Annotated in this window: 45 protein-coding genes, 2 tRNA genes and 2 pseudogenes (1 of these 49 running past the window's edge); 18 read left to right on the forward strand and 31 right to left on the reverse strand. The window is 64.4% G+C overall.

The window, feature by feature from the left end:
- The 7 genes and pseudogenes from ACCQ08_RS02795 to ACCQ08_RS02825 form a co-directional block, all read left to right on the forward strand.
- On the forward strand, positions 1 to 873 hold the 3' portion of the coding sequence (locus ACCQ08_RS02795; RefSeq protein WP_373448789.1) for a LysR family transcriptional regulator. It extends 51 nt beyond the left edge of the window; the window shows 873 of its 924 coding nt (coding positions 52-924); its start codon lies beyond the left edge, outside the window; it ends in the stop codon at positions 871 to 873.
- A gap of 251 nt (positions 874 to 1,124) precedes the next feature.
- A complete protein-coding gene (locus ACCQ08_RS02800) occupies positions 1,125 to 1,901 on the forward strand; it encodes an SDR family oxidoreductase (protein WP_312834139.1) in 777 nt (258 codons plus the stop codon).
- Positions 1,902 to 2,000: 99 nt separating this feature from the next.
- The gene (locus ACCQ08_RS02805; protein ID WP_312410495.1) at positions 2,001 to 2,270 is read left to right on the forward strand and encodes a hypothetical protein; all 270 of its coding nucleotides are present in this window, start codon (positions 2,001 to 2,003) and stop codon (positions 2,268 to 2,270) included.
- Positions 2,271 to 2,291: 21 nt separating this feature from the next.
- Positions 2,292 to 3,452 carry a low temperature requirement protein A gene (locus ACCQ08_RS02810; RefSeq protein WP_373448790.1) on the forward strand — a complete coding sequence of 387 codons (1,161 nt, stop codon included), beginning with the start codon at positions 2,292 to 2,294 and terminating at the stop codon, positions 3,450 to 3,452.
- A gap of 735 nt (positions 3,453 to 4,187) precedes the next feature.
- The gene (locus ACCQ08_RS02815) at positions 4,188 to 4,988 is read left to right on the forward strand and encodes a DNA-binding response regulator (protein ID WP_373448791.1); all 801 of its coding nucleotides are present in this window, start codon (positions 4,188 to 4,190) and stop codon (positions 4,986 to 4,988) included.
- Between the two features lie 168 nt (positions 4,989 to 5,156).
- A pseudogene (locus ACCQ08_RS02820) lies at positions 5,157 to 6,167 on the forward strand (GGDEF domain-containing protein); the annotation flags it as partial.
- An 18-nt stretch (positions 6,168 to 6,185) separates the two neighbouring features.
- Complete coding sequence (locus tag ACCQ08_RS02825) at positions 6,186 to 7,259, forward strand: sensor histidine kinase (protein ID WP_373448792.1); 1,074 nt, start codon at positions 6,186 to 6,188, stop codon at positions 7,257 to 7,259.
- 19 nt (positions 7,260 to 7,278) lie between these two features.
- Here ACCQ08_RS02825 and ACCQ08_RS02830 read toward each other — a convergent pair whose 3' ends face one another.
- The 12 genes from ACCQ08_RS02830 to ACCQ08_RS02885 all read right to left on the reverse strand — a co-directional run bounded on the left by ACCQ08_RS02830 (position 7,279) and on the right by ACCQ08_RS02885 (position 21,365).
- Entirely contained in the window at positions 7,279 to 8,058 is a 780-nt protein-coding gene (locus ACCQ08_RS02830) for an ABC transporter permease (RefSeq protein ID WP_239811058.1), read from the reverse strand.
- Positions 8,055 to 9,275 carry an ABC transporter substrate-binding protein gene (locus ACCQ08_RS02835; RefSeq protein ID WP_312529097.1) on the reverse strand — a complete coding sequence of 407 codons (1,221 nt, stop codon included), beginning with the start codon at positions 9,273 to 9,275 and terminating at the stop codon, positions 8,055 to 8,057. Before ACCQ08_RS02835 ends, ACCQ08_RS02830 begins: the two co-directional genes overlap by 4 nt.
- Positions 9,276 to 9,318: 43 nt before the next feature.
- The gene (locus ACCQ08_RS02840; RefSeq protein ID WP_369459001.1) at positions 9,319 to 10,125 is read right to left on the reverse strand and encodes an ABC transporter ATP-binding protein; all 807 of its coding nucleotides are present in this window, start codon (positions 10,123 to 10,125) and stop codon (positions 9,319 to 9,321) included.
- Positions 10,122 to 11,210: an acyl-CoA dehydrogenase family protein gene (locus ACCQ08_RS02845; protein ID WP_373448793.1), complete on the reverse strand. Its 1,089-nt coding sequence runs from the start codon at positions 11,208 to 11,210 to the stop codon at positions 10,122 to 10,124. The genes ACCQ08_RS02840 and ACCQ08_RS02845 overlap by 4 nt, the downstream gene beginning before the upstream one ends.
- 180 nt (positions 11,211 to 11,390) lie before the next feature.
- Positions 11,391 to 13,622, reverse strand: a complete 2,232-nt coding sequence (locus ACCQ08_RS02850; protein WP_373448794.1) for a tripartite tricarboxylate transporter substrate-binding protein — start codon at positions 13,620 to 13,622, stop codon at positions 11,391 to 11,393.
- A gap of 133 nt (positions 13,623 to 13,755) precedes the next feature.
- Positions 13,756 to 14,367, reverse strand: coding sequence for an alkylhydroperoxidase domain protein (locus tag ACCQ08_RS02855; RefSeq protein WP_373448795.1), 612 nt, complete (start codon positions 14,365 to 14,367; stop codon positions 13,756 to 13,758).
- Positions 14,364 to 15,032 carry a CMD domain protein gene (locus ACCQ08_RS02860; protein WP_373448796.1) on the reverse strand — a complete coding sequence of 223 codons (669 nt, stop codon included), beginning with the start codon at positions 15,030 to 15,032 and terminating at the stop codon, positions 14,364 to 14,366. The genes ACCQ08_RS02855 and ACCQ08_RS02860 overlap by 4 nt, the downstream gene beginning before the upstream one ends.
- 21 nt (positions 15,033 to 15,053) lie before the next feature.
- Positions 15,054 to 16,154 carry a putative FMN-dependent luciferase-like monooxygenase gene (locus ACCQ08_RS02865; RefSeq protein ID WP_373448797.1) on the reverse strand — a complete coding sequence of 367 codons (1,101 nt, stop codon included), beginning with the start codon at positions 16,152 to 16,154 and terminating at the stop codon, positions 15,054 to 15,056.
- On the reverse strand, positions 16,120 to 17,763 hold the full coding sequence (locus ACCQ08_RS02870) for a dipeptide ABC transporter ATP-binding protein (protein WP_373448798.1): 1,644 nt from the start codon (positions 17,761 to 17,763) through the stop codon (positions 16,120 to 16,122). Before ACCQ08_RS02870 ends, ACCQ08_RS02865 begins: the two co-directional genes overlap by 35 nt.
- Positions 17,760 to 18,719: an ABC transporter permease gene (locus tag ACCQ08_RS02875; RefSeq protein WP_373448799.1), complete on the reverse strand. Its 960-nt coding sequence runs from the start codon at positions 18,717 to 18,719 to the stop codon at positions 17,760 to 17,762. Before ACCQ08_RS02875 ends, ACCQ08_RS02870 begins: the two co-directional genes overlap by 4 nt.
- Before the next feature lie 2 nt (positions 18,720 to 18,721).
- Entirely contained in the window at positions 18,722 to 19,666 is a 945-nt protein-coding gene (locus ACCQ08_RS02880; RefSeq protein WP_239811050.1) for an ABC transporter permease, read from the reverse strand.
- Positions 19,667 to 19,700: 34 nt separating this feature from the next.
- Positions 19,701 to 21,365 (reverse strand): TIGR04028 family ABC transporter substrate-binding protein, encoded by a 1,665-nt coding sequence (locus ACCQ08_RS02885; RefSeq protein ID WP_373448800.1) that lies wholly within the window; start codon positions 21,363 to 21,365, stop codon positions 19,701 to 19,703.
- A gap of 365 nt (positions 21,366 to 21,730) precedes the next feature.
- On the opposite strand from ACCQ08_RS02885, the gene ACCQ08_RS02890 reads away from it, so the two are divergent.
- Both ACCQ08_RS02890 and ACCQ08_RS02895 read left to right on the forward strand, forming a co-directional pair.
- Positions 21,731 to 22,297, forward strand: a complete 567-nt coding sequence (locus ACCQ08_RS02890) for an OsmC family protein (protein ID WP_373448801.1) — start codon at positions 21,731 to 21,733, stop codon at positions 22,295 to 22,297.
- Positions 22,298 to 22,335: 38 nt separating this feature from the next.
- Positions 22,336 to 23,124, forward strand: coding sequence for a VOC family protein (locus ACCQ08_RS02895; RefSeq protein ID WP_312410539.1), 789 nt, complete (start codon positions 22,336 to 22,338; stop codon positions 23,122 to 23,124).
- Between the two features lie 21 nt (positions 23,125 to 23,145).
- On the opposite strand, the gene ACCQ08_RS02900 is transcribed toward ACCQ08_RS02895, so the two are convergent.
- From ACCQ08_RS02900 to ACCQ08_RS02920, 5 genes are all read right to left on the reverse strand, one after another.
- Positions 23,146 to 24,531: a sulfite reductase subunit alpha gene (locus tag ACCQ08_RS02900; protein ID WP_373448802.1), complete on the reverse strand. Its 1,386-nt coding sequence runs from the start codon at positions 24,529 to 24,531 to the stop codon at positions 23,146 to 23,148.
- Positions 24,528 to 25,517: an FAD:protein FMN transferase gene (locus tag ACCQ08_RS02905; RefSeq protein ID WP_373448836.1), complete on the reverse strand. Its 990-nt coding sequence runs from the start codon at positions 25,515 to 25,517 to the stop codon at positions 24,528 to 24,530. The genes ACCQ08_RS02900 and ACCQ08_RS02905 overlap by 4 nt, the downstream gene beginning before the upstream one ends.
- A 201-nt stretch (positions 25,518 to 25,718) precedes the next feature.
- Entirely contained in the window at positions 25,719 to 26,519 is an 801-nt protein-coding gene (locus ACCQ08_RS02910; protein ID WP_369459011.1) for a DUF4198 domain-containing protein, read from the reverse strand.
- Positions 26,520 to 26,552: 33 nt separating this feature from the next.
- Positions 26,553 to 27,074 (reverse strand): DUF2271 domain-containing protein, encoded by a 522-nt coding sequence (locus tag ACCQ08_RS02915; RefSeq protein WP_373448803.1) that lies wholly within the window; start codon positions 27,072 to 27,074, stop codon positions 26,553 to 26,555.
- A gap of 37 nt (positions 27,075 to 27,111) precedes the next feature.
- Entirely contained in the window at positions 27,112 to 27,759 is a 648-nt protein-coding gene (locus ACCQ08_RS02920) for a PepSY-associated TM helix domain-containing protein (RefSeq protein WP_373448804.1), read from the reverse strand.
- A gap of 508 nt (positions 27,760 to 28,267) precedes the next feature.
- Between ACCQ08_RS02920 and ACCQ08_RS02925 the strand changes: the two genes are divergently transcribed.
- The 5 genes from ACCQ08_RS02925 (at position 28,268) to ACCQ08_RS02945 (ending at position 34,359) form a co-directional block, all read left to right on the forward strand.
- On the forward strand, positions 28,268 to 30,592 hold the full coding sequence (locus ACCQ08_RS02925) for a TonB-dependent receptor (protein WP_373448805.1): 2,325 nt from the start codon (positions 28,268 to 28,270) through the stop codon (positions 30,590 to 30,592).
- A 178-nt stretch (positions 30,593 to 30,770) separates the two neighbouring features.
- Positions 30,771 to 31,451 (forward strand): Fe2+-dependent dioxygenase, encoded by a 681-nt coding sequence (locus tag ACCQ08_RS02930; protein WP_373448837.1) that lies wholly within the window; start codon positions 30,771 to 30,773, stop codon positions 31,449 to 31,451.
- 44 nt (positions 31,452 to 31,495) lie between these two features.
- The gene (locus ACCQ08_RS02935; protein ID WP_373448806.1) at positions 31,496 to 32,626 is read left to right on the forward strand and encodes an alpha-hydroxy acid oxidase; all 1,131 of its coding nucleotides are present in this window, start codon (positions 31,496 to 31,498) and stop codon (positions 32,624 to 32,626) included.
- Between the two features lie 269 nt (positions 32,627 to 32,895).
- Positions 32,896 to 33,264 (forward strand): VOC family protein, encoded by a 369-nt coding sequence (locus ACCQ08_RS02940; RefSeq protein WP_373448807.1) that lies wholly within the window; start codon positions 32,896 to 32,898, stop codon positions 33,262 to 33,264.
- Between the two features lie 309 nt (positions 33,265 to 33,573).
- Complete coding sequence (locus tag ACCQ08_RS02945; protein ID WP_373448808.1) at positions 33,574 to 34,359, forward strand: YoaK family protein; 786 nt, start codon at positions 33,574 to 33,576, stop codon at positions 34,357 to 34,359.
- Positions 34,360 to 34,465: 106 nt separating this feature from the next.
- Here the strand turns inward: ACCQ08_RS02945 and ACCQ08_RS02950 are convergent, their stop codons facing one another.
- Both ACCQ08_RS02950 and ACCQ08_RS02955 read right to left on the reverse strand, forming a co-directional pair.
- Positions 34,466 to 35,269: a substrate-binding domain-containing protein gene (locus ACCQ08_RS02950; protein WP_373448838.1), complete on the reverse strand. Its 804-nt coding sequence runs from the start codon at positions 35,267 to 35,269 to the stop codon at positions 34,466 to 34,468.
- Between the two features lie 78 nt (positions 35,270 to 35,347).
- Complete coding sequence (locus tag ACCQ08_RS02955; protein ID WP_373448809.1) at positions 35,348 to 36,322, reverse strand: Bug family tripartite tricarboxylate transporter substrate binding protein; 975 nt, start codon at positions 36,320 to 36,322, stop codon at positions 35,348 to 35,350.
- A gap of 102 nt (positions 36,323 to 36,424) precedes the next feature.
- Between ACCQ08_RS02955 and ACCQ08_RS02960 the strand changes: the two genes are divergently transcribed.
- Positions 36,425 to 37,324, forward strand: coding sequence for a LysR family transcriptional regulator (locus ACCQ08_RS02960; RefSeq protein WP_239811035.1), 900 nt, complete (start codon positions 36,425 to 36,427; stop codon positions 37,322 to 37,324).
- Positions 37,325 to 37,527: 203 nt separating this feature from the next.
- Here the strand turns inward: ACCQ08_RS02960 and ACCQ08_RS02965 are convergent, their stop codons facing one another.
- The 10 genes from ACCQ08_RS02965 to ACCQ08_RS03010 all read right to left on the reverse strand — a co-directional run bounded on the left by ACCQ08_RS02965 (position 37,528) and on the right by ACCQ08_RS03010 (position 47,763).
- Positions 37,528 to 38,565: an LLM class flavin-dependent oxidoreductase gene (locus tag ACCQ08_RS02965; RefSeq protein WP_373448810.1), complete on the reverse strand. Its 1,038-nt coding sequence runs from the start codon at positions 38,563 to 38,565 to the stop codon at positions 37,528 to 37,530.
- 34 nt (positions 38,566 to 38,599) lie between these two features.
- Positions 38,600 to 39,529: an ABC transporter substrate-binding protein gene (locus ACCQ08_RS02970; RefSeq protein WP_312529138.1), complete on the reverse strand. Its 930-nt coding sequence runs from the start codon at positions 39,527 to 39,529 to the stop codon at positions 38,600 to 38,602.
- A gap of 14 nt (positions 39,530 to 39,543) precedes the next feature.
- Positions 39,544 to 40,470 carry an ABC transporter substrate-binding protein gene (locus ACCQ08_RS02975; protein WP_373448811.1) on the reverse strand — a complete coding sequence of 309 codons (927 nt, stop codon included), beginning with the start codon at positions 40,468 to 40,470 and terminating at the stop codon, positions 39,544 to 39,546.
- Between the two features lie 44 nt (positions 40,471 to 40,514).
- On the reverse strand, positions 40,515 to 42,326 hold the full coding sequence (locus tag ACCQ08_RS02980) for an amino acid ABC transporter permease/ATP-binding protein (protein WP_373448812.1): 1,812 nt from the start codon (positions 42,324 to 42,326) through the stop codon (positions 40,515 to 40,517).
- A gap of 23 nt (positions 42,327 to 42,349) precedes the next feature.
- Positions 42,350 to 42,907: a GNAT family N-acetyltransferase gene (locus ACCQ08_RS02985; RefSeq protein ID WP_373448813.1), complete on the reverse strand. Its 558-nt coding sequence runs from the start codon at positions 42,905 to 42,907 to the stop codon at positions 42,350 to 42,352.
- A 14-nt stretch (positions 42,908 to 42,921) separates the two neighbouring features.
- Positions 42,922 to 44,133, reverse strand: coding sequence for a M20 aminoacylase family protein (locus ACCQ08_RS02990; protein WP_373448814.1), 1,212 nt, complete (start codon positions 44,131 to 44,133; stop codon positions 42,922 to 42,924).
- A complete protein-coding gene (locus ACCQ08_RS02995) occupies positions 44,133 to 45,476 on the reverse strand; it encodes an LLM class flavin-dependent oxidoreductase (RefSeq protein ID WP_373448815.1) in 1,344 nt (447 codons plus the stop codon). The genes ACCQ08_RS02990 and ACCQ08_RS02995 overlap by 1 nt, the downstream gene beginning before the upstream one ends.
- Before the next feature lie 20 nt (positions 45,477 to 45,496).
- Entirely contained in the window at positions 45,497 to 46,510 is a 1,014-nt protein-coding gene (locus ACCQ08_RS03000) for an LLM class flavin-dependent oxidoreductase (protein WP_373448816.1), read from the reverse strand.
- A 1,071-nt stretch (positions 46,511 to 47,581) separates the two neighbouring features.
- Positions 47,582 to 47,658, reverse strand: a tRNA-Arg gene (locus ACCQ08_RS03005).
- Between the two features lie 15 nt (positions 47,659 to 47,673).
- Positions 47,674 to 47,763 (reverse strand) — tRNA-Ser (locus ACCQ08_RS03010).
- 530 nt (positions 47,764 to 48,293) lie between these two features.
- On the opposite strand from ACCQ08_RS03010, the gene ACCQ08_RS03015 reads away from it, so the two are divergent.
- Positions 48,294 to 48,410 carry a DUF3300 domain-containing protein gene (locus tag ACCQ08_RS03015; RefSeq protein WP_373448839.1) on the forward strand — a complete coding sequence of 39 codons (117 nt, stop codon included), beginning with the start codon at positions 48,294 to 48,296 and terminating at the stop codon, positions 48,408 to 48,410.
- On the opposite strand, the pseudogene ACCQ08_RS03020 reads toward ACCQ08_RS03015, so the two are convergent.
- Positions 48,384 to 48,527: pseudogene (locus tag ACCQ08_RS03020) on the reverse strand (IS5/IS1182 family transposase); the annotation flags it as partial. The gene ACCQ08_RS03015 and the pseudogene ACCQ08_RS03020 sit on opposite strands and share 27 nt — an antisense overlap.
- A gap of 75 nt (positions 48,528 to 48,602) precedes the next feature.
- The gene (locus tag ACCQ08_RS03025; protein ID WP_373448817.1) at positions 48,603 to 50,492 is read right to left on the reverse strand and encodes a putative Ig domain-containing protein; all 1,890 of its coding nucleotides are present in this window, start codon (positions 50,490 to 50,492) and stop codon (positions 48,603 to 48,605) included.
- A 922-nt stretch (positions 50,493 to 51,414) separates the two neighbouring features.
- Here ACCQ08_RS03025 and ACCQ08_RS03030 point away from each other — a divergent pair.
- Positions 51,415 to 51,765: a hypothetical protein gene (locus tag ACCQ08_RS03030; RefSeq protein ID WP_373448818.1), complete on the forward strand. Its 351-nt coding sequence runs from the start codon at positions 51,415 to 51,417 to the stop codon at positions 51,763 to 51,765.
- A 105-nt stretch (positions 51,766 to 51,870) separates the two neighbouring features.
- On the forward strand, positions 51,871 to 53,442 hold the full coding sequence (locus ACCQ08_RS03035; RefSeq protein WP_373448819.1) for an AAA family ATPase: 1,572 nt from the start codon (positions 51,871 to 51,873) through the stop codon (positions 53,440 to 53,442).
- Positions 53,443 to 54,103 lie beyond the last annotated feature (661 nt).

A 54,103-nucleotide genomic window follows, 5' to 3' on the forward strand; every position in this document is an offset into this window, starting at 1 on the left:
CTGCCGTCGCTGCTGGCGCTGCGCTGCTTTGAAGCGGCCGCCCGGCTGGAGAACTTCAGCCGCGCTGCCGACGAGCTGCATGTGACCCATGGCGCCGTCAGCCGGGCCGTGCGCCTGCTGGAAGAGGACCTGGGCCTGGCGCTGTTCGAGCGGCGCAGCCGCCGGGTCTACCTCACCGCCGACGGGCGCATGCTGGCCCATGCCGTCAGCCAGGGGCTGGACCTGATGCGCGATGCCGTGGCTGAGCTGCGTGCCCGCGCGCGCCAGCACCAGCGCTGGGTGCTGTCCTGCGAGCCCACGCTGCTGATGCGCTGGCTGATCCCGCGCTGGCCGGATTTCCAGGCCCGCCACCCGGGGCTGGAGCTGCACCTGGTGGCTGGCGGTGGCCCTTTCTCCTTTGCCAGCGGCATCGATCTGGCAATTCGCCGCGACGACTTTGCCTGGCCCGCAGGCTGCCATGCCGAGCCCCTGTTTGCAGAACGCACAGGCCCGGTCTGCCGCCCCGACCGGCAAGCGGCATGGTTCCGCACCGGCAAAGGCAGCCCCCGACTTCATGCCCAGGCACCGCTACTGCACACGCACACCCGGCCCGGCGCATGGCAGGATTGGGCACAGGCTTCGGGACAGCCGCTGCCCCCCGCAAGCGGGCAAAGCTTCGAGCATTTCTATTTCAGCCTGCAAGCCGCCGTTGCGGGCCTGGGGGTGGCCATCGGCCCCTGGCATCTGGTGCAGGACGACATCGCCAACGGCCTGCTCGTCGCCCCGATGGGCTTTGTGAAGGACGGCTCCCGGTACTGCCTGCTGTCACCGCAGCCATGGACGCCGGGCAGCGTGCAGGCTGATGTGCTGACTTGGCTGCGCGCGTCGGCTTAGCCTGGCCGGCCGAGCCCGCCAGCAGGCGAGGCAGACACGCTGGCTGCGCAGCCGAAGGGCCACCAGCCGATCGGGCGGGCGGGCGGGCGGGCGGGCGCCAACGGCGCCTGCAGGCGTCGAATGCAAAAAAACAATGGCTTTCCGTCCAGTTAGCAAAAACTTTATCGGTTTAGCAAATTCGATTGATTGAATAAGACAATAAAAATCTCCACTGTGATACCACCGATCCACATCACTTTTGGAGATGAACCATGCGCAAAGCCCACACCGTCAAGGACAAGGTTGTATTAATTGCCGGCGGCGGAAAGAATCTGGGAGGCCTGATCGCGCGCGACCTGGCAGGCCAGGGTGCGAAAGCGGTTGCCATCCACTACAACAGCGCCGCCAGCCGTGATGAGGCGCTGGCCACCGTGGCCGCCGTCGAAAAGCTGGGCGCCAAGGCGGTTGCGCTGCAAGGCAATCTGAGCAGCGCAGCGGCCGTGCAAAAGCTGTTTGCCGATACGGTGACAGCGCTGGGCCGCCCCGATATCGCCATCAACACGGTCGGCAAGGTGCTCAAAAAGCCGATGGTCGAAATCTCCGAGGCGGAATTCGACGAGATGTCCAATGCCAACAGCAAGGCGGCATTCTTCTTTCTGAAGGAAGCGGGCCTGCACCTCAACGACAACGGCAAGATCGTCACGCTGGTCACCTCGCTGCTGGGGGCCTTTACCCCGTTCTACTCCTCCTATGCCGGCACCAAGGCGCCGGTGGAGCACTACACCCGTGCTGCGGCCAAGGAGTTTGGCGCGCGTGGCATCTCGGTCACTGCCGTAGGCCCCGGTCCGATGGACACCGCCTTCTTCTACCCCGCCGAAGGGTCCGACGCGGTGGCCTACCACAAGACCGCTGCCGCGCTGTCGGGCTTCAGCAAGACCGGCCTGACCGACATCGAGGATGTCGTCCCCTTCATCCGCCACCTGGTCACCGACGGCTGGTGGATCACCGGGCAGACGATTCTGATCAACGGCGGCTATACGACCAAGTAAGACCCGGCTGCCGTGGGGGCGACCGCGCCTCCCCGGCGGTAATCCGCACGTTGCCGTGCACGCGGGGTCCCCTTTCTTCCAACGCTTGAAAGTCTCGATATGCATGTACTGATGGTGACCAGTGGCGGCCTGTTGCTGCTGGGGGTGTTTGTGCTGTTTGGCTGGCTGTGGTCGGCCAGTGCCGTTGGCATGGTCGTGGCGGCCAAGCTGTTCATGCCGGTATGGCTAGTCCTGGCCTGCACCAATATGTGGGTGGGCGTCACCCAGGCCGGGTACAGCGTGCGCGATGAGGCACTGATCCTGCTCATCGTGCTGATGGTGCCGGTGCTGCTGGCAGTCTTTGTGACCCGCATCTTTGCACCCAGCTGACACGCTGATCAAAGGAATTCCATGCCCATCACACCCGCCTTCGCCCAAGGATTGCTGCGCCAGCGCGACGGTCACCACGCGCGGGTGACCTATGAGGAACTGTTTTTCGACCTGGTCTACGTGTTCGCCGTGACCCAGCTGAGCCACCAGCTGCTGCACCATCTGACGTTCAACGGAGTGGCGCAGACCCTGGTCCTGTGGTTTGCCGTATGGCTGGGCTGGCAGTACACCTGCTGGGTGACGAACTGGTTCGACCCGGAAACCTTCCAGATCCGAGGCATGCTGTTTTGCACGATGCTGCTGGGCCTGCTGATGGCCTCCAGCATTCCCGAGGCCTTTGGCGAGCGGGGACCTGTCTTTGCACTGGCCTATGCCGCCATGCAGGTGGGGCGCACGGCTTTCATCTGGCGCCAGCTGCCCGCAGGTGACCCGCTGGCGCTGAACTACCGCCGCATGCTCGGCTGGGTCTGCATTTCTGCGGTGTTCTGGATAGCCGGCGCCCTGGCCGCGCCCGATACGCGGCTGCTGCTGTGGCTGCTCGCGGTGCTCTGCGAGTACGTGTCGCCGATGTTTGGCTTTGCGCTGCCAGGCCTGGGCCGAAGCCACACGCAAGACTGGACCATCGAAGGCGGCCATCTGGCCGAGCGCTGCCAGCTGTTCGTCATCGTGGCGCTGGGCGAGACACTGCTGGCCAGCGGCGCCACGTTGGCCGACACCGGGATCTGGAACTGGGAGGTGCTGATGGCGCTGGCCGCCACCTTTATCGGCACCTTGGCGATGTGGTGGCTGTACTTTGGCACCTCCAGCAAGGACGCGACCGCAGCCATCACCCATGCCGAAGATCCGGGCCGCATCGGCGCCTATTTCCACTACGTGCATGCCATCCTGATCGCGGGCGTCATCGCCACGGCCGTCGGCAACGACCTGGTATTGGCGCATCCCCATGCACAGGCGGCTGTTCCGCAGATTGCGATCCTGCTGGCCGGACCTGCGATCTATCTGCTGGGCAGCGCCATCTATAAGAGGGTGGTCTACGGCAGCCTGCCCGCGTCGCACTGGATCGGCGCCCTGCTGCTGCTGGCGCTGGTGCCGCTGAGCGAGTTCTTCAATCTGCTGGTGCTGGGCTGGCTGACCACGGCGCTGATCCTGGGAATCGCATTCTGGGATACCTACGACGCCTAGCCTTGCAGCGCAAGCCGTATGCACCAGCCGATGGGCCGGCAAAAACCTGGCGGTGTCCCAGCTGCGGCGCTGGCTGATGTCGGAAACCAGCCGCCCACCCCATGTCCAGACGCTGGTAGCCGCCGGCAGTGCCTTGAACACCATCGATCACTGGCGACCTTTAGGGGGATGCGGCCGTCCGCCGCTGCAGTGACCGAAGCGTCATTGTTCGCTGTCCGAACCCGGTCCATGGACCTGCGCAATCAGCTCCGTTATTTGGTATTTCTATAAATCTTTTGAATTTTTATCATTACCAAAGGAATGTCTTTATAACAAATACGTCCGAAAGCTTTACACAGCCATTTCACTCCGCTTTTCACCACCGTTTGTCGCATTTGCCTGCCGCCGGCACGCCGCCGCCATGGCCGCTGGTGCGCCATCCTGGCGCGCAGCGATGCCGGGCTGACGTGGCTGTGTGACTCCTCAAACCCAAAGGGCATGCGGGTTTCGCGCCATGTCCGATCTGCTGGCAACGCGCGGATGAGGCGGCTTTCCGCCGCGCCAACGCAGCGGCTAGCAGTGCCCCGTTGCAGCTGCAAGCAGCGGACGAGCAAGCTCACGTAAATTGACATTGATGCAGCGCAACAAATTAAAAGCTGGCACCACCATGTGTGACAATTCACAACGAAAACAGGTGATTAAAGGCTTCCAAAAACTATGAGTCACGGTGATATTCAATCTCCACATATATTGATCGTGGACGATGATCCCGACCAGTTGCGTTTGCTGGTCGCTGCACTGCGCAATAGCGCCTACCGGGTCAGCGTGGCACTCAATGGAGACCAGGGCTATGCACGGGCAGCGGTGCTGCTGCCCGATCTGATTTTGCTGGACGTGCGCATGCCGGGGCGCAACGGCATCACGATCGCGCGCCTGCTCAAAACCAACCCGGCGACCCAGTATATTCCGATCATCTTCCTGTCGGCACTCGTTGACCAGGACGACCGGCTGTCCGGGCTGCGCGCCGGCGGCGTGGACTACATCACCAAGCCCTTTTTCGTCGAAGAGATCCAGGAGCGGATCCGCATCCATCTGACGCTGTCAAAGCCCGCCGTGCTGCAGGGCGCCCCGGCTGCACAGCCGGGCCAGGCTGCGCCACTGGCACTCCCCCCGGGCCAATCTCCGGCCAACCTGACCCTCAAGCAGGTGGCCACGGAATTCATCCTCAGCCATATCCAGGATCCGGCGTTGAAAAGCTCCGACGTGGCGGCCAGCCTGGGGCTGTCCATCAGACGCCTGAACATGGTGTTCGAAGCCTGTGATGGCCTGTCGGCCTTTGAATTCATCCGGCAGGAGCGCATGCGCCGGGCAGCGCTGATGCTGGCACAAAGCACGTTGAGCATTGCCGATGTGGCCCTTGAAGTGGGCTACCTGAACTCGGCCAACTTCTCCACCGAGTTCAAGAAGTTCTGGCAGAAATCCCCGACGCAGCTGCGCACCGAATGCCAGGCCAACCCTGAAGTCCTGCAGAACCTGGTGGCCTCCAAGTTCCACTGACACCGGGTCTTCTGCCTCGGTCTGCGGGCTGCCCTCTGGCGGCCCGCCTGTAACCTCCTGCACCCTGCGGCCCCTTGGGCGACTGAAGAACAAGGAATGGATCAACCGGAACAAGGCCCGCAACCCCCGTATACCGACCGCCGTACAGCCAGCCCACATGCGATTGCGATGAAGCGGGGAAAAGAGATGCTCCCCCAGGTGCGCAGAGCGACCTTCGCGCTCGTGCTGCTCTGGTGGTGCGTGGTCGCTGCGCTGGGATGGTGGCTGTCGCAACGTCTGGTTTCGCAATGGATACAGAGCCAGGCCGCCAGCGCGGCCTATGAAGCCGAGACCACGGCCCGCGTCGTCGACCGGCTCTTTACCCAGATGGTGAGCGTGGCCAACATGGTCGCCAACCAGAGCCAGGTGATCCAGCTGGCCACCCGCTACCGCGAGGACCCGCCCGGCCTGGACGCGCTCACCCGCCAGCAGCGCGCAGCGCAGTTCACCGCCGATCCCTTGGTGCGCAAGGTGGGCGACTTCATGGATGCACTGGCGGCCGACCTGCGCTATGCACGCATCTACCAGAACAACCTGTCCGACGACACCATCACGGCCAGCAACTGGGCCGCGCCCGACAGCATCGTCGGCATGATCTACTCAGGGCGCATCTACCTGAACACGGCCTTGCGCGACGGCAGCGGCCACTCCTTCGGCATTGCACGCATCAACAAGACCCCTTCGTACTTTGTGGCCAGCCGCATTGAAGACGCCCAGGATGTCGTGCAGGGCTCCGTCACCGTCAAGTTCGATGCCCCCGATATGGCGCACTACTTGACCGGCAGACATACCGCCTTGATCGTCAACCGCCAGGGGCGCGTGACCACCAGCGCATCCGAGCCCTTCATGCTGCGCAATGTGGCGGCCTTGCTGCCGCCTGGTCTGCTGCATCCGCCGGACGATGAAGATGGCGAGGAACTGGGCGATGCGATGGATATCCGCGCTGTCAAAGCCCATGGCGTGGCCGACCAGTGGCTGATCGACGGCATACCGTATGTGATGAAGCGCCAGCCGCTGAACAACCGGCAGTACCAGCTGCTGACCTTGGCGTCGCTGGAGCCGTTGGCAGACCTGCGTGACCAGCACCTGTGGACGGCCGTGCTGATTGCCGCTGTCGGTACCGTGCTGATCCTGCTGTCCTGACATATTCTGGGCCAGATGGTCGTGCGCCGGCAGGACGAGAAATACGCCACGATGGTCACCTCGGCACTCAATGCCGACCTGAGCACGGCGCTGAGCGATGCCCAGACCAAGGAGCGCCAGAAGGTGGAAGTGCTGGGCTACATCGGCCATGACCTGCGCGCGCCGCTGGCCACCATCAAGGGCTACTCCGAGATGCTGCTGACCGAGTCTCCGGAAAAGCAGCAGGGCCTGGTCAAGACCATCCAGCGCAGCGTCAAATACCAGCTCGACCTGATCGACGAGCTGCTCGAATATGCCAAGTCCGAGTTGCAGCCGCTGGCCGTGCGGCCGGCGCCCATCGATCTGCAGGCGCTGCTGGACGATATCGCCGACTACGCCATCTCGCTGTGCTCGCAGCAGCACAACCACTTCCACTGCCATATCACCGGCACCCTGCCCGGGCGCATGGCGATGGACGGCAAGCGGCTGCAGCAGGTGCTGCTGAACCTGGTCTCCAATGCCGCCAAGTTCACCCGCGATGGCGTCGTGACCCTGTCGGTCAACGCCCGGCATGCCGGAGAATTCTGTGAGCTGCATATCTCCGTCAGCGACACCGGCATTGGCATCGACCTGGCGCAGAAGCCCGATATCTTCGACGCCTTCCAGCAAATCCAGACCGAGGGCGGCAGCACGGGCCTGGGCCTGTTCATCTCGCAGCGCATTCTGATGGCCATGGGCGCAAGCCTGGAAGTCAGCAGCGCGGCGGGCCAGGGCACCACCTTTTCGTTCGCGCTGTCGGTACCGGTCATGGAAGGTGCCGGGGAGACGCCGGGCAGCCGGCCAGCCTCGCCAGCACCGCGCCACCGCACTGCAGCGGGGCCGGTGGCAGCCATCGCAACCCCCGCCGATGCGGCACTGGATGAACTGGCCGAGCTGGCCTTGCATGGCCGCTTGACCGATATCGAAGGCTGGATCGGCCGCCACACCGATCACAGCGTCCATGCGCAGTTCATCGCTCAGCTGCTGGACCGTCTGGAGCAGTTCGACTTTGCCGGCATCCACAAGCTGGCGCTGCAAAGCAGGCGCGGCACCAGCAGCACCCGCCGCTGAAAGGCCGCCCGGGCCGCACTCAGCCCGGCTTGCCGCGCTGCGTCCAGCGGCTGCTCACGGTGCGGGCCAGCCAGTCCAGCACAAAGCCCAGGCAGCCGATGACGACGATGCCGGCCATCAGCTCGTCATAGGCCAGGCGGTCGCGCGTGTCCAGCACAAAATAGCCCATGCCGCTGGAGACGCCCAGCATTTCGGCGGGCACCAGCACGATCCAGCCAATGCCCACCGCCAGCCGAAAGCCGGTCAGGATATGGCTGGTGCAGCCGGGCAGCACGACCCGGGCAATGGTCTCCCAGCGCGTGGCCGACAGGCTGTGCGCCAGCCGCATCCAGGCCGGGTCCAGCGCCGCCACGCCGGCTGCGGTGTTCAGCATGATGGGCCAGACCGTGGCAAAGCCCAGCAGAAAGATCACCGGTGCCTCGCCCACACCCAGCGCCATCACCGCCAGCGGCATCCAGGACAGCGGCGAGACCATGCGCAGAAACTGAAAAGTCGGCCCGCTGATGCGCGCAAACAGCGGCGACAGACCCAGGCACAGGCCCAGCGGCACACCAATGGCCAGGGCCAGGACCAGCGCAATCGCCATCCGCTCCAGGCTCATGCGGATATGCGGCCACAGCTCGCCACTGCCCAGCAGCTGCACCAGCGCCTTGAGCCCGGCCTGCGGCGCAAACGCGGCACGGATCGCCTCCACATCCGAGATATGCCGGGCCGCCAGCGCCCACAGTGCGAGGGTGATGGCCATGCCCAGCAGCGGCCAGGCCAGGCGCGCTGCCCAGCGTTGTCCCCCGTGCATCATGCTTCGATCACTTCCTTGCGGCTGAAGTCCTCCGCATGGCCAAAGGCTTTCAGCCCGCCCACCTGGCTGAGTGCCTGCTTGACGAAGCGGTCATCGACCAGGTCCCTGGCGGCAAAGGCCGGATCAAGCTCGCGGATGAAGTCCACATTGCCTTCCATCAACGTGCCCTGCATGGCCTTGACCAGCTCCTGCGTGTAGCTGGGGAAGGGATAGGGCTGGAAGTCGATGCGGCGCTGATTCCACGCGGGGTGCTGCAGCACGCCCTTGGCGCGGTACTGTTCGAAGTCTTTCAGGTCAAACACCTTTTGCAGCACCGGCAGCGGGTGCGGCGTGTATTTGTTGGCGCCGTCCTTGGACATCAGCTCGGCCGTCTCGCCCATATGCTCACGCGTCCACAACTGCGCCTTGACGATGGCCGTGGTCACGCGCTGCGCCCATTCAGGGCGCTCGGCAATGTCGCGCTCGGACAGGGTCACCAGGCAGCAGGCATGGTCCTTCCAGATATCGCCCAGGAAACGCGCCACCTTGCCCACGCCCATGGTCTCCGCCACGGCATTGAACGGGTCGGCGACGATAAAGCCCGAGACCGATTTGGAGGCCAGCGCCGCCACCATCTCGGCCGGTGGCACGATGACCAGGTTCACCTCCTTGGCGCCCAGTGCCGTGCCCTTGGGCTTGCTGACCGGCGTGAGCCCGTTCTTGCGCAGCACCTGCTGGATCAGGATGTTGTGGATCGAGTACCAGAACGGAATCGCAAACGTCGTGCCGGCCAGATCGGCCACGCTGTTGATGTTGGGGGCCACGGTGATGGCCGAGCCGCTCATGTGGTTCCAGGCCACCACCTTGGCGCCAAACTTGGAGCCATAGCGCACCGACAAGGTGGTGGGCGACAGCAGATGCACCACATTCACCTGCCCGGCAATAAAGGCCTCGATCAGTTGCGCCCAGCTGCGGAACAGGCGGGGCTTTTCTGCCTGCAGGCCTTCGGCCTCAAACAGCTTGCGGCTGTGCGCCACAAAGAAGGGGGTGGCATCGGTGATCGCCAGGTAGCCAATGCGCACGGGCACATCGTCACCCTTGAACTTCTGCGCCAGCGCGTCGCCCGCGCGCAGCAAGGGGCTGGCCGCCACACCGCTGATGGCGGCAATGCGCAGCCAGTCGCGGCGGCTGATGCCGCAGTCGCAGTGGCTCGATGGGCAGATGTGCTGGTAGGTCATGGTTCTCTCTCTTCGGGGTTATCTAGGGGTGTCTGTCAACGCGTCAAACGGCAGCCGCCTGGCCGCGCAGGCTTTGCAGCGCATGCAAAATCTCCAGCCGCATCGCGGCGATGCGCTCGTCGTCGATGCGCCGGGGGTGGGCGATATCGATGCGCCAGCTCTGCACGATGCGGCCTGCACCGGCCTGCACACCCGGCGTGCTGCCCATCAGCAGCACCCGGTCTGCGACCAGCAGCGCCTCGTCTATATCGTGGGTGACCAGCAGCGCGGCGGTATGCCAGCGGTGCACCACCTCGACCAGCAGCGCCTGCATGTCGCTGCGGGTCAGCACATCGAGCGCTGAAAACGGCTCATCGGCCAGCAGCAAGCGCGGCTCACGCGCCAGTGCCCGGGCCAGCGCCGCACGTTGGGCCATACCGCCCGACAGTTGCGCCGGAAAAAGCCGCTCCTTGCCGGCCAGGCCCACCGCGCCGATGCTGGCCTGCACGCGCTGCGCAATCGCCTGCTGCGTGGCCTTGGGCTGGTGCTTGAAGTCCAGGCCAAAGGCCACGTTGTCCTGCACATTCAGCCAGGGCAGCAGGCTGGCCTGCTGGAACACCACGGCCGCACGCGGGTGCGGCGCGCGCAAAGGCGCATCCAGAAACTGCAGCGTGCCCGCATCGGGCGGCTGCAAACCAGCCAGGGTGCGCAGCAAGGTCGATTTGCCGCAGCCACTGCCGCCCAGCAGCGCCACAATTTCCTGGCTGTCGATATCGATGTCGATGCCGGCAAACACCGGCCGGTCCGCCTGGTAGCCATAGGCCAGGCCGCGTCCCTGCAAGGCTTGGCGGGGTGCAAGGCTTGCCGTCATACCGCCACCTGCGGTGCATGCTGGGCCAGCTCCCCTTCCAGCTGGGTCAGGCTGGGCGTGACGATGGGGATAAAGGCCGACTCGCGCCAGCGGCGGCCAAAATCGGGCTGCCGGTCCTGCAGGTAGGCGCGGCCTCCGGTGGCCTGCAGCTCCAGCTGCAGCGCTTGCTGCACCAGACCTGCCAGACGCATGCGCAACGCAAACAGGGGGCTGACATCGGCGACCCAGCGGTCACCCAGCACGCCGCCCAACAGCTCTGCCTCCACCTGGCCCAGTGTCGTCTGCGCCTCGGTCACGCGGCTGTGCAAGGGGCCACGCGCGCCCCCATCCTGGGCGGCAGCCTGCAACGCCGCCCGCGCCAGGCCGATCGACAACGCACACTGCATGCCCAAAAACCCGGGCCGTGCAGCTTTGAGATACGGCGGCCCGGCCTGGGCCAGCAGCGCCTGGGCGGGCACCGTCACCTGGTTCAGCTGCAGCGCCGCAGTATTGCTGGCACGCATGCCCAGCAGGTCCAGATCGGGCGAGCGCACCAGGCCCGGCAGGCCGCTCTCCAGCGCCATCACCATCGGCAGGCCGCCCCCTTCGGGCTGCACCGCAGCGGCCACGACAAAGCCCTGGGTTCGCACGTTGGACACCCAGGGCAGCACGCCATCCAGGCACCAGCCCTGCGCCACCGGCCTGGCCTGCACCTGCAAGGCCTCGATGCGCGACAGAAACTTGATGACATTGGAGAGGCCCACCGCGCCCGCGATATCGCCACGCAGCAACGCATCCCACCAGCGCTCACGCGCGGCCTCATGGCCGCTGGCCTGCAGGTAATGGATGAAGGCGCGCTGGCTCCAGAACACAAAGGCCGTTGTCAGCGACAGGCTGGCGACCTCGGTGATCGCGGCCATCGCATCGCGCACATCACCGCCATGGCCGCCTTGCGCGGCAGGCAGGCCAATGCGCAGCAGGTCGTGGTGGGCCAGCATCGGCAACACGGTGCTGGCCAGCTCGGCCTGGGTATCCAGTGCATGGGCGCGCTGCGCGATGTCGGCGCGCGCGCTCTCGGTCAGCAAAGGGGATGGGGTGGTGCGCATGGTGCAAGGCCGGCGGCCCCTTTGACATGAACGCAATGGCAGCCATTGCCGGGCCACCAGAGGGCGGGCATGGAAAGCATCCGTCGCATGGTCAGTTGCCGGACCGGCAAAAAGTCATGGTGGGAGCGCGGGCAGGCCCCGCGCGAGGATGCTGCAGTCTAACGCAACTGCCTTATAGGCTTATTTGACCGAGCGCAGGTGCTTCCCACAGCAGCGCAGCCATTGCTCGCGCATCTGCGCCTCCAGCGCCAGCAGGCTCTCGGGCGGGCCGCCCCCGCCGACGGCCTGCACGTCCTGCAGCTGCTGCTGGACCTCGGGCCGGGCCAGCACCTGGGCCACGGCCTGCTGCAGTTCGCGGTTGGCAGCAGGGTCGGAGTGGGCCGCTGCCCAGAGGATGTAGTGGTCGTAGACCGCCAAACCCGCCAGCGCGGCATGGGCGCCCAAGGTGGGCCAGGTAACGCCATCGAGGCTTTGCGGATGGGCTGGGTCCGCTGTGGTGCCCAGCACCCGCAGCTGGCCACCTCGCACCGCCGTGGCCACGCCATTGACGGGCGCCAGCACCAGCTCCACCGCATGCGCCTTCGTCACCACATCGGAGTCGGGGTACATGCCGCGGAAGACCTGGCGCTGCATGTCCACACCGCCGCGCGCCAGCAGCTCGGCCAGTGCCAACTGGCCGATCCAGCCATCGTCCCCGGTGCCCACGCGCAGCCGGCCCGGGTGGGCCCGCGCATAGGCCAGCAGGTCGTCGGTGTTGCCAATGCCCAGCGCATCGGCCTGCGTACTGTCGATGGCCAGCACCAAGGGCTGCGATGCGACCAGGGTCACCGGCAGCAGCGATCGCAGCGCGGTATCGATGGCAGGCCCTTGGTGCAGGCCCGGGATTCCGCCGCGCGGCAGGGTCATGGCCGTGAACAGCAGTTCCCGGTCGCCCCCGTCGGCGGCCAGCCGCTCATAGTCGGCCACGCTGGCATCGGGCACATGCCTGATCTCGACATGGCGGCCCAGCAGCTGCGGCAAATGGGCGGCCACCATCCGGGCATAGTGGCCATTGCGGCCACCAGCTGGTGACGGCACGGTGATCTGCAGCGGCAGCTGCGCCTGCGGCGCCAGCCACTGGCCGGCATCGTTCATCACGCCATAGCGGATGGCCCACTGGCCGGCGGTCGATGGATTGCGCACCAGCGCCTCGGCCACCCAGTAGCGGCCCATGCGCCAGTACTGCCGGACCATCGGCCACTCGTCCCGCCAGCCGGGCGGCCGCCAGTCCTCGGCAAACAATGCCGACACCACCGCGTAGCCATGGCGAAACCGGCGCGCCTCGTGGAACTGCGGCGCAATCACCCACTGGCCTTTTGCATTTTGGTAGCCCCAGCGCCCGGTGGCCGCATCCTTGACAGGGCGCAGTGCCTCCCCACCCTGGCTGCGCTGCAGGCGCTGCCAGCGGCATACCCGGGGCGTGCCGGCGTCCCGCTGCAGCCGCAGCCCGGCATTGCTGCACAGCTGGATGCGGCGCTGCGCCGTCGCATCGGGCAACTGGCCAAATATGAACGGAATCACCATGCGCCCCTGCGGATCAATCAGCCCCGAGCCGGTCGAGCCCGGTGTCACGATCTGCTTTTTGTAGTCCATCCACTGTGCGGTGGTGATATCGCGGGGCGGCACCGGCGCCAGCCAGCGGCCTCCGGCATCGCGCAGGCCTGGCTGCGCATACACCACGCCCAAGCGCAGCGCCGACGGCAAGGGCTGGGCGTCACCCGGCACCAGGTAGGCGACCGCATCGGGGGAGTACATCCCGTTCGTGGTGCCGCCATCGCAGGTAACCGGTGGCACGGCCCAATGGCCTTGCGCATCCAGGTGCCCATAGGCGGTGGTTGCTTCTCGCCGGCCATTGGGCTTGTGCTGCACCAGCCAGACCTTGGTAGCGGGCTGCAGCACGTTGTTTACCTTGGAGTTGTTGTGCGAATCCAACCGCACCACCTGCCAGCGGCCATCACAGAAGCTGCGTGCGGACGGCGCGAGAAAAAGCGTGTTCCCCTCCAGCGCATCGAACAACGCGGGCGCCAGCCCCGTGTTCGGGTCCGGGTTCAGGCTCAGCCAGCGCAGGCGATCGATGTGTCGGGGATCAGTGCCGATCTGGAACATGAAAATCTCTGCCCAGGGCGGCGCCGACGACGACACAGGCCGCAGCTGCCAGTGCGGCTGCATCGGCATCGCGCGCTCGGGGTGGGCATACAGCTCCTGGTAGTCAGGCGGCGCAGCCTGGGCGCTGGCCACGCCGAGGCCGCATGCCAGCAGCGCCAGCCAGGCGCGCAAAAGCTGCAGGGCTTTCATACCGGGGCCCCGGCCGGCCCGTTGGGCGCCGATGGCAGCTGCGGCGAGCCGCTGCGAGAGATGCAGAAGAAGGAGCATGGAGGCCATGGACCGAAGGGGATACAGCGCCAAAGTATCCGCTTTTTCTGCGCCCGCCCGGCAGCGGCCTCGCCCAGAAAAACCCTGGGTCTGCGCGCTGTTGCACCGGGCCGGCATCCAGGGCTTGGCCGGCTCAGGCCTGCGCAGCCTCCAGCGCCGGCTCACCCAGGCTCAGCATCAGGCGGTTGGCCCAGTTGAAGAAGGCCGCGCCTTGCAGCGCATCGGCAATCGCATAGTCGTCCAGCCCGTTCTGGCGCAGGCCGTCGATATGGCCGGCATCCAGCGCCAGGGGCGTCTCGGTCAATGCCACCGAGGCGGCAACGATCGCGTTCCAGCGGGGGCCCAGATCGGCCTGAACGCCTTGGTCCAGCAGCTTTTGCACATCCTCTTCACGGCGCGAGAAATGCGACGCAAAGCGCGCATGCACCGAGGCGCAGTAAATGCAGCCGTTGAGGCGGGATGTGGCCGCAGCGGCCAGCTCGCGCTCGGCGCGGGGCAGGCCACCATCGGGGTTGTAGAAGATGTCCTTGTCGGTGCGGGTGCGCGCACCCAGGGTGTCGGGGTCGCGGGCGAGCAGCCGAAAGTATGGCGACTTGGCGCGTGACGCATCCACCAGACCGTCAAAATGCCTGGGGGTCAGCTCCGCCTCCGGCAGCGGTTCAATCCAGGGCAGCCAGTCCAGCTGGGCCTGGGTGAAGACCTGGGGTTCGGTGCTGTTCGGGTAATGCAAGGTTTGCTCGCTCATGCGGCGTTCTCCTCGGCGGTGGGTTGTGGGGCGGATGCGGATGGGGCAGGATGGGCCTGCAACAGGCGCAGCCCCGCCACCACGCGGATCTGAAAGGCCAGGAAAGACACCAGCTGCGACAGCACCACGATGTCGGTCGCACTCCAGCCCGCATCCAGCAAGGCTTGCAGATGCGCGGGCTTGGCATCGCGGGGGTGGAAGGCGAGCAGATGCGCATGCGCCAGGCCGGCAGACAAGCGCTCGCCCAGCACGGCACGGTTCTGCGCGGCCACCGCGTAGACCGGGCCGGCCTGGTCTTCGGCGCTCAAAGGGCCTTGCGGGTACTGGCCATAGGGCCCACGGGCCAGGCCCTGTGCCGCTTCGCCATCAATGGCTTTGCCCAGCGCCAGGCTCGCCTGGGTGGCCAATGCATCGCGGTAAAAACGCTGCACCTGCGGCTGTTGGTGCAGAGCGGCCACAAAGGCGGCCACTGCCAAACGCTCGTTCAGCGGCCACTGGCTGCTGAGCGGCGCGCGGGGCGCCAACAGTGCCAGGTAGCTTTGCTGTGCCTGCTCACGCGCCTGCAGGCGGTGGCGGCGCACGGCATCCAGGTGGCTGCCCGGCTGTATGCCGGCGAGCTGGTCAATCACATCATCGGTCTCCGATGGGTTCCATGCAGAAGTCATCAGTGCATCACTCCAAAAAAATCAGGCCAGTGCCGGCACCGGCACGGGGGCAGAGGCGGTTGCGGGCGGCACCGGCGCGTCGTCGCGCCACCAGCCCAGCGCCGGCGCCACATACTGCGCGGTCAGCGCGATCGAGCGCAGGATGTCGGCATGCGGCGGGTCGATCGAATGCACCTGGAAGGAGATGTCGGTCACCCGCGCCAGCGCGGTATCGGCACGCAGCAAGGCAATCACCTCATCGGGCGTACCCACATGCACGTCGTAGGCGGCCAGCAGCTGCGCCAGCGGTGCATCCGGCCCCCATTGGCTGGCCGGGCCGCCCGGGTTCGCAGCGGCGGCACGCGCCAGGCTGCGGCGCAGGCCCACATCGGCCAGCTGCAACGCACGCTGGCGGACTTCGGCCACAAACAGGGTGCGCGACCCCAGGATGCGCGGCGCCGTGCCAGCCGGCAACGCCGCCAGGTAGGTGTCGATCAAGGGGTTCTGGATGTCGGCCAGGCTGGCACCCGGCGCCTCGGCGCTGCGCGGCTGGGTGCGCGACAGCATCAGCCCATCACCGGCCAGGCCGGCGCGCTCGGCCCCGGCGGCGGAGAACGTGGCCTGCCAGATGCGCGGCAACAGCTGCGGTCCGGCAGGGTAGAGGCGATCACCGCCAGGCAATGGCAGCCCCGCCCAGGCATTGCGCAACACCGCCAGGTGCTGCGCATAGATGCGGGCGCGGTCGTCGCTGCGCAGCCCAAAGGCGGTAAAGGATTCGGGCGTGCCACCGGTGCCCACGCCAAACTCCAGGCGGCCACCGGACAACAGATCCAGCACCACCGCGTCTTCGGCGACCCGGATCGGGTTCTCCATCGGCAGGGTCACGATGCCCGTGCCCAGGCGGATGCGCTGCGTGCGCGCCGCCACATGGCTCAGGAACACCAGCGGCGCAGGCAGGCCGCCTTCGGCTTCATGAAAGTGGTGCTGCGCCACCCAGGCCGTGTCAAAGCCATGGGCCTCGGCATGCTGGATCTGCTCGGACACCAGGCGGTAGCGCTCGGCAGCGCTGGCCTGGTCCAGCAGGCGGCTGAAAAAGCCCAGGCGTTTTCTAGGCGGCGAGTGCAGGAATGGGCTCTGGTTCATGGTGGTGTTTTTGTCCGGGAATGGCAGCGATCAGCTCGCGCGTATAGGCACTGCCGGGGCGCGAGAACACCTCGTCCACCGGCCCGGCATCGACCTGGCGGCCGCCCTGCAGCACCGAGACGGTATCGGCAATCTGGCGCACCACGGCCAGGTCGTGCGAGATAAAGAGATAGGTCAGCTGCAACTCGCGTTGCAGCTGGTCGAGCAGTGCCAGAATCTGCGCCTGCACGGTCACATCGAGGGCAGACACGGCCTCGTCCAGCACCAGCACACGCGGCTGCAGGATCAGCGCCCGGGCAATGGCCACCCGCTGGCGCTGGCCGCCCGAGAGCGCGCGCGGGCGGCGCGTCAGTACCGCCGGCGGCAGGCCCACGCGGGCCAGCATGTCATGCACGCGGCGCTCGCGCTCGGCCGGCGCCAGGCGCTCAAAGTTCAGCAGCGGCTCTTCGATGATCGCGTAGATGCTCTGGCGCGGATCGAGCGAGCTGAACGGGTTCTGGTAGACCAGCTGCACCGTTTTGCGGAACTGGCGCAGCGCCTCGCCGCGCAGCGATGTCACATCGACGCCTTCGACCGTGATGCGGCCCGCCGTCGGTTTGCCAAAGCCCACCACGTCGCGGATGGTCGTGGTCTTGCCCGAGCCGGACTCGCCCACGATCGCATGCGTGCTGCCCCGAGGCACTTCGAACGAGATGCCATCGACCGCGCGGAACAGGCCGCGCTGGCCCGCCACTGCAAAGTCATGCACCAGGCCCTGCACCACAATCGCTGGCTCTGCCGCCACCGTCCGCGGCGCCCGCGCCGGCGCCGTACCCAGCGATGGCGCATCGGCCAGCAGCTGGCGCGTGTAGCGGCTTTGCGGGTTGCGCAGCACATCGGCCGTGGGCCCCTGCTCCTGGATGCGGCCGGCCTGCAGGACGACCAGACGGTTGGCGCGGTCGGCAGCCACGCCCAGGTCATGCGTCACCAGCAGCACGGCGGTGCCAAACTCGCGGCGCAGGTCGTCAATCAGATCCAGAATGCGGCGCTGCACCGTCACATCGAGCGCGCTGGTGGGCTCATCGGCAATGATCAGTGCAGGCTGCAGCGCAATCGCGATGGCGATCAGCACGCGCTGCTTCATGCCGCCCGAGAGCTCATGCGGAAACTGGCGTGCGCGCAGCTCGGGCTGCGAAAGCCCCACTTTTTGCAGCAGCTCCAGCACACGCTGGGCAATCTGCTTTTTGTCGCGCCAGCCGTGCAGGCGCAGCATCTCGCCGACCTGGTCACCCACGGTGCGCACCGGGTTCAGCGAGGTGGTCGGATCCTGCGGAATCAGGCTCACCACCTTGCCGCGCAGTGCCTCCAGCTGGCGCTGCGACCAGCCCGCCACGTCGGTGCCGTTGATGCGGATGCTGCCGGCCTGTACCCGGCCGTTGTCGGCCAGCAGGCCAATGATGGATTGCGCGGTCGTCGTCTTGCCCGAGCCGGACTCGCCGACCAGGGCCAGCACCTCGCCGGCGGCAATGGAGAACGAGACCTCGTGCACGGTGCGCTGCTCGGCCTGGCCGTCGTGGTAGGCGATCGACAGGTTCTCGACCTGCAAGACGGGAATGGCGGCCTCGGTCATGCGCGCCTCCGGGTCAGATCGGCACTGATATGGTTGGCCGCCAGCACCACCGCTGCCACCAGCAGGCCGGGCGCGGCGGTCAGCCACCAGGCGGTGGAGATGTAGTTGCGGCCTTCGGCAATCAGCAGGCCCCATTCGGGCGTCGGCGGCGGCGCACCATAGCCGAGAAAGCCCAACGTCGAGATCGCCAGAATGGCCGAGCCAAACTGCAGCGCCGCCAGCGCGATCACCGAGGTCAGCGAATTGGGCAGCACATGGCGCCAGAGCACGGCCGCAAAGCGCCCGCCACTGCCCAGTGCCGCTTCCACATAGTCAGAGCGGCGCACCCGCACCACTTCCGAGCGCACCAGGCGCGCAAAGCTCGCGACCGAGACAATCCCCACCGCCAGCGCCGCATTCACGGTGCCAAAGCCCAGGATGATGATCACCGACAGCGACAGCAGCAACGAGGGCACCGACAGCAGCACGTCGACGAGGCGCATCACCGCGTCTTCCACCCAGCCGCCTGCTGCGCCGGCAACCAGGCCCAGCAAGGTGCCCAGTACCAGGCCGACGCTCACCGCCACAAAGGCGCCGCTGAGCGAATGGACGGCGCCGTAGACCAGGCGCGCATAGCTGTCACGGCCCAGCGCGTCCGTCCCCAGCCAGTGGACGGCGCTGGGCGCCTGCAGCTGCTGGCCGGCCGTGCCCAGCACCGGGTTGTAGCTGGTGAACCAGCCCGGCGCAATGGCCCACAGCGCCACCAGCGCCAGCACGCCCCAGGCCAGCAGCAGGCCCAGCGGTGCGGCACGCAGGCGCTGCAGGGCCTTGGCAAAGAGGGCAGGCAGGCCTGGCGCAGCCAGCCGCTGCTGCGGCGCCTGCACCGCAGCGCTGTCCGTGGCTCGGGCCCCGGTCAGCAGGCCCGGCTCGGCGGCCAGGGCGCCCAGCCCGGCGGTGGAAGAAGTGCTTGCAGACATGGTCAAACTCCCAAACGGTTGCGCAAACGCGGGTCGAACAGCGGGTAGAGCAGGTCCACCGCAAGGTTGATCAGCACAAAGGCGGTGGCCGAGATGACCACGACCGCCTGCAGCACGGCGCTGTCCTGGTTGCCGACGGCTTGCTGCGTGAGGCTGCCCAGACCGTTGAGCCCAAAGACGGCCTCGGTCACCACGGCGCCGCCCAGCAGCTCGCCAAACAGCACGCCGGCCATCGTCAGCATCGGCAGCGCGGCATTGCCGGCCACATGGCGCAGCAGCAGCCACAGGCGCGGCGCGCCCTTGGCACGTGCCACGGCCACAAAGGGCTGGGTCAGCACCTCGTCCACATTGCGCAACAGGATCTGCGCCAGCGGCGCGGCGATCGGTATCGCCAAGGTCAGGGTCGGCAGCACCAGGCCTTGCCATTTGCCGGGGTTGATCACGGGGATCCAGCCCAGGCGGAACGACACCAGCTGGATCAGCACAATGCCCAGCCAGAACACCGGCACCGAGACAAACACCGACGGCAGCGCATAGAGCGCGCCGCGCAGCCAGCGCCACGGTGCCAGCTGGGCCAGCAGCGCCAGCACCAGAGCCAGCACCACGGCCAGCGCAAAGCCCAGGCCGGCCAGCCGCAAGGTGGGCGGCAGGCTGGTGGCCAGCCCGTGGCTGACCGGCACGCCGGCCTGCAGCGAGTAGCCAAAGTTGCCGCTGACAAAGCCGGTCAGGCTGTGCCAGTACTGCTGCCACACGGGCTGGTCTGCGCCATAGGCGGCGCGGATATCAGCCACCTCCTGCGGGCCCAGGCCCAGCTCGGGGCTGAGGAACTTGATCAGCAGCGCATCGCCCGGCAGCAGCTGCAGCAGCACGAAGGACGCGGTGAACGCCGCCCACAGCACCAGCAGCGCCTGGGCACTGCGCCGGGCCAGATAGGGATAGAAGGACATCGAGGTGCTCCTTGACGCTCAGCAGGGCTTCGCCTCAGCGCTTGGCCAGCCAGGTGCTGTAGAAGCTCGGGCGCCCTACGGCCTCAAACCCCACTTCGCGCACCCAGGGTGCAGCGGCGAAGGCCTGCGGCTCTTCAAAAATGGGGATCACATAAGCCTGGTCGATCAGGTAGTTCTGCACCTCGGCGGTCAGCGCCAGGCGCTTCTGGGCGTCCGTCTGCGCGGCAATCGCTTCCAGCAAACCGTTGAGCTGCGGATCGACAAAGCCCTTGACCTTCTGGCTCACGCCGCCTTGCTGCAGCAGCACGTTGCGGTTGGTCGGGTAGTAGTTGCTCTTGATCACATCCGGATCGGCGCGGCCGACCATGCCGGGGGCGACTGGCGTCTTCTCCGGATCGAGGTTGTCGACAATGCGCACGCCAGCATCACCGCTGAGCACCTGCAGCTTCACCCCCACCTTGGCCCACTGCTGGGCCACCAGTTGCAGGGTTTCCTTGTTCTGCGGCTGGGGCAGCGAGTCATAGGCAGCGAGCGCCAGCGCGCGGCCGTCCTTCTGGCGGATGCCGTCCGGCCCCGGTGTCCAGCCTGCGCTCTCCAGCAGCTGCTGCGCCTTTTGCGGGTCATAGGCCAGCTTGCTGGCCAGGTTGACGTAGCCCAGCGCGCTGGACGCAATCACCGAGGTGGCCTGCGGGTAGTTGTGCGAGAACAGCGTCTGCACGACCTCCTGGGTATTGGTGGCATGCAGCAGCGCCTGGCGCACTTTCAGATCGGCGACCAGCGCGTTGTCGGGCCGGAAAACAATGCTGTTGTTCACCCCCCGCGTGGACGGCGCATAGATGACGAACTTCTGCTCCTCCACCCGCTTTTCGTCATAGGCCTGCACCTGGCGGATCACACCAGCCTGGCCCGACAGCAGCGCACCGATGCGCACGCTGTCTTCCGGGGTGACGATAAAGCGCACTTCATCCAGGCGCGCGCGGCCCTGGTGCGCCAGCTGCGCAGGGCCCCAGTTGTAGTCCTTGCGGGCCGACAGCACCAGCTCCTTGCCCAGGGTTTCGCTGGCCACCACGAAGGGGCCCGAGCCAATGATCTTGGTGGCATCGCCCAGCTCATCAAACGGGCGCTCCAAGGTCTGCAAAGCCACCAGGCCCGAGCCGATCACCGAGGTACCTTGGAGGAAGCCCGGAGACGGCTTGCTGAAGTAGAACTTCACCGTCAGCGGGCCCAGCACCTCACTGCGCTCGTAGTTGTTGATGACTTCGGACACCGGCAGCTTGAGTGCCTTGTTGCCGCGCCCGTAGGTGTCAAAGTTCTTGGCCACGGCTGCGGCATCCAGCGGCGTGCCATCGGAGAACGTCACGCCCGGGCGCAGCTCGAATGTGAACTCGGTGGCGCTGTCGTTGATGGTCCAGCTCTTGGCAATCCAGGGCTGGATCTCCAGCGTCTTGGGGTCCTGGTAGGTGAGCTTGTCGGTGATCTGGTTGAGCACGCCGCCATTGGGGTAGAAGCCACCGGCTGGCGGGTAGAGATTGGTATGCGCCTGCTGCTCCAGGTACACCAGGGCACCGCCGTTGGCCGGGCCCGTGTCGGCCTTGGCCTCGGCCACACTCTCGTTCTTGGAGCAGGCCGACAGCAGCCCGCCCAGCGCCAGCACTGCCGCGCTCCATACCGCCAGTTTTTTGAATTTATTCGCTTTCAACACCACGCACCACCCTCGCTAGCCACGGGCAACCTTGCCTGCACCGGCACGCCAACCTCGGCCGCCGGGCAGCGGCACCCTTGCAGAAAGTGCCGCCATCTGGGTGTGTCATGCTAGGCATTCGGCGGCCGGCGAGAAGGTATTTTTCAGAGCATCGATATGCGCAAACCAAGGAAGCAGGCGGACGCCAGGCCTGGCGCCGCATAGAGGGTTTGCGCATAAGCACATGCGCGGCAGCCGCATATGCACATGCGATCTGCGCAGTTCACGGATGGGGCATGCGTGCCAACAATGGACTGAGAACGTGTTTTCGTTCGTAGGCACGCATCACCTCCCGCCGATGCAGCACATTTCCCAATGATTCCATGAGTGCAAGCCCTGCTACCTTGAATGACTACCTGGCTGAAAAGCGCGGCGCCGTATTGGCGCGCGATGCCCAGATCGATGCCGGCACCGCCCAGGCCACGGCGCTGCGCGCCAACGTGAGCGCCGAAGGGCGCAGCGGCGTGCGCCGCATCCGTATCCGCGAGCACCAGGTCATCAGCGACAGCCCGCCGAACTTTGCCGGCTACAACCTGGGCCCCAGCTCGCCCGAGCTGCAGCTGGGTGTGCTGGGCAGCTGCGTCACCCATATCTTTCTGATCCAGGCCGCCGCCCAACAGGTGCCGCTGACCAGCCTGGACGTGGAGGTGAGCGGCGTGATCGACCCGCGCGCCGGCAAGCCCGGCCACGAGGCCACGCCCGTCTGGCCACACGACATTGCCTACACCGTGCATATCGATTCGCCCGCGCCGCGTGCCGACATCGATGCGCTGTTTGCCGCCGTGGAGCGGACCTGCCCGATCCTGAACCTGCTGCGCCAGCCGCAGACCATCCGCGCGAGCGTCGAGCACAGTAATTCGCTGGCCCAGACGCACAAGCAAGCGGCCTGACACCCGACCCTCCCCCCTTTTTTTTACGGAGCTATCCCATGGCACTGACACTTGACCACATCGTGATCGCGGTCCACGACCTCGACAAAACCATTGACGACTACGCTGCACTGGGCTTTACCGTCGTGCGCGGCGGCGAACACCCCGGCCGCCCCACCCACAATGCGCTGGTGGTGTTTGAGGATGGCGCCTATTTCGAGCTGATCGCCTGGCGCAGCCCGGCACCGCAAGACCGCTGGTGGCAGCTGCTGGACCAGCATGGCGAAGGCATCATCGACTTTGCGCTGCTGCCCCCCAGCACCGCCGAGGTGATTGCTGCGGCCAAGGCGCGCGGCCTGGACCTGCAAGGCCCGCTGGATGGCGGCCGGCTGCGCCCCGATGGCGAACGCCTGCAATGGCAGACCGGCCGCCCGCACACGCATGACCTGCCCTTCCTCTGCGGGGATATCACGCCGCGCAAGCTGCGCGTACCTGAGGGCGAAGTGCGCCAGCATGCCAACGGTGCCACCGGTGTGGCACGCTTGACGGTGGCCGTCAGCGATCTGCTGCAAAGCCTGGAGCGCTACCGCGCGCTGCTGGGCGACAAGGCCCACATCCACGCCGCCGACGGCGGCAACAGTGCCACCATTGCACTGGGCAACAGCGTGCTGGAGCTGACGCAGACGGCGCCGCAGTTGCAGAGCAAGGGCGAAGGCCCGTTGGCGATTGTGCTCCAGGGCGCTGGTACCTGGGACCAGGCCTCGGCCAAGCTCTCGCATGGTGCGCCGATTGCGTTTGCGAAGGCGGAGCTGACGAGCAAGGCCGACAGCAGCCTGGCCACCGCTTAGGCTTTCTGGGCCGGCCAGGCCTCAGTACACATCCCGGCGGTAGCGCCCGGCCAACGCCAACGCATCCACCGCGGGGGCGCCCAGCACCTGGCGCAGCACCGCATCGACGCCCTGCGCCATGCCCTGCTGGCTGCCGCAGACATAGATCGCAGCGCCGCGCGCGACCCAGCCCTGCAGCCGCTGCGCCTGGCGCTCCAGCAGCTGCTGCACATAGCAAGGGTCGGTCGCATCGCGGGACCAGGCACGGTCCAGACGCTCCAGCTGACCAGCGGCCAGCCATTGCTGCAGTTGCGCATCCAGCAGCGCATCCTGGTCAGGATGGCGCTCGCCAAATACCAGCCATTGGTCCGCACGGCCTTTGGCCACGCGGGCGCGGATATGGCTGCACAGGCCCGCCAAGCCGGTGCCATTGCCGATCAGCAGCAAAGGACGCTCGGCGTTGTCACCCAATCTAAAACCGCTGTGCGCACGCAGCCGCATCGGCAACATGTCGCCCACAGCCATGCCCTCGCACAACCAGCCCGATGCCAGGCCCGGTGTGCCATCGGCACGCGTGCTTTGGCGCACCAGCAATTGCAGCTGGCCGTCCTCGGGCACCGACGCAATCGAGTAATCTCGGCTGCGCTGCGGATCGGCCGGCACCGCCAGCGATACCAGGTCGCCTGATTCCCACAGCGGCAACGCGCCCGACTGCGGCTGCCAGTCGAGCAGGTACACGGGGCTGCCCTGGCTGCCGGGGTTCAGCAACTGGCGGCGGCGCAGCACCCAGGGCTGGGCGGGCTCCGGCTGGCGCCAGCCCTCACCAGCCTGGCCGGTCAGTGTCTGCAACAACTCGGCCGTCTGGCCCTGCCAGGCCATCAAGCTGGCCTCATCGCCGTTGTCCATGCACAGCACATCGGCCTTGGCGCCCTGCTGTTGCAGCCACTGCTGCACGCGCAGACCAAAGGCGCAAAAGGCCGCGTATTCGCTGTCGCCCAGCGCCAGCACCTGGGCACTGTGCCCGGGCAGCGGCTGCGCATGCTCCAGCACCTGGCGCACAAATGGCAGCGCATCGTCGGGCGCATCGCCCTCGCCGGTGGTCGACAGCAGCCACAGGCTCTGCGTGCAGGCCTGCAAGTCGGCCAGCCGCAGCGCCTGCACCGGCCGCAGCTTCACCGCGCAGCCGCCCGCATGCAGCACCCGTGCGGTCTCATGCGCCAGGGCCTCGGCCCTGCCCGTCTGGCTGGCATAGGCCACCAGCACCGGCGCACCCTGCTGGCTGCCCGCTTGCAGCGCGAGCTGCTCCTGGCGCTCGGCCCGGCGCTGGCGCCACAGGCGTACTGCCACACCGGAGCACAGCAGCGCATACCCCGCCACCAGGCCTGCTGCGCCGGCGATCCGCGCAGGGCTTGCTATCCAATCGATCATGGCTTCATGCTGCCTGCAAAACGCTGCGCCCAGGCCGGCGTGCTGCGGCGCAGGCCTTGCGGCTGTCCGGCATCGGGATGGGTGTGGAACACCGCCGCTATCTGGTGCTGCAGCGCAAACTGCCAACCGTCCTCGGGCCCCAGTACCGTGAGCACGGTGGCCAGCGCATCGGCATGCATGCAGTCGCGGTGGTAGACGGTGACGCTGGTCAGCGCATGGGCCACGGGGCGGCCAGTGCGCGGGTCCAGGCTGTGTGAAAAACGCTTGCCACCGTGCATGAACACATGCCAGTGGTCGCCCGAGCTGGCCAGCGCGCCATCGCCCAGCGGCACCACGTGCGGCTCATCGCCGGCAACACCTGCCACCGCTACCCGCCAAGGCTGGCCGCCGGGCTTGTGTCCCCAGGCCCGAATCTCTCCGCCAATCTCCAGCAGCGCATGCGGCCAGCCGGACGCGCGCAGGCGCTCTGCGACCCAGTCCACTGCATAGCCCTTGGCGATGCCGCTCAGATCCAGCTGCAGGCCACCGGGCTGCAGCAAACGCCGCCGCTGCGGCTGCCACTGCAGGCGCTGGTGGCCGCAGACCTGCAGCGCACGGTCGATATCGGCCTGCGCAGGTGGCTGGCCGCTGTGGGGCGCCTGCGGGTTTGCACGCGGGCCAAAGCCCCAGAGCGACACCAGCGCGCCGACGGTCGGGTCATAGGCGCCATCGCAGGCGCGGGCCCAGTGGAGGGCCGCATCCAGCACCTGTGCCAGCTCGGGGGGAAGCGCGTGCCAGCTGCCTGCATCGGCGGCATTGAAGCGCGAGACGCAGGAGTCCGCCTCCCAGTTGCTCATCTGCGCGATGACGGCATCGAGCGTGTGCTGCACCAGTGCCTGCACAGGCGCCAGCGGGGCGTAGTCCGGGTTGGCCAGGCGCAGTGACCAGGTGGTGCCCATCGTCGCGCCCTGCAGGCTGTGCAGGCTGCCGTCCTGCGCAGCGTGCATCGCTGGCGCCTTCCAGGCGGGGGATGCAAAGGAGCCGCCGGCCAGCGCAGGACCTGCCGGGGCCGGCTGGCATTGTCCCCGGGCCTGGGCCTGGGGGATTTGCCAGATGCCGGCGCCATAGTGGATGCGCGGCGCCGTGCTCACAGCGGCTCCGCGATCAGTCTGGCGTGGGTGCGTTCTGCCGTCACAGCCTGCGGTGCATCAAGGCAGCACTTCCAGGGTGGCGACATAGGCCAGGCGGCGTTCCTTGGCGATGGGGTTCGAGGTCTTGTCGTCCTTGACGTCGGCGTCCAGCCAGTACATGCCAGCGGTGGGGAACTTGACCTTGACCTGGCCCTGGGCATCGGTCTTGAGCTTGATCTCGTTGACGGCATCGCGGTAGCGCTTGCCGTCCGGCACCAGTACCACTTCAACGTCGGCAGCAGGCTTGCCATCGACGTGGAAGGCAAAGGTGGCTTCTTCGCCCGCCACCAGATCATTGGGGTGGGTAACGGGCACCAGCTCCAGCCCCTTGCCGCTCAAGCGCAGCGGGCTGGGCTTGCCCATGGTCACAAAGGTCTCGATGCGGCTGATGCTTTCTGCCACGCGCACTTCCTTGGCATCGGCGGGGATCTGCTTGGCGATCTCTTCGGCGCTGCCGCGCAGGCGCTTCATCTGGCCGGCGGCATCCTTGTAGGAGCCCATGACGCCGCTGTTGACGATGGCCAGCTGGTAGGTGCCGGCTTGCTCGGGCTTGAGGTCAAAGACGCTGCGCAGCTCGCCCTTGTGGGCGTTCTTGGGCTCCACCGTGCTGCCATCGGGCGCCGTGATCACCAGCTTGTCCAGGCCCAGCGGGCGGTGGTTGAAGAAGAACATGTCATTGGACACGGCGGCATCGACCGTGACCCAGTCCGCCTTGGACAGCACGGTGCTCGAAGGCTTCATCCAGACGCTGTGGGCCTGGGCGCCAATGGCGGCACAGCCCAGCGCCAGCGCGGCGGCAATACGGGTGGCAGAAAACATGGTGACTCTCCTCAAAAATAGGGGTGTGTTGGATCAGGGCTTGAGTTCGAGCTTGATCTCGCCCAGCTCCGTCTTGCCCTGCGCAGACAGGCTGGTGGCCTGCTTGGTGGGCCATTCAAACGGAATGCTCACCAGCTCGCGGCCACCGACTTCGCGTGCGGCCTCGATCTGCAGCTTGTACTGGCCCGGCTCCAGCTTGGGCAGCGGGTTGCTGCCTTCGGAGAACGACAGCGCATGCTTGCCTGCCGGCTTGGTGGGCTGGGTCACGCCATCGATGGGCACACTCAACTCGCGGCCACTGCGGCGCCACCACTGGCGCATGTCCTTGAGCCATTTCGCGCCTTCGGCATCGCGCTTTTTCAGCTCATACCAGACCGACAGATTGGCGGCCACGCTGCCGTCGGCGCGCTCCAGCCAGACGGCGACATAGGGGCGGTGGTATTCGGCCACCTCCAGGCGTGGCAGCTCAACGCCGACATTCAGCCCACCGGCGACGGCCGGCAGCCCGGCCACCGCCGTCAAGGCCACGGTGAAACGCGAAACAGTGCTTGTCATGTGTTCTCCTCGGAATAAAAAGACGGTGGCCGCGCGCTCAGTGCACCAGCAGCAGCGCGAGCAGCGCAGGGACCAGCAGGCCCAGGCCCACCATGGGCCAGGTCATCGGGCGGCGGCCGGCATGCATCTGCAGAATGAACAGACCGGTGATGCAGAACACCAGGCAGGCGCCGGCAAAGATGTCGATGAACCAGGTCCAGGCCAGGCCCGCATGGCGGCCCTTGTGCAAATCGTTGAAGTAGGAGATCCAGCCCCGGTCGCTCGATTCATGCTCGGCTTGCCCATCGCTCAGCGCAACGCGCACCCAGGCATCGCCACCGGGCCGGGGCATCGCCACATAGACCTCGCCGTCATTCCATTCCACCGCACGCTGGCGCGTGTCGGCACCCAGCTCCGTGCGCAGCCAGCGCTGCACATCGTCCGGCAGTGCCTGGGCTGCGTCTGGGGCCTCCTTGTGGCTTGCGGCTGCCTGTTGCAGGCCTTGCAGCAGTGGCGCGGGCAAGGTTGCTTCGCGCAGCACCACGGCGGGCTTGGCCTCGATCTGGCCGGCATGGTTGAGCGTGAAGCCCGTCACCGCAAACAGCAGCATGCCCACCAGGCAGATGGCGGAGCTGACCCAGTGCCATTCATGCAAGGTTTTGAGCCAGTAGGCCCGCTGCGAAGAGGAAGACGCGTTGGCTTTCATGCGGAGGCAAGCAGGTGGAGGGCACTGGAACAGGAGGCGGGACCGGCGCGTGGAAAGCAGCGATTTTAAAGAAAATAAATGCTAATGACTCTCATTTTCAAATAATTTACCTGGCGCTGCCTGGCCGCATGCGCGCCGGAGGAAGAGGCGCCGATGGGGACCGGACCTGATGCATCCTTAGCGGCCGAGCCGCCGCTCACGCCGAGGCAGTTGATGGACCGGATCGGCTGCGGTTCTAGAGGCTGCGCCGATCAAAGACCAGAGGGATTCCGCACCGCCGCACGGCCTGCGAAACGCTGACGCGAGCGTGGTGGGGCGGGCGCCCGGATTGCTCCCCCGTTGCCTTGGAGCAACAGGCCGCATCGGCGTCCCTGCCTGGCGGTCACGGTCGTGACGTAAAGATCGCATTGCTACCCAGACCCGTACCGAGAATCACTATCAATTGCAATAAAATTCGCAGTTGCGCGTGGTTTACACCCCGCCTCCTGTCTTCTCTCCTTTACTCACCATGTCACAGAACCAAAACACAACAAACTTGAATGCAGGTGCCGGGCTTCACTGCGAACTGACGCAGGTTGTGCTCGCCGTGGGCCTCGGCCTGATCAGTGCCAACGCGCTCGCCCAGCAGCCCCTGCCGCAAGAGACGACCTTGCCGACCGTCAAGGTACAGGATACGGCGGACACCGTACTCAACCCCAAGGCATCCACGCAGGGCAAGTTCACGGCGCCGCTCATCGACACACCGAAAACGGTCAATGTCATTCCGCAAGAGGTGATCCAGCAAACCGGCAGCACCACGTTGACTGATGCCTTGCGTCTGAGCCCCGGCATCACCATGGGCTCGGGAGAAGGCGGCAATCCTTCCGGCGACCGCCCTTTCATTCGGGGCAATGACTCTCAATCCTCGATCTATGTGGACGGCGTACGCGACATCGCAGCGGGTTCGCGCGAGATGTTCAACATCGAGACCGTCGAAGTCATCAAGGGGGCGGACTCCGCCTACGGGGGGCGCGGCGGCGCGGGTGGCTCCATCAACATGGCCACCAAGGCGCCCGGCAAGGAGAACTTCTTCAACGCGGACCTGAGCGCAGGCAATGCCAACTACAAACGCGGCACCATCGATATCAACCGGGTGCTCAATGACACCACGGCCATCCGCTTGAATGCCATGGCACACGATGCCGATATTCCCGGCCGCGAGGGCCCTACGAACAAGCGATGGGGAATTGCACCGAGCATCACCTTTGGCCTGGGCACGCCGGACCAATTGACGCTGTCCTACCAGCATCTGGATATTGACAATATTCCGGATGGAGGTGTGCCGTACTACTACAACAAGACCACCGTACCCGCCTCCACCAGCGACCTCACCCTGCGGCCCGACAACGGCGGCAATCGCAACAACTGGTATGGCCTGACGGCACGGGACAAATACAAGGAAAATGGCGACCGATTCTCCGCGAACTATGAGCACAAGTTCAGCGACACCAACAAGCTGCGCAATACGCTGCGCTGGAGTGGCTCGACGCAGGACTATGCCTGGACGCAGCCCGACGACAGCCAGGGCAATGTCGCCAATGGCCAGGTGTGGCGCCGGCTGAACTCGCGCTACGCCAAGACCTACAGCCTGCAAAATGCCACCGAACTGACGGGTAAAGCCGATACGGGCAGTGTCAAACACAGCTTCGCGTTGGGTCTGGAACTGGCCACCGAGCGGTCCAAGGTCGACAGCTACAGCATGGTGGATGCCAATGGCAACCCGATCGCCAACAGCAACCAGTGCACGGCAAGCGGCTCGCCCTACATGTGCACCAGTCTCTCCAATCCCAATGGCAATGATCCATGGACGGGATCTCTGGTACGGGCCAACAGCTGGACGAACTACAAGAGCGACACCGTGTCGCTCTATGGATTCGACACCGTGACGCTGACTCCGGAGTGGATCATCAATGGCGGCCTGCGCCTGGATCACTACAACACCAGCGTGACCAATACCAAGAATATCGAATATGAGCGCAATGACAATCTGCTGAACTATCAGCTGGGTGTGGTCTACAAGCTGGCGCCGAACGGCAGCATTTACGCCAATGTGGGCTCCTCCTCCACCCCTGGCAACAGCACCCTGGGCCAGGGCCTGGAAGGCCAGACGATCGACCCCACCAGCGGCCGCACGCCGGTGAGCAATGCAGACTTGCTCAAACCCCAGAAGACCCGTTCCTATGAAATAGGTACCAAGTGGGACCTGCTGGACCAGCGCCTGGGCGTGACAGCTGCCCTCTTCCGCAATGAGACGTCGAATGCACTGGTGATCGATCCGACCGGTGGCACCGCGTCGATGGTGGGCAAGAAATCGGTGAACGGCCTGGAGCTGGGCCTGACAGGCCGGGTGACCAAAGAAGTGGATGTCTTCGCTGGCTACACCTACATGGACAGTGAGCAGTCGGAGATTGGTACGGTCACGTCCGGCGCGCTGGCGGGCCGACCTGCAGCGGGTACCGGCATGGCCTTTCCCAATACGCCCAAGCACAGCCTGAGCTTGTGGGTGAACTACCGCCCTGACGCAAAGCTCTCGCTGGGACTCGGCGCTTTTGGCCAAAGCGAGGCTGTGGGTGGATATGGCTACACCACCGATGGCCATCTGGTGACGCGCGCCATCCCCGGCTACATGCGCTTTGACGCGATGGCCAGCTACAAATTCACCAAGAATCTGGCGCTGCAGCTCAACATCCAGAATCTGACCAACAAGCAGTACTATGCATCGACCTACTCGACGCACTATGCCACCCCTGGTTATGGTCGCTCCGTGATTGCGACGCTGCAAGCCCGGTTCTAAGACCCGGCGAAATCCACCGCTACCGGAGAGCCCCGCGCAGAGTCGAGCGCGGGGCTTTTTCATGGGCACGGTGCAGCATGGCAGCGCGCCGCTGCGCGCTATCATGACAAAGACCTGGGCTTTTTCAGACCTGGTTCAGCCACCCGATGGCGGTACAGCCGCCGGAAGCTTTACGCCAATGCTCCTCCGTATCCCCTCCCTGCTCACGCCGCAAGATATCGCACAATGCCGCGACATCCTGTCGCAAATCGCCTGGCAAGATGGCAAGACCACCGCCGGGCATCTGGCGATGAAAGTGAAGGACAACCAGCAATTGCCGCTGGACAGCGACGCTGGCAAGCAGATGGGCAACCTGGTTCTTGACCGGCTGGGCCGCCATCCCTTGTTTCTGGCAGCCGCACTGCCGGCCAAGGTCCTGCCGCCCCGATTCAACCGCTATGCGGCGGGCGGCACCTATGGCAATCACATCGATAACGCCCTCTTCCATATTCCAGACTCTGCCATCCGCGTGCGCTCCGATATCTCCACCACCGTTTTCCTGTCGCACCCGGAGGAGTATGAAGGGGGTGAGCTGGTCATCGAAGACACGTATGGCGAACAAGCCATCAAATTGGCAGCCGGTGATGCCATCGTCTACCCGAGCGACAGCATGCACCGCGTCAACCCCGTGACCAGCGGTGTTCGTCTCGCCAGTTTTTTCTGGACACAGAGCCTGGTACGGGCCGATGCCCAGCGCCGGCTGTTGTTCGATCTGGACCAGTCCATTCAAATGCTGGCACGGGACTACCCGGATCACCCGCGCATCGCTGCCCTGTCAGGCACGTACCACAACCTGCTTCGCATGTGGTCAGAGCTATGAGTGGCGCCGGCAATCACCTCCCGGCAGCGGGCCCTCAGAATGCGTTGGGTGAGCCTGTCCGGGCCGCATTTCCACAAATCCCGGATGGCATCCGTTCGCTGCCCGACTATGCCCGCCATGCGATGGCGCACATCGAAGCCAGCGCTTGGGCCCATATCGAAAGCGGCGCCGACCAGGGCTTGACACTTGCGCACAACCGAACAGCGTTTGACCGCCTCCAGCTGTGCCCCGAATCGCTGTGCGATTTGACCCAGGCGAGCACACAGCAGACCTTGCTCGCCCAGGTCCTGCGCTGGCCCGTGATGCTGGCGCCCGTGGCCTACCATCGCTTGGCCCACCCGGAGGGCGAGCTGGCGACGGCGAGAGCGGCCATGGCGATGCAGACCGGATTCATTGTCAGCACGCTCTCCAGCTACTCCTTGGAAGAAACCATGGTTGCGGCCCAAACGGCTACCCAGGAAGTGGGACGCAGCGCGCCAATGTGGTTTCAGCTGTACAAGCAAACCGAGCGCAGCCACTGCCTGCGTCTGGTGCGCCGCGCCGAAGACGCAGGCTACCAGGCCATTGTCTGGACGGTGGATGCCGGCATCAAACGCTCAGGCTTTGCGCTGCCCCCCGGTGTAGTTGCCGCCAACCTGCGCGACTTTCCACCCCAGCCACTCCACGTGAGTGATCTGATGCGTGACAGCATTCTTTTTGGCTCTGCGCTCGCCGACAATGCACCTTCCTGGGACGACCTGCAATGGCTGCGCCAACAGACACGCTTGCCGCTCATCATCAAGGGGGTGCTGTCTGCGCGCTCCGCACGCGCCATGGTGGAGATGGGCGCTGATGCGCTGATCGTCTCCAATCACGGGGGCCGTGTACTCGACGGCACCGTCTCCCCGGTGGATGCGCTTCCTGCGATCCGCAGCGCTGTCGGCCCGGAAACGCCGCTGCTGCTGGACGGCGGCGTGCGCTACGGCACGGATGTATTCAAAGCACTGGCGCGCGGTGCAAACGCAGTCTTGATAGGCAGGCCACAGCTCTACAGCCTGGCGGTTGCCGGGATGTTGGGCACGGCGCATATGCTGCATGTGTTGAGAACAGAGGTGGAGCTGGCGATGGCGCAAATGGGTTGCGCACGCCTGGCGGACATTCAGGACACCCTGCTTTTCAAGGCAGCCCACCGTTAGGACAGAGGAAGCTGCACTCTGCCCTTGCAGCGCCAGCGCATGAACGGGATGGCAGGAACGCCCGGGCACCAGCTGACGGAGAGCACCTTCCCGGCCCCCCTCGGCCGTCACCTGCACGACCGGGCAGCACCCCAGCGCCCCATGCATGGCCACGCCTGTTTGGAGCGCAACAAGGCGGGGCGGGGTATTCGAGACAGTGGCCCTCAGCGCGCAACGGTATGCTCACAGCACGGCAGGCGCTACCGGCCTGCGCATCACCAGGAGCACATATGTTTGATCATCTGGGCATCGGCGTCTCCAACATCGCCGTAAGCAAGCGTTTTTTTCTCCAGGCGCTAGAGCCGCTGGGGGTCTCGCTCGCAATGGAAGGGCCTGGCAGCCTGGGTTTGGGCCGCGATGGCAAGCCTTCGTTGTGGATCTCGGAGTCCGCCGACAAACCCGCTCGCCTCCATATCGCCATCAGCGCCCCCACGCGCGCGCAGGTGGATGCCTTTTATGCGGCGGCGATGGCGGCGGGTGGGCGGGACAACGGCGCTCCGGGCCTGCGCCCCCATTACCATCCCCATTACTACGCAGCCTTTGTGCTGGACCCGGACGGCAACAACATCGAAGCGGTTTGCCACCAGCCGGCGCCCTAGCCATCGCACTGGCATCTTGAGACTGCGGGCATCAGAGTTGCGGAGTGCAGCGCTGCAGGGCGTGGCCTCAGCGTGGATGACGCGCTCCCCGATACAGAGACATGCCCTAACGCAGCGCCGTGGCGCATCCAAGGTTCTACAGCAGCTCGCGATGGCGCTGGCCGGCAACGGCTGCCCGGTCCACGGCCTCCCCACCTCTTGGGTCCGATGCAGCCCCGCATCGACCGGCCGCGCGCAGTACCCTGGCAGCGCACTTATGCGCACTGGTGCGCCACCCTATCTACCGTGTCGGCCTCTGGAGTATTTTTGATGCGACGACTTCGCCACCTGACCAACCGCCACCGCGCCCAGTCCACCAATGTCGCGCTGGGCTGGGTGCTGGCGTTCAATGCGGGAGCGGTCAACGCGGGCGGCTACCTGGTGTTGCAGATGTACACCTCGCACATGACCGGCTTTGCCTCGCAATTGGCCGATGGGCTGGTGCTGGACAACCTGAAGATGCTGCTGAATGCGTTGGGCGCCATCCTGTCGTTCATGGTGGGGGCGGCGGTCTGCGCCATCCTGGTGAACTGGGGACGCGAGAGGCGCCTGTACAGCGTGTATGCGCTACCGCTGATGCTCGAGGCGCTGATGCTTTTGCCGTTCGGGCTGATGGGCGCCGCCACGCTCAGCTGGCAGACGCCTTTTGCGGTGCCGCTGACCGTGCTGTTGCTGTCTTTCATGATGGGGCTGCAGAATGCGGTCGGCTCCAAGACGTCGGGGGGCAGCATTCGCACCACCCACATGACTGGCAACATCACCGATCTGGGGATGGAGCTGGGCAAGCTTCTGTGGTGGCAGCGCCGCCGCCGGGGCACCCCAGCGCCGCTGCAGCCCGTACCGCACCACCGGGGCCGCATGCGCACTGCGGCAGGCCTGATCGGCATGTTTGTGCTGGGCAGCATTGCAGGTGCGCTGGGTTTCAAGTTCATCGGATTTTTTTGCGTCGTACCGCTGGCAGCCTGCCTGCTGGCCATCTCGCTCCCGCCGTTTCTGCGCGATGCCCAGCACTCCGGGGAGCTGCGCGGATTTTTCCGCAAACGCGGGGGGCGCTGACGCAGCGCTTGCGGCTGGACGATGCAAGGCCCGGCCCTGCGTGTTGGGCCGTGGCGGGCGGCCACGGGTCGGCACGCGGGGCTGCACGATGGCCCGTCTCGCCGGTTCAGCGTGCGGCGGCAGGCTCCATCCCGGTGCTGCGAACCAGCGGAGCCGCCGCAGCAGAAGCGAGAAAGCGGACGAAATGCCGTGCCACATCGGGCTCCGCCGCAGCCGCCGCGATCCCCGCCGAGAAAAACACGCGCTGCTGCACCTCATCGGGCAGCGGCCCGACAAACTCCAGCTCCTTGAACGGGAGCAGTTCACTCACCTGCTGAAAGCCAATCTCCGCATCGCCCCGCAATACGACCGCGCCGACGCGTTCGCTCAGAATTCTGCTGGCCTTGTCCTTGATCTGCTCGGCAACACCCAGACGCGGAAACAGCTCGCTGGCGAGATAGGTTCCACTGGCGCTGGCCGAGTAGGCAATGCTTTTGGCATCCAGCAAGGTCTGCCTGAGCGCCTCGACCGAGCTGATATCGGGTTTGGTTGTGCCCTTGCGCACACTCATGCCAATCATCGAGCGCGCCAGATCCACACGCGAGCCCTGCTGGACTTTGCCTTCGGCGATCAGCTGCTCCAAGCCGGCGTCCGCCAGAATCACGATGTCGAACTGCTCACCCCGCGCCAGGCGGCTGGGAATGGCGTCCTGTGCATTGCCCATCGAAGCGCCACGCGCAGTGATCACTCGGTGACCGGTGGCCTGCTCGTACAAGGGCACCAACTGGTCATAGGCCGCCGAGAACCCGCCGGAGGTGACGACGCGAATATCGGCTGCATGGGCGGTGGAAGGCTGTACTGCGCCAGCCAGCAGCCCCAGGCTCAGCCAGCTGGCCGCCAGGCTGAGCAGCGCACGGCGTTGCCAGCGCATGGCACAGGCGCTGCGAAGAAGATGGGATATGGACAAGGCTTGTCTCCTTATGGGTGATGGTTGATTCCCCAGCCAGGGCTACTCGATCGTGATCTTGCGGTCCTGGATGATGCGGCCCCACTTGGCATACTCGTCGGCGATGAACCTGCCCAGCTCCTCGCGCTTGCCCGGCGCCGTGGTCTGGCCGTGCTTGAGCAGGTTGTCATGCACCTCGGGCGCGTTGAGGGCCTTCACCAGCTCCAGGTTCCACCGGTCCAGCAGAGGCTGGGGCGTCTTGGCCGGTGCCAGAAAGGCATACCAATTCGTCGCGTTGAAACCGGGGAAGCTCTCGGCCACTGTCGGCACATTGGGCAGGTAGGCGGGGCGGGTCAGTCCGGTGGTGGCCAGCGGGATCAGCTTGCCCGATTCGATATGCGGCAGTGCGGTGGGAGGCGCGGCATAGAACGATGCGACGCGGCCGCCCAGCACGTCCTGCAACGCAGGCGCGCCGCCCTTGTACGGGATGTGGACGGTGTTGATATGGGCCACATCGTTGAGCAGCTCGCCGGCCAGGTGGGAGGCCGATCCCGGTCCGGTGGAGGCGAAGTCCAGCTTGCCAGGCTCGCGCTTGGCTTTCGCGACATAGTCCGCGAGCGTCTTGATGCCGGTGCCGGCCGGCACCACGAGCACATTGGGAAAGACGACGCCCATCGTGATGGGCGCCAGATCCTTGAGCGGGTCGTAGCGCAGCTTCATCAGATGCGGCGATATGGTCAGCGGCCCGATGGAGCCAAACAGCAGCATGGAGCCATCGGCGGGACCATGGGCCACCTGCCCATGCGCCAGGTTCCCCCCGGCGCCGGGCTTGTTGTCCACGACCACGTTCTGGCCGATGTTCTCGCTCAATTTCTTCGCGATGATGCGCGCGGCAATGTCGGCCGATCCCCCGGCAGCGAAGCCGACGACCAGGGTCACGGGCCGTTTGGGAGGAAAGTCCTGCGCATGGCTGGCGCCCATGGCCATGCCAAGTGCGGCCGCGATGAGGCCCGCCACGACCGGTTGGGGTAGTTGCATATTGTCTCCTGTGCACGCCGGGCGTGCCTGCTTTTGTCGATACCCGCGATCCTAGGCAGGCAGTGTTATTCTGTAAATTGCAATTTAAAGAGGAACTATTGCATGGGGCGCATCAAATTCGACATGGGTGAGCTGGAGGCTTTCGTGATGACCGCCGAGAAAGCCAGCTTTCGCATGGCGGCCGAGGCGCTGTTTCTGTCGCCCCCCGCGCTCAGCAGACGGGTGGAACGCCTGGAGGCGGCCCTGGGTGTGCGGCTGCTTGAACGCACCACGCGCCATGTACAGCTCACACCGGTCGGCCAGGAGTTTCTGCAAGAGGCGCGCAGAGCGCTTTCTGGCCTCGAAGATGCCGTTCAGCGGGTGGACGACCAACGCATGCTTCGCCGGGGACGGGTGGTGATCGCGTGCATCCCGTCGGTCGCCACCCAAGTGCTGGCCCCGGTATTGAAAGCATTTGCCACAGACCTGCCGGAGGTCCAGGTGCATGTGATGGACGAGAGCGCCAAGCGGGTGCTGGACGCCGTCGTGCAAGGCGAGGCCGATTTTGGACTGAGCTTTACCGGCAGCCAGGAGCCCTCGCTGCATTTCGAGGCGCTGACCAGCGAACGCTATGTGCTGGCGATGCCCAGAAACCACCGCTGGGCCAAGCGGGAGAGCGTTGCATGGATGGAGCTGGCGGGCCAGCGGCTGGTCTCCGTCTCCCGGCAAAGCGAAAACCGCTTGCTGCTGGACCAGATCGTTGCCCAATTGCCGGACCAGCCTGTCGCATGGTATGAATGCAACCATCTGTCGGGCGCCTTGGCTTTGGTCGAGGCCGGACTGGGGCTGGCGGTCATGCCCCAGCTCGCGCTGCACCCCCAACCCGCGCAGATTCGCGGCGTGCCGCTGGTCTCCCCTGAGGTGTGGCGCACCATTGGCCTGCTACAACGCCGTGACCGCAGCCTCAGCCCTTCCGCAGAGACATTGCGCAGCCGCCTTCTGCATCGCTATGGGGAACACTGAGCCCGCCGCTGCGCCCAGAAGCGCGCTGGCCTCTGCGCTGCGGGCGATGCCAACCTGGCGCAGGCAAAGCCGCTGGGCTGCTGGCGGTTTTGATGACAGCGGGTGGGCGTGGAAGATGACCACCAGGCGGTCCGGCGGAGCGAAGACCGCATTGCCGCGATGACGCACACGGACCGCCACCATCGGCTTGTGCATCGCTGCGTTCAGCCACCCACCGTCTGCTGTGCGTGGTGGTATTGCCAGCCCAGCGCAGGCGCAATGCGCTCCGTGAAATCACTCAGGATCTGCAGGTAGTCCTCATGCGGCAGGTTGTAGGGCAGCTCCAGCCGCAGCTCGTCGACCAGGGGCAGAACCGGGTCCACCAGGAGCGACTCCAGAATTTGCGCACTGCTTCCGACCAGATCGCGGGCAAACAGCACCCGGCGCTCGCCCTGAGGTGCCAGTGTGCGTGCATGGCGGCTCTGTGCAAAGGCCTCATAGCGCTTGCGGCTGTCACTGCCGGCGCTGTCGGTGGGCACGATCACCCGGCCCAGGGCGACCCGCGGCGCGTGTGGCGCCGTCCAGTGGTTGCGAAAGCGCTGCAACTGGGCCAGTTGCGTCTCGAAGAAATGGTCGCTGTGCTCGCCCCGGTTCAGGTTGCCGATCAGCAGATGCAAGCCGTTGCGACCCGCCCATTCCGCCGAATGCAGCGAGCCGCCGCCATACCACAGCCGATGCGCCAGACCTGCTGCATGGGGATAGATGCGGGGAATGTGCTGGCCGGCCGGCGATTGCACCACGGCGCCTTCGGGCCCCAGAGGCTGCCTCTGCAGCTTGCTGCGCAGGCGCGTGACGCGCGCATGCGAGAAGTCGATGTGTGCGGGATCACCGTCATACAGGTGCGCGCCCAGCAGGTCTCCATGGTTGGGCGCCCCGGCGCTCACGCCGACCTGGAGCCGGCCCTGCGAGAGCACATCCACGGTGGAGAGGTCTTCCGCCAGCCGGAAAAGGTTTTCGTATCCCAGCTGAATGACGGCGCAACCGAGCTCCATGCGTTCTGTGCGCTGGGTGGCTGCGGCCAGCAACGTGGAGGCGGACGACACAGCAGGCTCCAGATGGCGCTGCCGTACCCAGCCCCCGTCAAAGCCCAGTTGCTCCCCGTATTCCAACAATTGCAAGGTGTGCTCAAGCCCGGACCAGGGCGCGTCCTCCGCATGGTTGCCCGGCGTGAGGAAAGCGATGCGGGAGATATGGATGCGCATGGACAGGCCTATGGGAAAAGGTTGCGGGCGCCGATCAGAACTTGGGCAGTCCCGGCGGATTGGTCTCCGAGCGAGGCAGCGCTTCTTCGGCGAGTTTCCAGCGGTCCAGCACCTGCGCGTACTGTCCGCTCTTGATCAATCCGTTGGCAGCTTGCGTCACCGCATCGGCCAGGCCACTGCCCTTGCGGGTGGTGATGGCGACATCCGACTTGTTGGGCCAGCCGGCGTTGACCGTGCCCACAAGCCGTATCTGCCCGTCCCTGGCGGCCTGGTAGGCCTGCGGCGCGTTCGGGTTGAAGTTCACATCTGCGCGGCCGGACACCAGCGCGAGCGTGCGGGCCGTTTCATCGTCGTAGTACTGCAGCTCGGCCGGTTTCAGGCCTGCCGCAATGTTCAGGCGGTTCCATTCCAGCGCGATGCGCTCCTGGTTGGTGCCCGAGGCCGATATCAAACGCAGGCCGGCAATGTCCTTGGGCTCCTTGATCGAGGTGATCTTGCTGCCCGTCTTGACATAGAAGCCGTGCAGGCCCAGCCGGTAGGTGGAGAAGTCGAACTTCTCCTTGCGCTGCTCGGTGACGCCGACGTTGGAGATCACCGCATCGTATTTGCCCGAAGTCAGACCCAGCGGCCAGTCCGCCCAGGCAATTGGCTGCAGGTCGAGCTTCAGCCCCAGCGCATCGGCGATGAGCAGGATGAAGTCGGGATCAAAGCCGACGATGGTTTTGGCATCGGTGGCATAGGTCCCTGTCGGTGGCGCGCCAGGATGGATGGCCACGGTCAGTACGCCGGGCTTGACGAATTTGAAGTCCTTGGAGATCGCGGCAATCGCCGCTTCGTCCCGGGGCGCGCGCAGGCGCCCCTTTTGCTCCGGGCTCAGGTCGACCACGGTCTGCGCATGTACGGCGCCGCAGAGGGACAGAACGGCCAACAGGGCCAGGCGGCGGAGGCTCTTGATGGTGGACATGGTGTGTGCAGTCTTCATTTTTTGGGCAGGCCGGGCGGGTTGGTACGTGATGCCGGGATGGCCTCGGACTGCAGACTCCAGCGCTCGAGCGCCTTGGCGTAGTTGCCGTTGCCGATCTGCGCATTGAGCGCAGCGGTGATGGCATCGGCAATGCCCGATCCTTTGCGCGAGGTCACTGCGATTTCGGCGGTTTGGGGCCAGCCGCCCGAGAAAAGGCCCACCAGGCGTGTCTTGCCATCGCGGGCGTTGTAGGCCGCAATGCCATTGGGTGCGAAATACGTATCCGCGCGGCCCGAAGCCAGCGCCAGATACAGCACCACATCATCGTCGTAGTACTGCACTTCCACCGGTTTGAGGCCTGCCTTGATGTTCTGCTCGTTCCAGCGCAGCAGCACCTGCTCCTGGTTGGTGCTGGCGCCGACGATCACCTTGAGGCCGGCGACGTCCTTGGGTTCCTTGATGGCCTGCACCTTACTGTTCTTGGCGACGTAGAAGCCCAGCGTGTCATTGCGGTAGGTCGAGAAATCGAATTTCTCCTTGCGCTCCTCGGTCACCGTGACGTTGGATATCACGACATCGAACTTGCCCGATTGCAGGCCCAGAGGCCAGTCGGCCCAGGCCACCGAAACCAGCTCCAGCCTGCGGCCCAGGCTGTCGGCCACCAGTTGCGCAATATCGGGCGCGTTGCCCACCGGGGTCTTGTTGTCCGTGGCGTACGCGCCAAATGGCAGGCGGCCCGTGGTGGTGCCCACCACGAGCGCACCTTCCTTGGCAAACTTGAACTGGGGGTTGAGGAGGCGGATGGCTTCGTCCACCTTGTCGGACCGAGGGCGGCCTGCCTGCTCGGGGCTGAGGTCGGGGGCGGCGGACTGCGCCCAGGAAGGCAGCGCAAGCAGGGACAGCGCGGCGACTGCAGTGTGGATCAGATGACGACGTTGCATATTCTCGATTCTTCGATGTCAGTGGGAGGGAGGGGTTGTGCGGTCTACAGCACCTTGGCAAGGAACTCGCGCAGGCGCGGCTGATCGGGCTGCTGCAGCACCTTGTCGGGGTGGCCGCTTTCGATGATGCGGCCCTGGTCCATGAAAACCACGTGGTCTGCCACCTCACGGGCAAAGCCGATTTCATGGGTGACGATGAGCAAGGTGGTGCCGGTGCGGGCCAGCTCCTTGATCACGTCGAGCACCTCGTTGACCAGCTCCGGATCCAGGGCCGAGGTGGGCTCGTCAAACAACAGCACTTTGGGTTTGAGGGCCAGCGCCCGGGCAATGGCCACGCGTTGCTGCTGACCGCCGGACAGTTGGCGGGGGAAGGCGTCTGCCTTGTGCGCCAGGCCAACACGCGCCAGCAGTTCCCGGGCCAGGGCCTGGGCTTCGGCCCGGGGCAGGCCCCGTACCGAGACAGGCGCCTCCGCCACGTTGTCGAGCACGCTCAGGTGCGGGAAGAGGTTGAAGTTCTGGAACACCATGCCCACATCGGCGCGGCGGGAGAGGATGTCCTTTTCCTTCAGTTCATACAAGGTGTCCCCCTCCTGGCGGTAGCCCACCAGCTCACCATCGATGGCGATGAACCCGCTGTCCACCCGCTCCAGATGGTTGATGGAGCGCAGCAAGGTGGACTTGCCCGAACCCGACTGGCCCAGAATGACTGTTACGCTACCCGAAGGGACGTGCAGCGATACATGGTTGAGCACGCGAACACCGTTGTAGCTTTTGGAGACCGCCTGTACCTCGACCTGCCCACCCCGGGAGTGGGAGTGGGTCCATGCAGCGGCGCGTGCCGGGGGCTCGTCTGCAGCGGCCGGGGCTGCGTCGACCGAGGGCACCGGCGCAGGACGCAGCCAGGCCCAGGCACGGCCCAGCAAGGTGGGCGGCAACTGGCGCAGCGCGCCGCGTGCGTAGTGGCGCTCGACTTGCGTCTGAATGATGGAGAGCACCGAGAGAATGATCAGGTACCAGACGGTTGCCACCATCAGCAGGGGGATCACTTCCAGGTTGCGGCGGTAGATGATCTGGATCGTGTAGAACAGCTCGGGCAAGGCCAGGATGTAGGCGTTGGAGGTGCCCTTGGCCAGGCCGATGATGTCGTTGAATGCAGACGGCAGGATGGAGCGCATGGCCTGGGGCAGCACAATGCGGAAGGCCTGGTGGCGGCGCGGCAGGCCCAGTGCAGCGGCGGCCTCATGCTGGCCCTGGTCCACCGACAGGATGCCGCCACGGATGATCTCGGAGGAATAGGCCGCCTGGTTCAAGGTCAGGCCGATCACCGCCGCCAAAAACGGTGTGACCAGCTGGGTGGTACTCCACTCGGCCCAGGTGATGTTGGTGAAAGGCACGCCCAGCCATACCGTCTCGTACAGATAGCCCAGGTTGTTCAGTATGAGCAGCAGCACGATGAGCGGGATGGAGCGGAAGATCCAGACAAAGGTCCAGGCCAGTGCGCGCAGCAGGGGCGAACGCGAGACGCGGGCCAGTGCCAGACCGGTGCCCAGCGTGAAGCCCAGCGCCGCCCCCAGCGCGGTCAGCACCAGGGTGCGGCCCAGACCCACCAGCACCGGTTCGGCAAAAAACCATTCTGCAAACACCGGCCAGCCCCAGCGGGGGTTGCCGAGTACCGAGTTGAGGACGGCGCCCATCAGCACCAGTGAAATGATGGTGCCAACGGTGCGTGCAGGGTAACGCGCCGGAACAATGCGCAGCGAAGCATAGTCGCGGCGGCGTGACGCAGGCGCCGGTGCTGGCGCGGCGGGCGCTTGCTCGATGGCGACGTTGGGCGGAGCCAGGGTGGTGGTGTTCATGGTGCAGTTCTTTTTACGTGGGCTCAGACACCGGAGAGCATGGGTGCTTGCAGTGCGGGGGTGGAAGGCAGCGGTGGATGGTTGCGGGGCGCCAATGACAGCTGCTTCTCAAAAGGCAGTTTTCGCAATGCCTGCAGATCTGCAGTGGGGTCGAACAGACGCCGGTAGCCATGGCCCAGGTACAGTCCCACCGCTTCCGGCTGGCGAAAGCCGGTGGTGAGATAGACCCGTTGGTAGCCCTGGCGCAAGGCCTGCGCTTCGAGCTCGACCAGAACCGATCTCGCCAACCCCTGCCGGCGCAGGCTGCTGTCCGTCCAGATACGTTTGAACTCTGCGGTATCCGCATCCAATCGCTTGAAGGCGCCCCCTGCGACCGCGCGCCCCTTGCGCAGCAGCAACAGGAAATTGCCCCCCTGGGCCGGTGTGAACACCTCGGCCGGGTAACGTTCGATTTCCGGAACAGCGGATTCCTGCAGATAGAAATCGCCATAGCGGCTTTCATACTCCCGGCCCAGCTCTTCAATCAAAGGCAGGGCACGCGGGTCTTGCAGGCTGGTGTAGACAAAGAGGTCAGAGCGCATGAGAACTCCTGAAATCATGGGGCGAGAAAGCGCTCTACCAGGTGCACCCAGTAAGCGGCGGCCGGCGCCAAAATGGCGTCATTGAAGTCATACCGGGGGTTGTGCAGAGACGCGCTTTCGCCATTGCCCAGAAACAGGAAGCTGCCGGGCCTGGCCTGCAGCAGGTAGGCAAAATCCTCGCTGGCAGTGCGGGGGCGAAAGTGCGAATCCACAAAATCCTCCCCCAGCGCATCCTTGGCCACATCGCGCGCAAACAGTGTTTCCTGCACATGGTTGATGACCGGCGGAAAGCCATTCTTGAAATCCACATGGGCCTGCGCCCCGAGGCTTTCCGCCTGGGCTTGCGCCACGGCCTGCAAGCGGTTTTTCAGCGTGCTGCGCACCTCGGGCTTGAACGAGCGCGCCGTCAGCTGCAACTCCACCTGATCGGGGATGACATTGGCCGCATGGCCACCGTGGATGGAGCCCACCGTGACCACGCCCATCTCCAGCGGATCGACGTTGCGGGAGACCACGCTTTGCAAGGCGGTGATCACATGTGCGCTTGCCAGGATCGGATCGACGGCCTGGTGCGGCTCGGCGCCATGGCCGCCCTGGCCGGTGATCGTGACCTTGGCGTAGTCGATCGATGCCATAGCCGGACCCTCCACGCAGCCCAGGTGTCCGGCGCGCACGCCGGGCCAGTTGTGCAGACCGTAGATGACGTCGCAGGGAAAGCGCTCGAACAGGCCTTCGCTGATCATCTTCTTGGCGCCTGCACCCAACTCTTCCGCAGGCTGAAAAACCAGGTGCAAGGTGCCATCGAATGCGCCCTGCTCTGCCAGAAAGCGAGCAGCCGCCAGGAGGATGGCAGTGTGGCCGTCGTGACCGCAGGCGTGCATCACGCCGGCATTCTGGCTGGCATAAGGCAGGCCGGTGGCCTCCTGGATCGGCAGCGCATCCATGTCGGCGCGCAGGCCGAGGGTTTTACCGCCCCCGCCCTTTTTCAGACGGGCAACCACCCCCGTCCCCGCGATGCCGGTGAACACCTCATAGCCCCATTCGGCCAGCGCCTTGGCCACCAGCGCAGAGGTCCGGTGCTCCTGGAACGAAAGCTCGGGGTGTTGGTGGATATCGCGGCGCAGCGCAATAAAGCTCTGCGCATGGCGGGCGATGCCGTTTTCCACCCGCAAGCGGTATGCGCTTTGCGGCTGGACGGCGGGTTCGGTGATGGCGGCGCTGCTCATCAGGCGACCCGCCGGGATTCAACAGCGTCGTGTGCCACGTCGTACCGGCTGGCCTTGCGCGGCAGGCCGAGATGGTCGCGCAAGGTCTGGCCTGTCAGGTTGCGTTCATAGCGGCCGCTGGCTTCCAGTTCGGGCAGCACATGCGCGATGAAATCGTCAAGGCCTTCGGTGCTGACAGGGAACTGCAGGATGAAGCCATCTGCGGCGCCCGCGTCCACCCAATCGATGATCTGTTCGGCAATTTTCTGGCCCGAGCCCACGAAGTTGGATTTTGGCGTGGCTGCCTGCAAGGCCACTTGCCGCAGGGTCAACCCCTGCGCCTTGGCATCGGCCTTGATGCGGTCGGTGGTGGAGCGGAAGCTGTTGCGGCCGATATCGCCCAACTCGGGGAACGGTGCATCCAGCGGGTACTGGGTGAAATCATGGTGGTCGAAATAGCGGCCCAGGTAGGCCAGCGCTTCGTCGATGCCGAGCAGGTTGCGCACGCGCTCGTATTTGGCGTTGGCTTCTTCATCGCTGGCACCGGTCACGACGTTGATGCCCGGAAATATCTTCACATCGCTGGCCAACCGGCCGTGGCTGATCGCACTGGCCTTGACCTTGCGCGAGAACTCGCGCGTCTCATCCAGCGATGGTGAATGGGTGAACACAGCGTCTGCGTATTTGCCTGCAAGATCAATGCCGGCATCGGAGGAACCGGCCTGAAAGACCACGGGCTGGCCCTGGGGCGAACGCTGGATGTTGAGCGGCCCGGCCACCTGGAAAAACCGGCCTTCGTGGTCGAGCGTGTGCAGCTTGCTGCGGTCAAAGAACTGGCCGCTGTCACGGTTGCGGACAAAGGCATCGTCGTCCCAACTGTCCCACAGGCCTTGGGTGACGTGCAGGTATTCATCGGCAATCTGGTAGCGCAATGCGTGCTCGGGGTGCTTGCGGCTGTAGTTCAGGGCCGAGCCTTCAAGCGGCGTGGTCACCACATTCCAGCCTGCACGGCCGCCACTGATCAGATCGAGCGAGGCGAACTGCCGGGCGATGGTGAAGGGATCGCTGTAGGAGGTGGATACAGTGCCGGCGAGCCCGATCTTGCTGGTGACGGCTGCCAGCGCCGAGAGTATGGAGATGGGCTCGAACCGGTTCAGAAAATGGGGAAGGGATTTTTCGTTGATGTAGAGGCCGTCGGCCACAAAGGCAAAGGCAATGCCATGGTCCTCCGCCTTCTGGGTGATACGGATGTAGTGCTGCAGATTGACGCTGGCATCGGCCGGTACGCTGGGGTGGCGCCAGGCATTCATGTGTGCGCCTGCGCCGTGCAGCATCAGACCAAAACGGATGGGGGATTTGCTCATGGTGAACTTTCGGTCAGGGTTCAGGCGGCCGTCAGCTCGGCCATTGCGGGTTGCGCGTTGGCAATCAGCTCTATCGATGCCAGGCGCTCTTCAAAAAAGGGAACCGGGGTATCGATGATGAATTCATCGATACCGTGTTGCAGGTGCAAGGCAGTCAGCGCCGCATGCACGTCGTCAGCGGTGCCCGCAATGACATGGGGGTGGGTCTCCTCCAGCCGGTAGTCACTGGCTCCGGCTTGCTGCGCAAACTCTGCGGCGGCTTCGCGGCTTGGCAGATTGAAGCTCTGGCCTGTGGGCAAATGCAGCTTGAAGATGCGCACATTCGCGACCAGCGCTTCAGCCTTGGCCCGGTCATCGGCGGCAAAGGCATAGACGGCCATCGATGGCGCCTGGCCGCTGAGGGGGCGGTAGGCAGCGGTGGTGCTGGCAAGCAACGCAGGGTCGTCATTGAAATGCCCGGCATAGGAAAAGCCCCAGCCCAGGCGCGATGCCAGCTGTGCGCTGTCGGGAGAGGCCCCGAGCAGCACGCATTGGGGCAAGGTGCTGGGTTTGGGCAATGCGCGCGAAGCAGCCAGCGGGTGCCCGGCGGGCAGGTCGTCTCGCAAAAAGCCGTTCAGATCGCTGAGCAGGCTGTCGAAGTTGATGGGCTGTGACGGGTCGTGACGCGCTTGCAAGGCACGTGTGGACTGCGGCAGACCACCGGGCGCCTTGCCAATACCCAGATCCACGCGGCCCGGCGCCAGCGCCGATAGCAGCTTGAACACCTCGGCCACCTTGTAGGGGCTGTAGTGCTGCAACATGACGCCGCCTGAGCCGATGCGGATGCGCTTGGTATGCGCCAGCAGCCAGGCAACCAGGATCTCTGGGGCGGAACCTGCGACCTGGGGATTGCCATGGTGCTCTGCCACCCAGAAGCGGTGGTAGCCCAGCGCTTCGGCGCGCTGCGCCATGGCCAAGGTGGAGCGAAGCGCCTGGGCGGTTGAAACGCCCGGCGGAATGGGGCTTTTGTCGAGCAGCGAAAGGCGGTAGGTCATGAATAGTAGCGCTGGGCTGGCACCGGTGAATATGCGAGAAATAATATCTCTCGCCATTTCGGGCGGTTGCTACTTATTTGCAGATCATCATGCGTAATTCGTTGCGCTATTCCGGTATTAAATAGTTTTCCGTATTTGATAATTTCTCAATGTTTTATGAGTTTCTTCTAATCAAAAACCTATTGAGAACTATCCGGGGGCTGGCTTTGCCTAGCGCATAGCGAGAGGGTGACCGATCGCAAAACACGCCCATGTAGCCCCATGCATTGGGCTCGATCGATCGGTCAGAAACGCTTTTAAGACGTGTCTTGCCTGGCGGGACCGTGGCGTCAGCCTGCAGTTCGGCGTGGGCCAGGCGATATCGAGACGCCTGCGTTGGAAAGCATGGGTAGTCGGGGCTCGGCCATGGGCGACTTAGCTGCGTTTGCCCAAAGCGGTGACGCAGTCGGAAAACGCCCCGGGGAAAGCCGCTGCCAATGGCGCTGGCGAATGGGACAGGGTGTGGGGGACGGGACCTTTCATCCCATTAACCAGCCTTGGCTGGCTAGCCGGTTTCCATGGGCCTGCCAGGCAGCAACTTTAAGTTGGCAAACCCGTCTTGGTCACTGGTATATGCAGACTGGAGACGCTGACTGAATAGCGCCAATGGATGGATTAATGAGAAACCGAATGACACCCACGCTCCTTGCATGGGGCATCCAATAAAATATTGGCAGACGCAGGTGCATGTTCTTGGTCAAGCGCTCGCTCGCAGCGATGCGGTCGCAAAAGGAGAGGTCATGAACTGCATCTGCCCGCACCCCGCCCTACCCTCCCCTGGCCCCTGGCGGAGACAGCATGGCACCGTTCAGTCATGGCCTCGTCCGCCGTTGCGGGCTGGTGAATAGGAGCGGATGCCAACGGTAGCCGATGCGCGCCAACTCTTTCAGAGGTCCACTTGTTGGGACCATTCTGTTGCGGTCTAGGCAAGAGCCGTGCGCGTGCAGATCACCATTCAGCAGTGGCAGCCTGTGGTGGAATACAGCAAAAACGAAAAAGCCTCAGAGCATTTCTACTCTGAGGCTTGACGTTTGGTGCGGCTGGCAGGAATCGAACCCACGACCCCTTGGTTCGTAGCCAAGTACTCTATCCAGCTGAGCTACAGCCGCTAATTTTCGATGCTATGGCGGAGAGGGAGGGATTCGAACCCTCGGTACGTTTGCACGTACGCCTGATTTCGAGTCAGGTACATTCGACCACTCTGCCACCTCTCCGCAGCGCCGAAGCTGAAATTATAGCAGGCAATTTGAGGGTCTCGGGAAGAATTGCAGATTTCTGAAAAATTGATTGTGGGGTGATCGCCATTGCGTCACCGAAACTGAGGCCAAACTTAAAGGAAGGCATGGCTTGGCTGAAAAAGGGCCTGGTCGACGCCCGGCCGTCAACGGCGCCCGCACCATTGCGTTGTGCAGACATGCGGTGGGTTGTGCAGCGACTGGTATGCACAGGGCCCCTTGGAACCACCGCCGCCCTTCAGGAGAGCACCATGTTCCATGCCGTTGACCGTCTCGCCCCCGTTCATTCACCCGTGTTGCCGCCGCGTTTGCTGGCCGCAGGCTTCCGGACGGGGCTGGTGGCGCTGGCCGCAGCACTGGCCTTGGCGGGATGCAACGATGATGGCGATGCCCACAAGGCTGCTAGTGCCTCTGCCGAGAACACCGCAGCCAATCAGGCGCCGGCTGCGCAGCCTGCCGCCGTGGTGCAGGCCGCCTACACGCCGCCGTCTGCCGACATCCTTTACCAGATGGTGGCGCCCATCGCGCTGTACCCGGACAAGCTGGTCGCGCAAATCCTGGCGGGCTCCACCTATCCCGACCAGGTCAGCGCTGCCGAAACCTGGCTTGCCCGTGGGCCGAGCTAGCCACTGCATGTCCCTATCGAGCCAAATGGTCAGCTCACCTCGCGCCTTCAACGCTGCGTTGTAAGCCTTCCAGTTCGTTGTGCGGTACTTAACCCGACCCCAGCTCGTCTCTCTCATCTCCCGAGCCTACCTCAGCTGCGACCGACATTTGTGCGAGAACGCCTTGAGTATGAATTATCCAGTTTTGGAAAGTCAAGGCTGTGCACGCCTGTAGCATTTGCGACGTTTCTGCCGTGAGCCACTGCGGCTCAATCCGAGCCACGCCATCGTTCCAGCCAGCAAAGCCAAGCCGATTGGCGAGTCTACTGGTACAGCAACCATGGCTGGGACAACGGGTGCGCCAATCAAAATACCATCGGTGGTGCCCACACCATGAAACATCTGTTCGGCGTCATTGCCGGAGAGGTCGCGTATGGTCGCACCATTGAAGTCAAGATTGCCAGCCAGCGTTATTCCATTTGTGTCATGCTGACCGGCTGCTACTGTGTAGCGAAACAGCAACTGCTCGGTGTCTGAACCAGCGGCATACTGCGCGTACACAATGCCCCCAGTATCTAGCGTGATCGCAAGGCGTGGCGAGCCCTGGGAGGCATCGACGATAACGGGTTCGGTATATATCACCGAGAATTCCAGTGTTTCACCTTCAGCGTACCTGCCGTTGGCAGGCAATACGACGGAAACGACCTTTGGCGCTACACTGTTGGTGACTTGTAGGGTGAATATGGTGCTGACGGAAGCATCGCCGTCGCTCGCGGTAACCTTGATACTCAGGTTACCCAAATCCAGCGGTCCTGGTTTTCCGGAAAACGTTCGGGTCGCCGTATTGAAGGTCAGCCATGCAGGCAGGGCTGAACCGTCGGCCAGCGTCGCGCTCAAGGTCAGGGTGTCGCCGTCCGGGTCGACAAAGGTACCGGCAGGAACGGTGAAGTTCAGGCTAGTGTCCTGCAACACGCCAATTACCGGGATCGGCGTGGCGACCACCGGAGCATCGTTGACGTTGGTCACCGTCAGGCTTAAGGTGGTGCTTACAGAAGCGTTGCCTGAATCGGTGGCGGTCAGTTTAATGTTAATAAGGCCGACATTCGCATTGCTCGGCGTACCGGAGAAAGTACCGGTAGTCGCATTGAACGTCAGCCACGCTGGCAGCGGCGAGCCGTCGATGAGGGTGGCGGTTAACGCCAGGGTATCGCCATCCGGGTCGGCAAAGGTCCCGGCTGGCACGATAAAGCTGAAGTAATTACTCTGCGCCGCGCTTAGTGCCGGAACAGGGATGGAAACCACCGGCGGGTTGTTTACCGAGGCGGTGGTGACATCCACTTTGATGACGCTTGACGTGTTGTTCGCGCTGTCTTTCGCCACCACGTAAACATCGTACATTGTGCTGGCGGCAAGGCCGCTCAGTACCAGACTGAAATCATAAGTCGGGGCGCTCAGGATCTGGAAACCAGAGGCGCTCGCGTAGGACCCGCTGGCGTTTTGCCCGGCGATAATCTGGGTTGCCGTCGGAGCGGAGGCCCCGTCCGGCACCACCACATAATAGAAGGTACCCGCTTCGCTCAGGCTGCCGCTGATGGTGAAACCACCCGCAGTAGCGTTACTGATGGCCGGTGCCTGGTCATAGCTCGGGGCGATATCATCGACCACGGTCAGGAGGACCACTTTATCGAAGGTCGCCAGCCCGCCGCTCACGCTGACGGTCGCCGCACCGTAGCCGCTGCCCAGCGAAATGCTGTTGCCGTTGCTCAGGTCGACCTTCACGCCATTAATGGTCAGGTATTCGCTGCTGCCCGCCACGTTACTGACGTTGAATTGCGCGCCGGTGAAGGTCTGCCCGCTGTCGTGGGTATCGGTGGCGATGCCATTGAACAGGGCCACTGCCGCACCTTTCTCCGTGAAGGTCGGGTTGCTGGCCGTGCCGTTCACCGTTGGGGCCGTGTCTTGTCCGGTTTTGGTGGAGATCAAATGGTTGCCAATCAAGGCAAATTCGGTTGGCGCTTCGTTGACCGCATACGCTGTCGGCAAGCCTTGGAACACCAGTGCGGTAAGCACAATTACGCGCTTGTAAAAAAAAGAGGTTGGCATCATTCTTCCTGTGGAGACAGACAATTGCTACTGCAAGCTATTTCAGGGAGGGAACACTAGAGCAAATTGTGAAAATGCTGTGACTGCGATCTGGTCAAATGCGGATTTGTATTATTTGTATCAAATGATACATGAGTCTCTACAACGGCGTTGTTGCACAAATCCCGGTCACAGCTGCGGTAGGCTGGAAAGATGAGTGAGACGAGTTGGGGGCGGCGCAAATACGACTCAACGAACCGGAAGAAATAGGCTTTGTTGCATAAATCGGCCATAGGCCAAGATATCCCCAATGCCAAATAGATTTACGCAGCAGCGACCGTCTGGGGCGTGCCCAGAGCGGTAAATTGATTTAGGAGCACGGTGCTGATGAGATCTGATCACGATTAGGCCCGCCCTCAACTTCGAGCCCAGAGTGGATCATCACCTCTTCACGTTGATAGGTTCCGGAGAAGTAGGCCCAAATCCTTGATCCGTCCACCCAGACATGCACTCGGCTCACGGCATAGCCAGAGCCACCATCGCATGGGCACCATAGCAATCCCCCGATAGGAAACGCATAGAGACAAACCGAGCAGGCACAGAACCCGCTCAGAGCGAACCGCGCCATCCAATGTCACCCGACAAGCGGGAATCTGCTCGCGGTAGCCGTGCCGAGGCCTAGTCAAGCAGCCATCCTCGCCGCTCAGAAGCTACGTTCTCCATAGCAGGCTAGGCCCCCAACACCCTCTATCCGCCGCCCTACCCATTGCCATATCCAGCCATCGGAATAGACCAAATTGCGCTCGCAGTTGGTTACATGTAGTTTCCATTTGGCTTGATGCCCTAGAGGTAGCGCGCTCCAGAAACGCCGTCTAGATAGTGTGGCCTCGGAATCGTTTCGGGATCGCACAAAACGACTGTTTACCTAAAGGAGTCACTACCTATGAAACGCAATCCAACCAACCTCGCTGCTACAGCCGATTTCTCTCAAGTCTCCGGACTGCACGAATTTGTATCTGAGTGCAAGCTCAATTCCGACCAAATCGCCATTGCATTCCTCGCGGACCACGTAGTCGCGCAGCAGCAGTCCATTGCACAAATGGGCGCCATGTTGCGCGAAGTCCTGGACGCAGTCGCCACCGTTGACGACCGTGTCGACATGGTTGCCGACCGCACCTGGAAGTCCCGCTACTTGATCCTTGATGCAATCAATAAGGCCAAGAGCCAGCCTCAAAAGCGCAATCGCTCTCTTGCCAAGAAGGCCCCAGCGATGAAGCGCCCGCGCAAGCTGTAAGGCCCATCAACAAGGACGGGGTTCGCCCCGTCTCCTGTGCGTGCGACAAGGCCTATGCCTTGTCCCCTGCGACGCACCTACCGAATCAATTCAGAGACGCCTTAAATGACTACCTCGAATAATCACTCCAATATCCCTAAAGCTCCGGAAATGGATCGCCTCCAGGCCGCAGCCTTGAAGTTACTTGCCATGCGCCAAGAGGAGGAGGCAAACGAGCGTGCACCCGCTCACAAGTCCCCTACCCACCCAGGCGACCGGAGCACGCCCTCAGCGGCGGCAGAAATGCTCGACCAAACTGAGGCCGAGCCAGGCGCAATCGGGATCACTGCTAACTGCGACGTCTCAACCAGCTCCGGAGCAGCGCAGGTCCAAACCTCGCACGTTCATTGGCAGCGCCTTGGCAAAGAGCAAGAGGCTGCCCCATTTCCAGTGATCCATATGGCATACCTGGAGCCGACACATGGCTGGCTGGCAGATGTTGTCGCAGATACCATCCGTATGGAGCCTGAAGTCCTCGCATCGCCCACCCACAGCGTGGATGACGTAGGCCACGCTGCCAAGCAAGAGCGGCGCCTGCCCGACCCCACGCTACCACCCCCAGTCGATGTGTCGCGAACGCTGCCAACACATACCTCGGAAGACTTTGAGCACATGCCGCGTCTCGAATGGCTGGTGCGTGATGTCTTCCACGGCGGGGAGGTCATTATCCTGTGGGGAGAGTCTCAAGCGGGAAAGACTGCATTGCTGCTCGACATGGTAGCGGCGGTAGCCAGCGGCTCTGACTGGGCTGGCCACCCGGTCACCCAGACCAACGTGATCTATGTTGCATTGGAGGGGCAACTGGGGTTGCGCACACGCGTCCAAGCTCTTGAGCACGACCGGGGTGGCGTCCATCAAAAGGGCATTCGCTACGTATTTGATGCCTGCAATGTTGCCAGCGCGGAAGACGTCGACGCATTGGCAGTGACTGCCTTGAAGCACCAAGCCAAGTTCATTGTGATTGATACCCTGTCAGCCTCACTGGCCGGGACTGCGGAGGAAAACAGCAACTCCGCGATGGCAGGCATGATTGCTAACGTCCAGCGCCTGACCAGGATGACTGGTGCCGCGGTATTGCTCGTTCACCATTCGGGAAACGATCCGCGCCGCGGTGCGCGAGGAGCATATGCCCTGCATGCGAACCCTGATGTGTCTATCGAAGTTGGCCGCAGTGGCAACGAGCGCTACTGGCGCCTCGATAAGGGCCGCGACGGCAACCATACTAAGGGCAGGTTTCGGATCGAACCCATCGAGTTTCAACCGGCGCATGAAACGGAGCCCCTCCAATCCATCGTCATCCGGCATGTGCAAGACTCCGACGACACGCAGGCGAACGATGCCATGGTATTCGCAGGTCCCAAGCCCAAGACCCAGGAGCGGACGGATGTAGCACTGCAGGCAATTCGTCAGCATCTCCGCCAACGCGATCCGAATGGCAATGAGCAGCCGAATCCGGGCGAGGCGACCGAGGAGACTATTAGCAAGGTTGTTTCACAAGCGTTCAAGGAGATGCACGATAGCGGGGCAGAGGGCTATGGCAGTAACCATCGCGCAAAGAACGTCCGCGAGGCAATTCAATCCCTCATCTCAACTGGACTGCTACTCCGGGATGGGGGCAAGGTGCGCATGTCGCTGTAACGTGTCGCTGCAACGGCAACCCACTCGTAGGCGGCCTAATGGACTCCATCCGAGAACCTATGAGAGGCGGCCTCGCTGAATTGCCCCCCACTCCCCAGTCCCCCTCCCCTAAAGGGGGAGAGGGGGACGGGGAGTCGGGGAGCCAGTGTCAGCCCAGGCAGATGCATCTCTTGCAGTTCAGATCTGGAGGATACGCAGTCGAGGGAACGATCCGGCCTGCAAGATCGAAGCTGAAATGGCGATCCGTCAGGCTGCGATATACCCGAAGTGGTACAGAGAGGTACCAAAGCGCAGCACGAAAGATCCAGTCGCTACCCCCATAGTCCAAACTCCAACGAAACTCGCCTCGGTACCGCCTCGCATGCCGATGCATAGCTGACCAGCATCGGCAACACGAACCGACCCGCAGTAAGCGTCCGGTCATCCCATCTTGACTCGCAATAGCGTGCGGCGAAGGCGTTTGATGGAAGCTCCGGCAATTGCTCGCCAACGCAAGATGTGGCATGTGCCTGCACGTGCGTGGTCAAGTGGCGTAGCTATGATGTCTGACGTATCAGCAACCAAGTTAGGTATCCGATGAGTCAGAGTCAAGAACAAGGCAAGCAAGATGCTGCACTGGCCGACGCTTTGCCGACAGGCGCTACTGCGCCACAAGGCTCGG

The sequence above is a fragment of the Comamonas sp. SY3 genome (genome assembly GCF_041730275.1).
Lineage (GTDB): Bacteria > Pseudomonadota > Gammaproteobacteria > Burkholderiales > Burkholderiaceae_C > Comamonas > Comamonas sediminis.

Bases quoted from the DNA above. Each gene is read 5' to 3' on its own strand.
- ACCQ08_RS02925 (WP_373448805.1), top strand. From the start codon at position 28,268: ATGTCACAGAACCAAAACACAACAAACTTGAATGCAGGTGCCGGGCTT.
- ACCQ08_RS02845 (WP_373448793.1), bottom strand. From the start codon at position 11,210: ATGCGCACCACCCCATCCCCTTTGCTGACCGAGAGCGCGCGCGCCGAC.
- ACCQ08_RS02865 (WP_373448797.1), bottom strand. From the start codon at position 16,154: ATGAACCAGAGCCCATTCCTGCACTCGCCGCCTAGAAAACGCCTGGGC.
- ACCQ08_RS02945 (WP_373448808.1), top strand. From the start codon at position 33,574: ATGCGACGACTTCGCCACCTGACCAACCGCCACCGCGCCCAGTCCACC.
- ACCQ08_RS02955 (WP_373448809.1), bottom strand. From the start codon at position 36,322: ATGCAACTACCCCAACCGGTCGTGGCGGGCCTCATCGCGGCCGCACTT.
- ACCQ08_RS02960 (WP_239811035.1), top strand. From the start codon at position 36,425: ATGGGGCGCATCAAATTCGACATGGGTGAGCTGGAGGCTTTCGTGATG.
- ACCQ08_RS02850 (WP_373448794.1), bottom strand. From the start codon at position 13,622: ATGCTCCTTCTTCTGCATCTCTCGCAGCGGCTCGCCGCAGCTGCCATC.
- ACCQ08_RS02930 (WP_373448837.1), top strand. From the start codon at position 30,771: ATGCTCCTCCGTATCCCCTCCCTGCTCACGCCGCAAGATATCGCACAA.
- ACCQ08_RS02990 (WP_373448814.1), bottom strand. From the start codon at position 44,133: ATGAGCAGCGCCGCCATCACCGAACCCGCCGTCCAGCCGCAAAGCGCA.
- ACCQ08_RS02965 (WP_373448810.1), bottom strand. From the start codon at position 38,565: ATGCGCATCCATATCTCCCGCATCGCTTTCCTCACGCCGGGCAACCAT.
- ACCQ08_RS02895 (WP_312410539.1), top strand. From the start codon at position 22,336: ATGGCACTGACACTTGACCACATCGTGATCGCGGTCCACGACCTCGAC.
- ACCQ08_RS02905 (WP_373448836.1), bottom strand. From the start codon at position 25,517: ATGCACGCTGCGCAGGACGGCAGCCTGCACAGCCTGCAGGGCGCGACG.
- ACCQ08_RS02915 (WP_373448803.1), bottom strand. From the start codon at position 27,074: ATGACAAGCACTGTTTCGCGTTTCACCGTGGCCTTGACGGCGGTGGCC.
- ACCQ08_RS03030 (WP_373448818.1), top strand. From the start codon at position 51,415: ATGAAACGCAATCCAACCAACCTCGCTGCTACAGCCGATTTCTCTCAA.
- ACCQ08_RS03015 (WP_373448839.1), top strand. From the start codon at position 48,294: ATGGTGGCGCCCATCGCGCTGTACCCGGACAAGCTGGTCGCGCAAATC.
- ACCQ08_RS02890 (WP_373448801.1), top strand. From the start codon at position 21,731: ATGAGTGCAAGCCCTGCTACCTTGAATGACTACCTGGCTGAAAAGCGC.
- ACCQ08_RS02835 (WP_312529097.1), bottom strand. From the start codon at position 9,275: ATGACCTACCAGCACATCTGCCCATCGAGCCACTGCGACTGCGGCATC.
- ACCQ08_RS02830 (WP_239811058.1), bottom strand. From the start codon at position 8,058: ATGATGCACGGGGGACAACGCTGGGCAGCGCGCCTGGCCTGGCCGCTG.
- ACCQ08_RS02910 (WP_369459011.1), bottom strand. From the start codon at position 26,519: ATGTTTTCTGCCACCCGTATTGCCGCCGCGCTGGCGCTGGGCTGTGCC.
- ACCQ08_RS03025 (WP_373448817.1), bottom strand. From the start codon at position 50,492: ATGCCAACCTCTTTTTTTTACAAGCGCGTAATTGTGCTTACCGCACTG.
- ACCQ08_RS02875 (WP_373448799.1), bottom strand. From the start codon at position 18,719: ATGTCTGCAAGCACTTCTTCCACCGCCGGGCTGGGCGCCCTGGCCGCC.
- ACCQ08_RS02805 (WP_312410495.1), top strand. From the start codon at position 2,001: ATGCATGTACTGATGGTGACCAGTGGCGGCCTGTTGCTGCTGGGGGTG.
- ACCQ08_RS02975 (WP_373448811.1), bottom strand. From the start codon at position 40,470: ATGCAACGTCGTCATCTGATCCACACTGCAGTCGCCGCGCTGTCCCTG.
- ACCQ08_RS02995 (WP_373448815.1), bottom strand. From the start codon at position 45,476: ATGAGCAAATCCCCCATCCGTTTTGGTCTGATGCTGCACGGCGCAGGC.
- ACCQ08_RS02860 (WP_373448796.1), bottom strand. From the start codon at position 15,032: ATGACTTCTGCATGGAACCCATCGGAGACCGATGATGTGATTGACCAG.
- ACCQ08_RS02940 (WP_373448807.1), top strand. From the start codon at position 32,896: ATGTTTGATCATCTGGGCATCGGCGTCTCCAACATCGCCGTAAGCAAG.
- ACCQ08_RS02950 (WP_373448838.1), bottom strand. From the start codon at position 35,269: ATGCGCTGGCAACGCCGTGCGCTGCTCAGCCTGGCGGCCAGCTGGCTG.
- ACCQ08_RS02870 (WP_373448798.1), bottom strand. From the start codon at position 17,763: ATGACCGAGGCCGCCATTCCCGTCTTGCAGGTCGAGAACCTGTCGATC.
- ACCQ08_RS02825 (WP_373448792.1), top strand. From the start codon at position 6,186: ATGGTCGTGCGCCGGCAGGACGAGAAATACGCCACGATGGTCACCTCG.
- ACCQ08_RS02800 (WP_312834139.1), top strand. From the start codon at position 1,125: ATGCGCAAAGCCCACACCGTCAAGGACAAGGTTGTATTAATTGCCGGC.
- ACCQ08_RS03035 (WP_373448819.1), top strand. From the start codon at position 51,871: ATGACTACCTCGAATAATCACTCCAATATCCCTAAAGCTCCGGAAATG.
- ACCQ08_RS02920 (WP_373448804.1), bottom strand. From the start codon at position 27,759: ATGAAAGCCAACGCGTCTTCCTCTTCGCAGCGGGCCTACTGGCTCAAA.
- ACCQ08_RS02970 (WP_312529138.1), bottom strand. From the start codon at position 39,529: ATGTCCACCATCAAGAGCCTCCGCCGCCTGGCCCTGTTGGCCGTTCTG.
- ACCQ08_RS02985 (WP_373448813.1), bottom strand. From the start codon at position 42,907: ATGCGCTCTGACCTCTTTGTCTACACCAGCCTGCAAGACCCGCGTGCC.
- ACCQ08_RS02880 (WP_239811050.1), bottom strand. From the start codon at position 19,666: ATGTCCTTCTATCCCTATCTGGCCCGGCGCAGTGCCCAGGCGCTGCTG.
- ACCQ08_RS02810 (WP_373448790.1), top strand. From the start codon at position 2,292: ATGCCCATCACACCCGCCTTCGCCCAAGGATTGCTGCGCCAGCGCGAC.
- ACCQ08_RS03000 (WP_373448816.1), bottom strand. From the start codon at position 46,510: ATGACCTACCGCCTTTCGCTGCTCGACAAAAGCCCCATTCCGCCGGGC.
- ACCQ08_RS02840 (WP_369459001.1), bottom strand. From the start codon at position 10,125: ATGACGGCAAGCCTTGCACCCCGCCAAGCCTTGCAGGGACGCGGCCTG.
- ACCQ08_RS02980 (WP_373448812.1), bottom strand. From the start codon at position 42,326: ATGAACACCACCACCCTGGCTCCGCCCAACGTCGCCATCGAGCAAGCG.
- ACCQ08_RS02855 (WP_373448795.1), bottom strand. From the start codon at position 14,367: ATGAGCGAGCAAACCTTGCATTACCCGAACAGCACCGAACCCCAGGTC.
- ACCQ08_RS02900 (WP_373448802.1), bottom strand. From the start codon at position 24,531: ATGATCGATTGGATAGCAAGCCCTGCGCGGATCGCCGGCGCAGCAGGC.